Below are 57,671 nucleotides of genomic sequence, written 5' to 3'. Positions count from 1 at the left end.
GCATGGCGACGCTCAAGCTGCCGCCTGACGAATTCAGCCGCGAGATCGAAGTCATCAAGGAAGAGCGCCGTCTGCGCACCGATGACAAACCAATGGGCAAGGCCTTCGAGCGCTTCAAGGCAATGGCCTACCCTGCCAGTGGCTACCACACGCCGACCATCGGCTGGATGGCTGACCTGGAGCGCATGAAGGTCGAGGAACTGCGTCACTGGTACGAGTCCTGGTACACACCGAACAATGCCACCCTGGTGGTGGTCGGTGACGTGCAGCCAGATGAGGTCAAGGCGCTGGCTGAGCGTTTCTTCGGCCCGATCCCGCGCCGCGACGTTCCGCCCTCGAAAAAGCCGCTTGAACTCGCCGAACCCGGTGAGCGCAAGATCACCCTGTACGTCAAAACCCAATTGCCGAGCCTGATCTACGGTTTCAACGTACCCAGCGTGGCAACCGCTGAAGACCCACGTTCGGCCAACGCGCTGCGTCTTATCGCCGCCCTTCTGGACGGTGGCTACAGTGCCCGCATTCCGGCACGCCTGGAGCGCGGCGAAGAACTGGTGTCTGGCGCGTCCTCGCGTTACGACGCCTTTGCTCGTGGTGACAGCCTGTTCATGATCAGTGCCACACCGAACACGCAAAAGAAGAAGACGCTGGCCGATGTAGAAGCTGGTATCTGGCGTTTGCTCGATGACCTGAAAACCAAGGCGCCGTCGGCTGAAGAGCTGGAGCGCGTGAGGGCTCAGGTCATTGCCGGCGTGGTTTATGAGCGCGACTCGATCACCAGCCAGGCGACCATGATCGGCGAGCTGGAAACCGTCGGTCTGTCCTGGAAGCTGATGGACAACGAGCTGGAAGCCCTGCAGAGCATAACGCCACAGGACATTCAGAAAGCCGCCAACACCTATTTCACCCGTGAGCGCCTCAGCGTTGCGCACGTTCTGCCTGAGGAGAAAGCCAAATGACCAAGCGCCATGCTCCACGTCATGCGCTGCTCGGCCTGATCCTGGCCGCTTCGCTGGGTGCTTTTGCAGCCCTGCCGGCGCTGGCCGACAACGCCGCAGCTGCCGAGTCAAACCCGACAACTCAGGCCACGCCCGCCTTGGGCAGCAATCTGCAAACCCTGAAAGAACTGGACGGCAAGGCACCCGCCCGCCGCGCGCTGAACATCCAGACCTGGAACACGGCAGAGGGCGCCAAGGTGCTGTTCGTCGAGTCCCGCGAGCTGCCAATGTTCGACATGCGCCTGATCTTTGCTGCTGGCAGTAGCCAGGACCAGAAATCCCCTGGTATCGCTCTGCTCACCAACGCCATGCTCAATGAGGGCGTAAAGGGCAAGGACGTCAGCGCCATCGCCCAAGGCTTCGAAGGGTTGGGTGCTGATTTCGGCAACGGTTCTTACCGCGACATGGCCGTAGCATCGCTGCGCAGCCTGAGCGCGGTCGACAAGCGTGATAAGGCCTTGAAGCTGTTCGGTGAAGTCGTCGGCAAACCGACCTTCCCGGCCGACTCGCTGGCGCGCATAAAGAACCAGTTGATCGACAGCCTCGAAAGCCAGAAACAGAGCCCGGCAGCTCTTGGCAACAATGAACTGTTCAAGCGCCTGTACGGCGATCATCCCTACGCTCATCCGAGCGAAGGCGATGTCAAAAGCATCAACGCCATTACGCTGGCCCAGCTCAAGGCTTTTCATGCCAAGGGCTATGCTGCTGGCAACGCGGTAATTGCACTGGTCGGCGACCTGTCACGGGACGAGGCGCAAGCCATCGCTGCGCAGGTTTCCGCCTCACTGCCAAAAGGCCCGGCGCTGGCCAAAGTCGCGGCCCCGGTAGAGCCCAAGGCTGGCCCGACACACATCGAGTTTGCCTCCAACCAGACCCATCTGATGCTCGCGCAACTGGGCATCGACCGTAATGACCCGGACTACGCGGCTCTGACGGTCGGCAATTCGGTACTCGGGGGCGGCGGTTTCGGCAGCCGGCTGATGACCGAGGTGCGTGAGAAACGTGGCCTCACCTACGGTGTTACTTCCGGCTTCACCGCCATGCAGGTTGCCGGGCCGTTCATGATCAGCCTGCAGACCCGCGCAGAAATGAGCGAAAACACGCTTAAGCTGGTCCAGGACATCGTCCGTGATTTCCTTGCAAACGGTCCGACCCAGAAAGAACTCGACGACGTGAAGCGCGAACTGACCGGCAGCTTCCCGCTGTCCGCCGCCAGCAATTCGGCAATCGTCGGCCAATTAGGCGCTATCGGCTTCTATGATCTGCCGCTGACCTATCTGGAAGACTACATGGCCGCAGCCCAGAGCGTGACGGTCGAGCAGGTCAAGGCTGCCATGAGCAAGCATTTGAGCGCCGACAAGATGGTCATCGTCTCAGTGGGCCCGACTGTCGAGCAGAAGCCGTTGCCTGCACCGACCGACAAACCCGCCCGCCAACCTGTAGGGGTACCGGAACACTGATGGCCAATCCACGTCCGAAGGGCCATAACGGCCTGGGTCAGCTTCGTATCATCGGGGGCGAATGGGGCAGCCGTCGCCTGACATTTCCCGACGCGCCCGGCCTGCGTCCGACACCGGATCGCGTACGCGAAACCCTGTTCAACTGGCTCGCGCCGTACATCGCAGGCGCTAGGGTGCTGGACGTCTTCACTGGCAGTGGCGCGCTATTCTTCGAGGCCCTGTCCCGTGGCGCTAGCATGGGCCTGGCGCTGGACAGCAACGCAGCCGCCATAGCCAGCCTGCGCCAGAACCTGAATGCCTTGAACTGCACCAGCGGCCAGGTTTCCCAGACTGACGCCCTGCGTCATCTGGAAACCTCAGTGGCATCGCCGTTCGACGTGATCTTCCTCGACCCGCCTTTCCACCAGGGCCTGCTCGCCTCGGCCTGCAACCTGCTGGAAACCCGAGGCTGGCTGGCCGACACCGCGTTGATCTACACCGAAAGCGAAACACCGCCGTCGACCACCGGTTTGCCCGGTAGCTGGCGCTTGCATCGCGAGAAGAAGGCCGGACAGGTCTACTACGCGCTGTGGCAGCGCGGGCAGGGCTGACATCCATCGTGCCAATCGCTCGGCGTTGGCATGCAGTTCTCGACGTTCCGCGTCCTCTTTGCAACGCGGAACGTCGTGAAGTGTATGCCCCGATCACTGTCAGGCCACTTACATCCTTGCCCACTTAGTGGCACCGTACAGCACCAGCCCTTGAAACGATCGTCGAGCAAGACCGTGCCTACACGCCTCACCTTTCTGCCCCATGAAAACACTTTCGTGCCCGCCGTCGGTATGGGCAATCCGCACCTGCAGACGTTGTGGGGACCACTGTTGCGCAAGCCGACGCTGTTGGCGCGAACGCGTGAGCGGCTGTGGCTGAAGGACGGGGATTTTCTGGACATGGACTGGCATGGGCCGGACGAAGTCGATGCACCGCTGGTGCTGGTTCTGCACGGTCTGACCGGCTCGTCCAATTCGCCTTACGTCGCAGGGCTGCAGAAGGCAATGGCCGCACGCGGCTGGGCCAGCGTGGCACTGAACTGGCGTGGCTGTTCGGGCGAGCCGAATCTGCTGTCGCGCAGTTATCACTCGGGGGCCAGCGAGGATCTGGCCGAGGTCATCGCGCACTTGAAGGTGAAGCGTCCACAGGCTCCGCTCTATGCCGCAGGGTATTCGCTCGGCGGTAATGTATTGCTCAAATACCTGGGCGAGTCCGGCACTGAAAGCAAGTTGCTGGGCGCCGTTGCCGTGTCTGTGCCCTTTCGGCTGGATGAATGCGCTGACCGCATCGGCCAAGGGTTTTCCAGGGTTTATCAACGGCACTTCATGCGCGCGATGCTTGCCTATGTGCGCGACAAGCAGCAGCGCTTTCAGCATGAAGGGCTGACCGAGGGGCTTGCTGAGCTGGCAGCCTTGGGCTCGCTGGAGAACATGCGCACATTCTGGGATTTCGATGGCCGGGTAACCGCGCCGCTGCACGGCTATGCCGACGCCACGGACTACTACCGCAGCGCCTCCAGCCGCTATTACTTGGGCCGGATTCAAACCCCGACGCTGATTATCCAGGCCAGCGATGACCCGTTTGTCTTTCCGCACAGCCTGCCCGAGCCAGGCGAACTGTCGTCATGCACTGAATTTGAACTGCACGCCAAAGGCGGGCATGTCGGATTTGTCGAAGGCTCGCTGCGCAACCCAGAGTATTACCTCGAGCGCCGCATTCCGCTGTGGCTGTGCGCCGCTCACGAGCGCAACGGCGGCCATGAGCACCACGCCAGCAGCGAATGAGTGCGGATCAAACGGCGCCGGTGGCGACTTCTCGGGTCGGATCGTTGATCCATTCGCTCCAGGAGCCCGCATACAGAGTGCCGAGGGGATACCCCGCCAGGCACAATGCGAACAGATTGAGGCAGGCCGTCACGCCTGAACCGCAGTACGACACGAGGTTTTCCGGAGGGCGGCCTTGCAGCGTTTCAGCAAACCTCTGCCTGAGCTGCTCAGGCGGCAGAAAACGTCCATCGGAGCCGAGATTGACACTGCAAGGCAAACACTGCGCGCCGGGAATATGGCCGGCGACAGGGTCGAGCGGCTCTATGTCACCGCGGAAACGGGCTTCGGCACGAGCATCGATCAGGGTCATTTCCGGACGCCCGAGACGGCCTTGCAATCGACTGCCGCTCAGTAGCATCGACATGTCCGGCTCGCCCTGAAAACTGCCCGGCTCATGATTCGGTTCATCCAGACTCAGCGGCAGGCCTGCTAAATGCCAGGCTTTCAAGCCGCCATCCAGCAGATAAACGCCCTCGCGCTTACCCATCCAGGCCAACAGCCACCACGCTCGCGCGGCATACATGCCGGGGCCATCGTCATACAGCACGATCTCGCTGTGCGGGTGGATGCCCCAGGCTTGAATGCAGTGCAACAAGGCGGCTGGCTCCGGTAACGGATGACGCCCTGTCTTGCCCTTGATCGCCGGTCCGCTGAGGTCACGCTTCAGATCGGCGAAGGACGCGCCTTCAATATGACCCTGAGCGTAACTGCGCTGACCATAATCAGGATCTTCCAGTGAAAAACGACAATCGAGAATCACCAGACCAGGTTTTTCCTGGCGTGCAGCCAGTTGTTCGGGACTGATCAGTTGCGCGATGGACATGACACTCTCCTGTGGCAAAAAACCGGATGACCGGGCCGCTCACCGCGCCTGGCATTCATGCCAGAACGTCGGGCAGCGACGAATGAAACGTCCCACACAACGCGTCAAATGCTTCACGGGCCTGCGGGGCGACAAAGCCTGACTCAAGCATAAGCACTTGATAGACCCCACGTCGAATGGCTGATTCGCTCACCTGCGTGGAGTTCTCGCGGTTTGTGCACAGAAAACGCACCCATGACGTCAGAACGATCCAGGTATTGAGGCTGGTAAATTCGATCTGCGATTCATCCATTTTCAGAATGTCAGCCTTGATGAACCCTCGATAGATGTCCATTGCCTGCATCAGGCAGCGGTAAGAGAAACGCCGATAGCGTCGGGCCAGTTCTGCATCCGACGTCAGCAGGTGCTCTAGATCGCGGTGCAGAAAACGGTAGCGCCACATGGCGTCGATGATCGCCAGGAAGTAATCGCGTTTGTCCTCGATCGTCGGCGATCGGGTGGCCGGCAGCGTCAGGAAACTGCCTATCAGCAGCTCATAAGCACTGAACAGTTCAGCGATGATGACCTGCTTGTTGGCGAAGTGGTAATAGAGGTTGCCGGGCGATATGCCCATGTGCGCAGCGATATGGTTGGTGGTAACGCTGCGTTCGCCTTGCTGGTTGAACAGCTCCAGGCTGGTTTGCACAATCCGCTCACGGGTTTTGGTACGGGCCGCCATGCTGGATCAGGCCTCTCGGTTGCTGATGAGGTAATGGCGATATTAACGCAAGCGTTTGCGCAGCGGGATACACCTGGCCTGCGATCGAAACGCGGTTGATGCCTGAAGAACGGTAAGGTCAGCTGCACGGTTTTGCGCATGACAGGCAAACTTTTCGAACGATGACCGCATCAATCTCGTGGCGAAAATAGCCCCCTATTCAGGGCATTTCGCGCAAAAGATGACCGATAATCGGCGCAATACAGTCTTTGCGACCTGTCGAGCGGCTTGGCCCATCGGGAAGGCTGCGATACCATCCGAGTCCCACAACGGACTCCGACCAGGACGACGCGATGAACCGAGTGTTGTACCCAGGCACCTTCGACCCGATTACCAAGGGCCATGGAGATCTGGTCGAGCGCGCCTCGCGCCTGTTCGACCAAGTGGTCATTGCGGTTGCCGCCAGCCCGAAGAAAAACCCGCTGTTCCCGCTGGAGCAACGCGTCGAGCTGGCCCGAGAGGTCACCAAGCACTTGCCCAACGTGGAGGTCGTCGGTTTTTCCACGCTGCTCGCGCATTTCGCCAAGGAACAGAACACCAACGTCTTTCTGCGCGGCCTTCGTGCCGTATCGGACTTCGAGTACGAGTTTCAACTGGCCAACATGAACCGCCAGTTGGCGCCGGACGTCGAAAGTCTGTTCCTCACGCCTTCAGAGCGTTACTCGTTCATTTCCTCGACGTTAGTGCGAGAAATCGCGGCGTTGGGCGGTGATATCACCAAATTCGTCCACCCGGCTGTCGCCGAAGCGCTGACAGAACGCTTCAAGCGCTGACTGCGCTGCATGTGAAGGTGCATCCCGGAGCCTAATGCGGCACAATTCGCCGCATTGGTTTTCATGTGCCCGGCGTCGGCCGCGGCAGGAGCAATTCATGTCCCTTATCATCACTGACGATTGCATTAACTGCGACGTCTGCGAACCTGAGTGCCCGAACGAGGCGATTTCACAAGGTGAAGAGATCTACGTGATCAATCCGAACCTGTGTACCGAATGCGTGGGCCATTACGACGAGCCACAATGCCAGCAGGTCTGCCCGGTAGACTGCATCCCGCTCGACGAAAATCATGTCGAGAGCAAAGAGCAATTGATGGACAAGTACCGGATCATCACCAGTAAAGTCTGACCCCGGCTTTACTGCTGCTTGCCATACCCGTCGCCGGTGCAACCCAGGCAACGTACAAACGCAGCCTTGCCCGGGTCTACTACTAACGCCTTGCCGGTAGCGCCGAGATTGCCGCCTGCCGCAGCGAAAGGCGAGGCAATCACGAACAGACCGGCGCCGATGATAGTGGCCGCGATCAGCAGCGGTCGTGCGATGAGCAGGTCGCCGATCATCGCAAAGGCTGGCGGGTTCTGAATGGTGTAGACCGGATCGCCACTGCCTTCGGTGACATCGGCAGCAATTGCAGGCGTTACCTGCAGGCCGAGGAACAACGCCAGCGTGGCAGCGAGAATGCGAAACGGGCTCATGGCGTGGTCCTTCAGGCGTAGCAAATTAAGATGCCATCACTATAAACGCGGATGGGTGTTAAGCAAGTGCGCCACGCAGGCACTCAACGGTTATTTCAGCGCTGACACTTCGGGCAGTAGACGCTGGCACGTTGACCCAGCTTGATCTCGCGCAACAATGTGCCGCAGACCTTGCACGGCAGACCGCCACGCCCGTAGACAAACAGTTCCTGCTGAAAATACCCTGGCTTGCCATCGCCGCCGATGAAGTCGCGCAACGTCGTGCCGCCACGCTCGATGGCGTAGGCCAGAATGCGCTTGATCTCTATCGCCAGCTTCAGATACCGCGCCCGGGAGATACCCCCGGCTTCGCGGCGCGGATCGATGCCCGCCGCGAACAGTGCTTCGGTCGCATAGATATTCCCCACCCCAACCACAACCGCGTTGTCCATGACAAACGGTTTGACCGCGATCGACTTGCCACGCGAGCGCTCGTAAAGGCGCTCGCCGTCGAACAGATCCGTCAGTGGCTCCGGTCCGAGGCGAATCAGCAATTCGTGGTTATGTGGATCAAGGCTCCAGAGCATGGCGCCGAACCGACGCGGGTCTGTGTAGCGCAATGCCAGCCCGGACTCCAGCTCGATATCGACATGCTCGTGCTTGAGCGCAGGAAGGCCGGCTTCGACCAGACGCAGGTTGCCTGACATGCCCAGGTGACTTATCAACGTACCCACTTCGGCCTGGATCAGCAGGTACTTGGCGCGCCGATCCACCTGCACGATGCGCTGCCCGGACAGGCGGACGTCCAGATCTTCGGGGATGGGCCAGCGCAAACGGCTGTCGCGTACGATCACACGGCTGACGCGCTGCCCTTCAAGATGCGGCGCAATGCCGCGGCGGGTGGTTTCGACTTCGGGTAATTCAGGCATGGATAACTCGGTCGTGCAGAAAGGACAAGCTGGCGCTGCGCAGGATCAGCGCGCGCCCAGCTCGCGGATGCTTTCCCTCAGGTATTCAAAGTCATATCCGGACAGACCCACGTAATCGAGCACCAGAGGACCAACGCATTCCCATTCGTGGTCTTCGTTCTGATTGCCCAATACCTGATAGGACTGGCAGATATGCTCAGCCATTTTCAGTGGCGCCAGAAGGTTCTTGAGCGTGGCATTACGACTGGTATCGTCCTGAAAAATCGCTGATGCGTTGTGATGATTGGCGATCGCGTCTGTAACGTGCGCAGGCAAACGCCATGATTTGGCCGTGTAGTAACCGACGACCGAATGATTGGTATGGAAGACGCTGTTTTCTGTGTCGACGATACGGCAATCGGGTCCTGCACTGGCATAGGCGTCTTCAAGCACGGGCATGTAGTTGGGGAACCGCTTGAGCATCAATGGAATCCCGCAATCGTGAAACAGACCCAGCGCGTAGGATTCATCCACAGTTTGCGAGCCTATGCGCTTGGCCAGCGTCATGCTGGTCATCGCGACATCCTGTGCTGTGTCCCAGAAGCGGTTGAGCGCAACGATGGTTTCATCGGTCATCTCGCCCCTGATCGACTGTGCATTGATCAGATTGATGACCGTACGACTGCCCAACAGCACCACAGCCTTGTCAATCGAGGCAATCTTGTTGGACAGGCCATAGTGCGGCGAGTTGACGATCTTCAGCAACGCACCCGACAAGCCAGGGTCCTGCGCAATCAGTCGCGCAATGGCTCCAAGGTCCGGGTCGGGCATGTATTGTTCCATCTGCAGATCCACCATGATCTGCGGCTGCGGAGGCACACTGATGCCCTGCAACGCTTGCTGGATCTGCTCTTGGCTCAGCTCTTCGGACATAGCAATTTACTCACGGTAATGACTGGATTCTGCCCCCTTGCAAGGCAACGGTCCATCGTCCAGATCGAAGATATTCTTGGAACTTTGCCGAACGCGAGGCTTCGGACCTTGTGTTGACGGCGTGCATGACGGCCCCAAAACGGCCCGCCAGCCGCTATTCCAAAAGCCTGACACTGGAGGATCCCATGTCTAAAGCACTGACTGGCAAACGCATCGCAATTCTTGTAACCGACGGTTTCGAGCAGGTCGAACTGACCGGTCCAAAGGAAGCGCTGGAGCAAGCAGGCGCTACCGTTGAAATCCTTTCTGCTGAAGAAGGCCAGGTCAAAGGCTGGAATCACGACAAACCTGCCGATGATTTCAAGATCGACCGTACGTTCAAGGCAGCCAACGCCAGCGATTATCATGGCGTTGTGTTACCGGGCGGAGTCCAGAACTCCGACACCATCCGCATAGACACCGACGCACAGAAGATCGTCAAGGGCATCGAGGCCGCAGGCAAGCCTGTTGCAGTCATTTGCCACGGCGGCTGGTTATTGATATCGGCAGGCCTGGTCAAAGGTAAAACCCTGACCAGCTTCGAGACGCTGAAAGATGACCTGGTCAATGCCGGTGCAAAATGGGTTGATCAGGAAGTGGTCGTCGACGGCACGTTGATCAGCAGCCGCCAGCCAGACGACATCCCGGCCTTCAACAGCAAACTGATTGAAGCGCTGTCTGCCTGATCACTCAAGCTGATCAACTGACCAGCTGGGTCAGTTAATTGCCGTCATCCCGGCGCATGACCGGGATGACGCGCTATAATCCCGCTCTTTTTTCAGGAGCGACGTCATGTCCCTGCCTAGCTTGCGCCTCAAAGCCAACGCCGACCGCCGACTGCGCGCCGGTCACCTGTGGGTCTACAGCAACGAGATCGATGTAGCCGTCACGCCGCTGCATGGCTTTGCAGCCGGTGACCAGGCCATCCTCGAAGCAGCGGGCGGCAAGCCGCTGGGCATCGTCGCCATGAGCCCCAACAACCTGATTTGCGCACGTCTGGTATCGCGCGACATCAAGCTGCCACTCGACAAGTCGCTGCTCGTGCATCGCATCAATGTAGCGCTGTCGTTGCGTGAACGCCTGTTCGACAAGCCTTTTTATCGTCTGGTCTACGGCGATTCCGACCTGCTGCCGGGCCTGGTGGTTGATCGCTTCGGTGACGTTCTGGTGGTTCAGCTGGCCTCGGCCACGATGGAAAACCACAAGGAAGACATCGTCGCGGCGCTGGTACAGGTCATCAAGCCAAGCGGCATCCTGTTCAAGAACGATTCGGCAGCGCGCGACGCGGAAGGCCTGAATCGCTATGTCGAGACTGTGTTCGGCCTGGTCCCTGAATGGGTTGCCCTGGAAGAAAACGGCGTGAAGTTCGAAGCTCCGGTCATGGCCGGGCAAAAGACCGGCTGGTTCTATGACCATCGCATGAACCGTGCGCGCATCGCCCCTTACGTCAAAGGCAAGCGTGTGCTGGACCTGTACAGCTACATCGGCGGCTGGGGTATTCAGGCCGCGGCCTTCGGCGCCAGCGACGTGACCTGTGTCGACGCATCGTCCTTCGCCCTTGACGGCGTGGAGCGCAACGCAGCCCTGAACGGTTTTGCAGAAAAAATGACCTGCATCGAAGGCGATGTGTTCGAAGCTCTGAAAGAGCTGAAAGCCGGTGAAGAGCGTTTCGACGTCATCGTTGCCGACCCGCCTGCGTTCATCAAACGCAAGAAAGACATGAAGAATGGCGAGGGCGCCTACCGTCGCCTGAACGAACAGGCCATGCGCCTGCTCAGCAAGGACGGCATCCTGGTCAGCGCCTCGTGCTCGATGCACCTGCCGGAAGACGACCTGCAGAACATTCTTCTGACCAGCGCTCGCCATCTGGACCGCAACATCCAGCTGCTCGAGCGCGGCGGCCAGGGCCCCGACCACCCGGTCCACCCCGCCATCGCCGAAACGCGCTACATCAAGAGCATCACCTGCCGACTACTGCCGAACAGCTAACGCCCGAATGGACGCTCTGCATCGCAAGGACGCAGAGCGTCCAGAACGGCATGTGACGCAGAGCGTCGCACGATAGTTGTATCTGATGCCTGAAGGGCAGCTTTGCGTCGCACAATAGCTGCGATTCTCAAACCCGCTCCAACACCCCCCGCAACCCCAGCAACACCAAGAAATGCAGCGGATAAATCGCATAGGCCCAGCGCCGCATCGGGATCACTGCAAACTCAGGCTTTGTCCGCAGCAATGCCATGCCCAGCACAGGCGCCAACATGCACGCGACGATAGACCCTACGGAAATCGGATCACCCCAACCCGCGCCCGCGAACATCTGTGGCCAGGCGTTGCCTGCCAGGCAGAAAACAGCCGGAAACACTGCGTACCAAAGGCGCCTTTCCAGCACCAGTACAAAGACCAGCGGCAGCAACACTCCGGCAAAGCCAAACATCAGGTATTTCTGAAAGATCGCTGTGAGCAGCAGCGCGACAACGGCCATCACTCGGGTTGCCGGGTTGCGATGCTGCCAACCCTGAGCAATCAGCAAGCCCAGTAGCAGCGTCGGCATGACGTTCAATACCGTGGCATCCTCCATGAACAGCCGATACGGAATCTCGGATAACGCCGCAAATGCCAGCAACCAACCCAGGTAGCGCCATTGCACACGCGGCGCCACAATGGCTGCGCTGCGTCTTGAGAGATTCACGGCGATTGCCAGACAGAACCAAGGAAAGGCGAAACGCCCCGGCACGTAAAGAAAATCGACTGACCAACCCACATAGCGCAGATGATCGAGCACCATGCTCAACATCGCCAGCCACTTGAGCAGGTCCAGCGCCTTGTTGCGTCCTGGCAGAAAAGGCGGGTTGGATAGATCCATATCACTCCAGATCGGGTAAGTCGGTCCAGCAGTCAACACATGACCGCACTCACTATTGTCGCTACAGTGCGCACCATAATCGCCCATAAGGAATCGGCCATGACAGACCAAAGCCAACAGTTCGCCAGCGACAATTATTCCGGTATCTGCCCCGAAGCCTGGGCGGCAATGGAACAGGCGAACAAAGGGCACCAACGCGCCTATGGGGACGATCAATGGACTGCGCGCGCGTCGGATGATTTCCGTCGTTTGTTCGAAACCGACTGCGAAGTGTTCTTTGCGTTCAACGGCACGGCCGCCAACTCTCTGGCGCTGTCCTCGTTGTGCCAGAGTTACCACAGTGTCATCTGTTCGGAAACGGCTCACGTCGAAACCGATGAATGCGGCGCACCGGAGTTCTTCTCCAATGGCTCGAAACTGCTGACGGCTCGTAGCGCTGGCGGCAAGCTGACGCCCGAATCGATTCGTGAAGTGGCACTCAAACGTCAGGACATTCATTACCCCAAGCCACGGGTCGTGACCTTGACCCAAGCCACTGAAGTGGGGGGTGTCTATCAGATTGAAGAACTCAAGGCGATCAGCGCGACCTGCAAGGAGCTGGGCCTGCATCTGCACATGGACGGCGCACGGTTCTCCAATGCCTGTGCCTTTCTGAACGCATCGCCGGCCGAGCTGACCTGGAAATCCGGCGTCGATGTGCTGTGCTTTGGCGGCACCAAAAACGGCATGGCGGTAGGCGAAGCCATCCTGTTCTTCAACCATGATCTGGCCGAAGACTTTGATTACCGCTGCAAGCAGGCCGGGCAACTGGCGTCGAAAATGCGTTTCCTGTCAGCGCCGTGGGTCGGCTTGCTGGAAAACGACGCCTGGCTCAAGCATGCGCGCCACGCCAACAGTTGCGCACAGTTGCTGGCTGAACTGGTCAAGGACATCCAGGGTGTGGAACTGATGTTTCCGGTGCAGGCCAATGGCGTGTTTCTGCAACTGTCGGAGCCGGCGATTGCAGCCCTGACAGCAAGGGGCTGGCGTTTCTATACCTTCATCGGTAATGGTGGCGCTCGCTTCATGTGTTCGTGGGATACCGAAGAAGAGCGCGTGCGTGAACTGGCTGCCGATATCAGGCTGGTGATGCAGGGCTGAAGCGTCTATCTCAAGCTTGCAGGTGCAGCCTGACGATCTACGGGGTAATCTCCTTCTGAAAGGCAATCGGCTCAAGACGCCGTACGGACTTCACCGACCGCCCTCAAGAAGGAGCTTGTCTGCATGTTCGATTTCTCCGCCCGGCTCAAGCAGCACTTCGCTGCTCTGCAGAGTGAAGCGCAATTCTTTTCGTTACGTTATGTAAGGCGCACAGGCCAGCATTTGTGCGTGCGTAAAAACGTGGCCGAACCACCGTCACTGACCAGCGACGAAGGCGCCATGCTGACCGTGCGCCTGAACGGCGTCGAGGCCTACGCTGCTACCAACGATACGTCACGGGCTGGTTTGCAGGCCGCCCTGCAACAGGCCGAGGCACTGGCGCGCCGGCTGGCACCGCATGCGCTGCTGGACCTGAGCGAGCAGGCCGTTTCAACCGCCAGGGCTGACTATCTGTCACCGAACATGGATCAGGCCTTCCCGCCGCTGAGCGACTGTATCGGCCTGCTGATGGCCGAATCCAGCGCAGTTCCGAAGGACGAGCGGCTGGTCAACTGGCAGGCCATTCTGGGGCTGGAAACTGTCGAGCAGTTCTATTTGAACACTGCGGGCGCCGAGCTTCGTCAGGCGCAACGCTTTGTTTTCCCCGGCATGAGCGTGACGGCGTACAACGGACATGACAGCCAGACCCGTACGCTGGGCGGCCATAATTTTGGTCAACAGGGCGGTCTTGAAGTGTTGAGCAGTTGCGGGCTGATCGGCTCCGCTGCCAGCGTCGCCGATCAGGCCTTGCAACTGATTCTTGCGCCCAATACGCCATCCGGCCCGCGCGACCTGCTGTTGATGCCGGACCAGATGGTGCTGCAGATTCACGAGGCAATCGGTCACCCGCTGGAGCTGGACCGGATTCTCGGCGACGAACGTAACTACGCAGGCACCAGCTTCGTGAAAATGTCGGATTTCGGCACGCTGCAGTACGGCTCCAGTCTGTTGAACGTCACGTTCGACCCGGACATTCCCGAGCAGTTGGCAAGTTACGCGCACGATGATGACGGCACGCCAGCGAGCAAGCAGTTTCTGATTCGCGAAGGCGTGCTGCAACGCCCGCTCGGCGGCGCGCTGTCGCAACACCGCAGCGCCATGCAAGGTGTCGCCAACAGCCGCGCCTGCAACTGGAATCGCGCACCGATCGATCGCATGGCCAACCTGAACATCGAACCGGGCGACCGGTCCATGAACGACCTCATCGGCAACATCGAACACGGCATCCTGATGTCGAGTAACCGTTCCTGGTCCATCGACGATGCACGCAATAAATTCCAGTTCGGCTGCGAATGGGGCCAGTTGATTGAAAATGGTGAATTGAAAGGCGTGGTGAAGAACCCTAACTACCGGGCGATATCCGCGCAGTTCTGGAAAAGCCTCAGCGCCGTGGGCGACGCCAGCACCTTCAAGGTTCTGGGCACGCCCAACTGCGGCAAGGGCGAACCCAATCAGGCGATCTGTGTCGGCCATGCGTCTCCGGCCTGTGTGTTTGCCGATGTCGATGTATTTGGAGGGGCTGCCTGATGACGCACCAACAGCAATTCGAAACACTGGTCGCCGCGCTCAAATCGGCCATCAACCCCACCGAACAGTTCACCCTGGCGTACGACGCCGAGGTGTCGGATTTCATTCGCTTCAATCACGGCCAGGTACGTCAGGCCGGGCAGGTTCAGCAGGCGGTCGCCGTCTTCAAACTGATCGACAGCGGCCGCCACGCCAATCTGGAGCTGACGCTTTCCGGCGACGCCGAGACAGACACCCAACGCCTGACCGACGCTTTGCAGCAACTGCGCGAAACGCTGCCATCGTTGTCAGAGGACCCGTATCTGCTGCCCAATACCGAGGCTTGGCGAACCGGTAATGTACAAGACGCGCCGCTGCCGGACAGCGCCCAGGTCGTTGCACAGATCTGCGCGTTGTCGAGTGGTCTGGACCTGGTGGGTTTCTACGCTGCGGGGCCGCTGTACCGCGGTTTTGCAAGTTCCTGGGGAGCGCTGGGCTGGCATCAGGCCAACAGCTTCAATTTCGACTGGAGCCTGTTTCACGAGAACGGCCAGGCGGTAAAGGCAAACTATGCCGGTCACGACTGGAACAGCGAGGCCTTTGCCCGGCGTTTCGAGCAGGCACGTGAGCAACTGGAGTTTCTCGGGCGCCCGCTGCACACCCTTGCACCTGGCCAATACCGAGCCTATCTGGCCCCTGCGGCGGTCGATGAAGTGATCAGCATGCTCACTTGGGGCGGGTTTTCCGCCCAGGCGCTGGCCAGTAAACGCAGCCCGCTGCAGCGTCTGTATGACGGGGATACCCGGTTCAGCCCGCTGGTGAGCATCGACGAGCACGTCAGCGGCTCATTCTCGCCAGCCTTTTCGAGAGAAGGTTATCCGCGCAAGGACCTCGCCCTGATCGTCGACGGGCAGGCCCGTGAGCGATTGGTGGACTCAAGCAGCGCTGCCGAATATGACCTGCCGGCCAATGGCGCCGATTACGGTGAAGGGCCGAGCGCGCTGGAGATGGCGGGCGGTTCGCTGGAGATGGACCAGGTGCTTGAAAAGCTCGGGACAGGTCTTTACATCAGCAACCTGTGGTACTTGAACTTCTCGGACCGCGCGGCGGCACGCCTGACTGGCATGACACGTTTTGCAACGTTCTGGGTCGAAGACGGAAGGATCGTTGCGCCGGTCAGCACCATGCGCTTCGATGACAGCGCCTACAGCCTGCTGGGCAGTGCGCTGGAGGACCTGACTCGAGAGCGGGAGCTGATCCTGCAATCGAGCACCTACAGTCAGCGCCAGACCGGTTCCACCCACTTGCCGGGCGCGCTGATCAGCCAACTTACTCTTACGCTGTAAAAGGAGCCTATGCAGAACTCAGCGCCGATCATGGACGAAAAGACCCTGCGCTGGATGCCGTGGGTCATTGCCATCGCGTTCTTCATGCAAAGCCTGGACGGCACGATCCTCAATACTGCGCTGCCGTCCATGGCCCGCTCGTTGGCAGAAGACCCGCTGCGCATGCAGTCGGTGGTGATTGCCTACATGCTGACCATTGCGCTGTTGATTCCGGCGTCAGGCTGGATCGCTGACCGGTTCGGAATCAAACGCATTTTTTTCAGCGCCATTCTGCTGTTCAGCTTCGGCTCACTGCTGTGCGCGCTGTCCTGGTCCCTCGACGTACTGGTGGCAGCACGCGTGATTCAGGGGTTGGGGGGCGCACTGATGGTGCCCATCGGGCGGCTGATCGTACTGCGCGCCTACCCCCGCTCGGAACTGGTGCGGATCATGGGCTTCATCACCGTGCCCGGCTTGCTCGGGCCATTACTGGGCCCGACACTGGGCGGCTGGATGGTCGAGTACCTGAGCTGGCACTGGATCTTCCTGATCAATATTCCGGTCGGGCTTTTAGGTTGCTACGCGGTCAAGCACTTCATTCCTGACCTTGCGGGAGGTGGCCGCACGCACTTTGACGGCATCGGGTTCACCCTCTTCGGCGCGGCGATGGTGCTGATCACCATCGCTTTGGAAGGCCTGGGCGAATTGCACCTGCCGCACATGCGTGTGGTACTGCTGCTGTTTGCCGGGATGGGTTGCCTGGCAGCATATTGGCTACGCGCCGGGCATATCGAGTCGCCGCTGTTCGCGCCTTCGTTGTTCCGCACCCGGACCTTCGCAGTAGGCATCATGGGCAACCTGTTTGCTCGCCTCGGCAGCGGCGCCCTGCCGTTCCTGGTGCCGTTGTTGCTGCAAGTGGCGCTTGGCTATTCACCTTCTCAGGCGGGCATGAGCATGCTGCCGCTGGCCGCCGCAGGCATGTTCGCCAAGACGGTGGCGCGCTGGCTGATCGAACACCTGGGTTATCGACACATTCTTACCGGCAATACACTGCTGCTGGGGATCCTGCTGGCCAGCCTTGCGCTGGTGGACATGGAGACCCCTTATTGGGTGCTGCTGATACAACTGGCGCTGCTCGGCGCGGTGAATTCGTTGCAGTTCACGGCGATGAATACTGTGACGCTGATCGACCTCGACGACGCCAGCGCCGCGAGCGGCAACAGCCTGCTTTCAGTGGTCGCGCAGCTGTCGCTGAGCCTTGGAGTTGCCAGCGCTGCAGCATTGCTGGGCGGTTTCAGTGAAGAAGTAGCCACCGGCGAAGTCAGCAGTATGCTGGGAGCCTTTCAAATGACGTTTCTGAGCGTCGGAGTGCTGGCGATGTTCGCGGCCGGGATTTTCCTTCAACTGCCCGTCAAGGCCGCAGAAATACGCTCCGGCAAGGCCGCAACGCTCAACGATGAGGTGAAAGAAAACTGACCCATATAGCTGAAAACAGGGGCTTTAACCTGAAAAAACAGGGTATTTTAAGTAACTGACCAGATACATTGCAGAACCGGGACAATCGGCCGACACATTTATAGCACTAAGCCACCGTGGTCTCTTGTAAGCATGGGCCGCATGATGCAACCTTGCCGTACGCGAAAAGCGGGTTTACGCCCGTCGCGACTAGTATTCTGGAAGCGAGTTTGTTCATGAAAAGCCAAACCGATGCTGCCGGTAGATCCGCAGCCGAGGTAGTGACGCAATTGCCAGTGCCTTCTCGCCTGGGCATGCTGCGTTTCGAGAGGCTTAATGAAGCCAATTGGGCGCTGCTGTTTCTCGATCCAAACTGTGAAAAGCAGTTAGGGCTGCCCGCGGTTGACCTTTGCGCTCTGATTGGATCCCCTTATGCCAGTCTCATGGAGCCGGAAGCACGTTATCAACTTCACGATGACATACAGCTGCAACTGGCCTCTTCTCCGAATTACCTGATCCGCTACACCCTGCACAGCCCTAAGGGGCCGCTTGGCCTGCTGGAAATCGGCGAAGGCTACAGGCAGCACAACCGGCATCTTCTGCGGGGCTACTTTCTGATCGTCGAGGGGCTTGTCGTAGACAACGAGCAAGCCACAGACTCCGATCTCGAAACCCGCAACCTCAGGCTGCAGATTGCGCTGGAACTCAACCAGCGTGCCCAGCGTGACCAGTTTGCCCACCTGGAACGCGTACGTGCTCAGCAGGACCTGATCCTGCGCCTCACGCGCCACCGCTACACCACCGCCAACACGATGCTGGAAGCGGCAGAACTGATCACCAGAAGTGCCTGCGATATCTATGATCTCGACCATGCCAGTATCTGGAACCTCAACGAAAAGCGCCTGGAGCCGATCACCGACTACCACCGGGAAAGCGGCAACTATCAAACCCTCTCACCGATCGACATCAGCCCTTACCCCACTTACTTGCAGGCGCTGAACACCAGCCGCGCAATCGACGCCAGCGACATCCAGAAAGACCCGCGCACCCGCGAGATGGCAGAAAGCCTCAGGCCAGGTGAAACCCGGGCGGTCCTGGATGCAAGTATTCGTATCGACGGGCAGGTCGTGGGTGTGCTGTGTCTTGAACAGACCGGCGCGACGCGCGACTGGCAGTCCGACGAGATTGCCTTCGCCGGCGAACTGGCCGACCAGTTTGCCCAGGTCATCAACAATCACAATCGGCGCGCCGCGACCATTGCATTGCACCTGTTCCAGCGCGCGGTCGAACAAAGCGCCAACGCGTTTCTGCTGGTCAACTGCAATGGGGTGGTCGAGTACGTCAACCCGAGCTTCACGGCGATCACCCAGTACAGTTCCGACGAGGTCTCCGGGCGCAAGCTCTCGGAACTGCCGGCGCTGGAAAATCTCAACCAGCTGCTGCTGGAAGCCAACTCCAGCCTTACCAACAGCAATAGCTGGCAGGGCGAATTCAAAAGCCGACGCAAGAACCTCGAACCCTACTGGGGGCAGTTGTCGATTTCCAAGGTGTATGGCGACAATCGTGAGCTGACGCACTACATCGGTATCTACGAGGACATCACCCAGAGCAAGTTGGCCCAGCAGCGCATCGAGCGCCTGGCCTACACCGACAACCTGACCAACCTGGGCAACCGTCCGGCGTTCATTCGCAATCTGGATGAGCGCTTTGCCCGCGACACCGACACGCCCATGAGCCTGTTGCTGGTCGACATCGACAACTTCAAGCGCATCAACGACAGCCTGGGTCACCAGACCGGCGACAAACTGCTGATCAGCCTGGCACGCCGCCTGCGCAACACGTTGAGCTCTTCGGATGTGCTGGCACGCTTCGCCAGCAACGAATTTGCCGTGTTGCTGGACGACACCGATCAAGAGGCCGGGCAGGCCATCGCCAGCCAGGTCCTGGCCACTCTGGACAAACCGATGTTTGTCGACAACCAGTTGATCAGCGTCACCGGCTCGGTAGGCCTGGCCTGCGCGCCGATTCACGGTCGTGATCCGCAGACCCTGATGAAAAATGCCGGTCTGGCCCTGCACAAGGCCAAAGCCAATGGCAAGCATCAGGTTCAGGTGTTCACAGAAGCGCTGAATGCCGAGGCCAGCTACAAGCTTTTCGTCGAGAACAACCTGCGCCGCGCATTGACCCAGAACGAACTGGAAGTGTTCTATCAACCCAAACTCTGCCTCCTGACCGGCCGCCTGCTGGGCATGGAAGCGCTGCTGCGCTGGAACCATCCCGAAAAAGGCATGATCCGACCGGACCAGTTCATCAGCGTTGCCGAAGAGACCGGTTTGATTATCCCCATTGGCAAATGGGTCGCGCGCCAGTCGTGCCGCATGAGCAAAGACCTTACCGCAGCGGGTTTTGGGCACCTTCAGGTGGCGATCAACGTATCGCCGAAACAGTTTTCCGATCCCGAGCTGGTGTCATCGATTGCCTCGATCCTCAAAGAGGAAGAGCTTGACCCGTCGTTGCTGGAACTGGAACTGACCGAAGGCCTGCTGCTGGAAGCCACAGAAGACACGCGTCAGCAACTCGACTCGCTGAAGAAGCTTGGCCTTTCACTGGCGATGGATGACTTCGGAACAGGCTATTCCTCTTTCAGCTATCTGAAAAAATTCCCCATCGACGTGATCAAGATCGATCGCAGTTTCATCCGCGATATTCCGGATGATGAAGACGACATGGAGATCACCTCGGCAGTCATCGCCATGGCGCACAACCTCAAGCTCAAAGTGGTTGCCGAAGGCATCGAAACCGCCGCCCAGCTGGCGTTTTTGCGTCGCCATCGCTGTGATGTCGGTCAGGGTTATCTGTTCGACAGGCCCATTCCCGGCGAAGAGCTGGTCGAGAAGCTGAAGCGCTACACCCGTCGCCCATCGGCCTGAGCACCTTCCCTGCACCCTGCTCTCTCGGGCACACTGTTGCTCTGTTATTACACGGCAGCCCTTGTTTCTGCGTGTAACGGGACCTATGTCATTGTATTAACCCGTCCTGTTACCTGCTGCCGTCTCACAACGAGAGGATATGGTTCATGACTCTGCGCTCGGAAATTCTTGTGAACAAAAACGTATTGCCTACCGCCGAACAAGCTCTCCCAGGTCGTGAAACACCGATGGCGCTTCCGGAAGATCACTTCGTCAACGGTAACCCGCTGCTGGGGCCATTCTCGAGCAACGTAGAATTCGCTATTTTCGGCATGGGCTGCTTCTGGGGTGCAGAACGTCGCCTGTGGCAACAGGAAGGTGTTGTCAGCACCGTTGTCGGTTACGCGGGTGGGTTCACGCCTAACCCGACCTACGAAGAAGTCTGCTCAGGCCTGACCGGGCACACCGAAGTGGTACTAGTCGTTTACGAGCCTGAGAAGATCAGCTACGAATCGTTGCTCAAGGTGTTCTGGGAAGCCCATAACCCGACTCAGGGCATGCGTCAGGGCAATGACATCGGCACGCAGTACCGTTCGGTCATCTATTGCACGCGGCCTGAACAGCTCGCCGCAGCCAAAGCCAGCGCCGAAGCGTTTCAGGCGGAACTGAGCAAGGCAGGTCTGGGCGGGATCACCACTGAAATCGAAGAAGCGCCGACAGTGTACTTCGCCGAGGCGTATCACCAGCAGTACCTGGCCAAGAACACGCAAGGCTATTGCGGCCTGGGCGGCACAGGGGTTTGTCTGCCTGCCTGAGGGACCGACGGGGGCTCAAACCTCCGTCATCCTGCGTCCTGCCTGACGCCTGCAGTGGGGCTTGTTACGCAAAGCGTCACGAAAGGCATCCCCGCGCTGGAGCGTGAGGAACGATAGGCCCCGGGCTACTTCTGAGGCTATCCCTACACGATGAGCTTCCAAACCGACCTCTATCGTGCCCGTGCTCCGCGTGGGTATGCAGGCCTGGAAGCTTTGCGTCCGCCCTTGACCGCGCAATCCTGCGCGAACTTACGCTCGCTTACTCGGCGATCAACCAGTCCATCTTCCAGCCGCCCTGAGTCTGGCCCAGTTTGTCGGCCAGGTAAGGCATCAGTTCGCGCAGCTCTTCTTCAAGGCCCCACGGCGGGTTGGCGATAGCCAGACCTGAACCGTTGAGACTCGCCGGGGTGTCCAGCGGATGGACATACAGCTCGACGCGCAGCAATTTGGGCGCGCCGGTTTCTGCCAGGTCCTGATAGAAACGTCGCAGCAGGCGCGGGTCTTTGATCGGGTACCAGATGGCGGCGACCGTCTGGCGCATGCGCCCGATGGTTTCCTTAAGCGCCACTGCGCAACGTTTCATTTCATCCAGTTGCTCGAACGGCGGGTCGATCAGCATCACGGCACGCTTTTCAGCGACGGGCAGCAGTGCGCGTGGCACGTGCCAGCCCTCTCCCAGATGCACCGCGACGCGGCGGTCGCCCTTCATGTTTTCCTTGAGCAGGCGCCCGTCTTCAGGGTGTTTTTCATTGAGCAACACCCGCTCGCGCTCGCGAGTCAGGCGGCGGGCCAGCTCCGGCGAGCCGGGGTAGTATCGCAACTCGCCATCAGGGTTCATGTCATGCAGCACTTGCAGGTAATCAGCCGTCAGCGCTGGCAAGTCCGGGGTATCCCACAGACGACCAATGCCTTCGAGCCACTCGCCGGTGCGAGAGGCCTGATCACCTTTTAGGTCGTACAGCCCGAGCCCGGCATGGGTGTCGAGATAGGCGAACGGCTGCTCCTTGCGCGCCATGAGGGCGATCAGGCGAGTCAGAGTAAGGTGTTTGAACACGTCGGCGTGGTTGCCGGCGTGGTAGGCGTGACGGTAATTCATGGCAGCTCCTGGCAGGCCGCGCAGTTTAGCAAACCTGAGCCGCGAACAAGAATTTGTAACGAATTTGCGGGACTCGTCTGTATCACTTGAAGGAAATTTCCGAGAAACTCCCAGCCCCTTGTGCCTGCCCATTTCGATCACTACTCTGCGCCCGTCGCTGCATATCAGCGATGAGGATTAGTAGCCCTCGGTGTGATTAGGCGCAATGCGCCACCTTGTGCAAGGCGCTTGTTTACGGGCTGCATCTTTATGGTGGCCGTGCGTGGGGCGTCTCCGGATGCACCGGTTCCTAATCACCGGGCTACTACCTGCGTGCGGCCGCCACCTTCGATTAGTAGCCGAAGTGACGACCTACTGATTATTGATTAGGAGTCTCACATGCTAAAAATCGTCCCCGACCCGCCCTTCTTCAGCGCCCGCCCAAAGGTCAGCCACGAAGATGCCCTTCTATATGCCAGTGACCTGCTGCGCTGCGCCGCAACCAGCGCCTACAAATTCAGCGACAGCATGAGCGGCGCACAGCGAGACATGACGCTCACGATCATGCACCTGGTGGACATGGCAAAGGTCATGGTCGACAACACGATAGAAAACCTGCAAACCGAATGACCACAATCTGAACTGAAAACGACGCACCTGTAGTCAATCCTGCCATCCGCACCCTGCAAGGGTTGCTCGCAGCCAGCTGTCCTACCAGAATCGGAAACAGCCCGATCAAAGGAACAGACGCCATGATGCACGCGGACTTGATAGACCAGGAAGACCTGCTCGGCCAGCTGAGAGCATTAGGATTCGAAACGCCCAGCGGCGCCACGGCCGAACAAGCCTGCGCACACGCCGTATGCGGCCTCAACGCAGAACGCGCGAAGGCCCTTCGACGTCTGATAGAGCAACTCCTGACCGGCAGCGCAACCCTCCTCCCCGCCGTCCGCCAGGCCATCGACCAGCAGTTGCTGCCTGCGCTGGCGGCTTATAAGCAGAGCCACAGTGGATCATGAGCTCGTTGATTACGAGCTGATCAATAAGATCGTGATCTTGATTCAGCATGAGTCGGGGCTTGTTGAGAAGGCACTCGAGCGTTTCAGTCTGATTACCGATGATTCGTGTCAACGGCTGAGATAAAAAGCCATTGCCCCTGTTAGCGTCGCGGCGAAAACTTGTGACGCTTTGCGTCACATAGTTTCAGGCGTGCTCAATACTCAATCCGCACATCACCCTTCGGCACGCTGCAGCAGGACAGGATGTAGCCCTCTGCAACATCTTCATCGGTAATGCCGCCGTTGTGTTCCATCTCCACTTCGCCACTTGTTTTCATGACCTTGCACGTTCCGCAGATGCCCATGCCGCAGGCCTTGGGGATCATCAGGCCGAGTTTGGCTGCGGCTGCGTGTACGGTTTCTCCCGGTCCAACGCGGATGCTTTTACCGGTCTCGGTGAACTCGACCTGGTGCAGGTCAGCCGCGTCGATATCGGGCGCGTCGGCGGCGATTTCTGCCTGTTCGACGGCATCGGCACGGGCTTCGGCGGGTGTCGCGCCGAAGGATTCTTCATGGTATTGCGCCATGTTGAAGCCATTTTCCAGCAACAGGCGCTTGACCGCTGTCATGTAGGGCGTCGGCCCGCAGCAGAACACTTCGCGCTCCATGAAGTCCGGCGCCATCAGTTCAAGCATTTTCTGATTCAGGTAACCGCGATAGCCCGCCCACGGATCGCCCAGCCCGTGCTTTTCGCAGACCAGATGCAGGCTGAAGTTGTCGATCCGCGACGCCATGTGCTCCAGCTCGCGATGGTAGATGATGTCCTTGGGCGAGCGGGCGCTGTGCACGAACACCATGTCGACGTTGGCGTTGGTGTCATAGAACCAGCGTGCCATCGACATGACCGGCGTAATGCCCACACCGCCACTGAGGTAGAGGATTTTCGGGTTCGGGAAATCGATGGCATTGAACAACCCGACCGGGCCATGCACTGCCAGCTCCTGCCCTTCGCTCAACGTGTCGTGCAGGTAATTGGAAACCCTGCCACCAGGCACGCGCTTGACGGTAATCGAAAAGCTGTAGGGCACCGAGGGAGAACTTGAGATGGTGTACGAGCGCATGATCGGCAGACCGTCGATCTCCAGCTCCAGGGTCACGAATTGCCCAGGCTTGAAAAAGAACATGATCGGCTGATCGGCCATGAAGCAGAAAGTGCGAACGTCCCAGGTTTCCTGGATGACTTTGACGACTCGTACCAGGTGGCGCCCGTTGGCCCATGTCTGGGTGGTAACCGGGCTCAGGAAACTTTGGGACATACGTGATCTCCACGGCCGACTGTCGGCCTCTCATAGTGCGGATTCTGCGTAACGCGCGAGACGACCATTTACCTATCAACGACATTCACGTACTTACCGCGACCAGCCCCGGTGTACAAGGGCTGTCGCGTCGGGAACGGATGCGGCCATGTCGCCCATGGATATGGTTCGCCAAGCGCCCCGCTCCACACTCGCCAACAGGGATTATCGGCATGAACGACTGATTTATTGTCTTGCGTGCAACGCGCCCACAACCGTATCAGCCACATTCGCAGGCCGCCCATGACGCGGTCATGAGGGATTTAACGATGGACGTCACCGCAACCTTGAGCCTGGGCGATCCGCTGGAACCTGCACGCAAGGCCACTGCCGAGATGCTGCAGAATCGCGAGCGCACTTACTCGCTGCCGCAGCCTTTCTACAGTGATGAAAGGCTGTTTGAAATCGATATGCAGGAAATCTTTCATAAAGAGTGGCTGATCGCAGGGATGACCTGCGAAATCCCGACCAAGGGCAACTACCTGACATTGCAGATCGGCAAGAACCCGATCCTCGTGGTGCGCGGCCCGGACGGCGCGGTCAACGCGTTTCATAACGTGTGTCGCCATCGCGGCTCGCGCCTGTGTACCGCCGAAAAAGGCAAGGTCGCCAAGCTGGTTTGCCACTACCATCAATGGACCTACGAGCTGGACGGACGCCTGCTTTATGCTGGCACCGAAATGGGCGACGACTTCGACATGAAGCAGTTCGGCCTCAAGCCCGTCCATGTGAAGACCGCAGGCGGTTACATTTTCATCAGTCTGGCGGAGAATCCGCCGGCCATTGACGAGTTCCTGTCGACCCTGCGCCACTACATGGAACCCTACGACATGGAAAACACCAAGGTGGCGGTGCAGACCACCTTGATGGAAAAAGCCAACTGGAAGCTGGTTCTGGAGAACAACCGCGAGTGCTATCACTGCAGCGGCTCTCATCCCGAGCTGCTGAAAACCCTGCTGGAATGGGACGACGTCACAGACCCGCGTGCAGATCAGGCGTTCAAGGACCATGTCGCCGCATCCGCCGCTGCCTGGGATGCAGAGAAGATCCCCTACGCTCACGCCAGCTTCGGGCTGCGCAACCGCATAGTGCGCATGCCGTTGCTCAAGGGCACTGTCTCGATGACTCTGGACGGCAAGGTCGGCTGCAAGAAACTGATGGGCCGCATCCAGAACCCGGAACTGGGCTCGATGCGCATCCTGCACCTGCCGCACTCCTGGAATCACTGCATGGGCGATCACATCATCGTGTTCACCGTGTGGCCCATCAGCGCACAGGAAACCATGGTCAGCACCAAGTGGATTGTCCACAAGGATGCGGTCGAGGGTGTGGATTACGACGTGGAGCGCATGCGCCAGGTCTGGGACGCCACCAATGATCAGGACCGTCGCCTGGCCGAAGAGAACCAGCGTGGCATCAATTCCTCCGCCTACCAGCCAGGCCCTTACTCGAAAACCTACGAGTTCGGCGTGGTCAATTTCGTAGACTGGTACAGCTCGCGCATGCTGGAAAACCTCGGGGCCGAGCCAGCAGCGTATTTGAAAGGTGTGGCGGTAAATCACGAATAGGGCGTTAACCCCGCTGACGCGGCGCTTTAATTCATCGATGCCAGCGCAAACTCACTTCACTCCTGAAGTGGGTTTGCCAACCCCTCAGGCCCCCCTCTCAAGTCGGCAATCCTCGGCACAACTGCCCTTGCGTCGATACCGTCATTTCTGACAGTTACGTGAAAAACCCCTTCGTGGTCCACTCCAGTTGAAGTCAATCCAACGGACGGAGACACGGACCATGCTCAACCCGAAAATCGTCAATCAATATAAAAATACAAAAACCGACGCAGCCTCGGCCATGACGGATATACGAGGAAAAAATATCCTCATGGGTTTCTGGCATAACTGGCCTTCCGAACCCGGTCAGGGGTACAAGCAGGGCCTTTTCAAAGAGATGCAACTGACAGATATCCCCGAGGCTTATAACGTCGTGGCAGTGGCCTTCATGAAGGGTGCCGGCATTCCTACCTTCAAGCCTTATAACCTCAGTGATGACGAGTTTCGCGCCCAAGTGGCAACACTGAATGCGCAAGGCCGTGCGGTACTGATTTCACTGGGTGGAGCGGATGCTCATATCGAGCTGCATGCAGGCCAGGAACAGGCGCTGGTCTATGAAATCATTCGGCTGGTTGAAATCTATGGTTTTGACGGGCTGGATATTGATCTTGAGCAGGCCGCCATTACATTCGCAGATAACCGTACCGTATTACCGGCGGCGCTGCGACTGGTGCGTAAACATTACGAGGCAGAAGGAAAGCACTTCATTATCAGTATGGCGCCGGAGTTTCCATACCTGAGAGCAGCGGGTTCCTACCTCGCCTACATCAACGCCCTGGAAGACCTGTACGACTTTATCGCGCCTCAGTACTACAACCAGGGCGGCGATGGCATATGGGTCGATGAGTTGAACCTATGGGTTACTCAAAACAACGACACTCAAAAGAAAGCATTTCTTTATTACCTGACCGATAGCCTGATCCACGGCACACGGGGTTACGCATCAATTCCGGCAGACAGGCTGGTGATCGGGCTGCCCAGCAATAATGATGGTGCCGCTACTGGTTATGCGGTTGACCCACAGGACGTCAAAGGCGCACTGCAGGAACTGGCAGACGCTGGCAGCCCGATTCGCGGCCTGATGACATGGTCGGTCAACTGGGATGCCGGTAAGGACAAGCACGGCAAGGAATACGATTGGGAGTTCGTGAAACGCTATGGTTATCTCACCAGTGGTGAGACGCCTGTGCCAGGGAAACCGTCAATACCTGCTGACCTTACATTGTCGGGGCAGACAGAGAACTCGGTAACACTGATATGGCGGCTCTCTGAAGGTGCACACCCGGTGCGCATCTATAATTTATTCCGGGACGGCAGACCTGTAGGTACTACAACGGCGCCGCCTTTTATCGATACAGCTGTTTCGCCTGGCGCTATATACGACTATCGGATCAGCGCAACTGACATTGAAGGGAACACGTCGGACTTGTCCCAAGTGCTGAAGGTATACATGTTTCACGAACAACCGCCATCTACACCCGGCAATTTTAGAGAGATCGAAGTTACCTCAAGCAGTGTCACGCTCGCTTGGAAAGCCTCTACCGGACCTCATCTCATCGCCTATTATCGGGTTTTCCGAAATCGTAATCAGGAATTCAGGGTTTACCCGCCAGATACCCATTATACCGACACCGGACTGACGCCCAATACAGCCATTAGTTACAGCATCGGAGCCCGGGATGTAGAGGGCGGTTTATCCAGAGAAAGCGAACCTCTGCACGTCAGTACCACACCTGAGGACGGCAACGGTATTGAAGACTGGAAAGCAGGTATCGCCTACGCGCTGAATCAAGAAGTGAACCATCACAGTTTTACGTATAAGTGCCGTCAGCCCCATACCTCAATCCCACAGTGGGCACCCGATATTCCTGGCTCGGAATCTTTGTGGCTGCTGCTGGGGCCAGCAGGTCTATAGAACGATAGCTTACTCGGCGCCTGCACGCGCCATCACCGCGGAGCGGGCTCCGCTCCGCGGTGACCAAAAGCCCGCCCGAATGAGCAAGCCATTTATCCACAGATGGCGCGGTCGTCAGGTAACAAACACTCAGTCGACAACGAACTTGTAAAATTCTGCACTAATCAAGAATAGCCCAACACCGCTGTGTGTTTTTTGATCAGAGGACCAATACCCGCGTACCTGAAGGGCTGCAGCCAAGCGCCAACAACTTATCCACAGAAGCGCCAACAGACTCTGGGCATAACCTTGATTAAATGGCACCGACCTTGTGGAAAACTTCGCTACCGTTGAATCAGATACGGCATTCACATCTCGTGTATTAATCCGAGCGTGATTGATTATTTTTTATACAAAGCTCTGGAGAGCCCGAATTCAGAGGCTAGCAGACATTCACGAACAACTTATCCACAGAGACGCCAACAGAGATTGTGCACAACAGGCAGGTTCGGCTGGCAGCTGTATGATGTTGTACACAGGCAGCGTCAGTGAAACCAAGGCTTTAATTGATCATTTTTCAAACACTTACCTGCAAGCCCCGCGTTACAAGTGCTTCAGCAATCTGCAAACACTTTACCCACAGGCGCACACACAGGGATTGTGTGTAAGTACGTGCACGAGGATGCTGCAGGGCAAACTTGGCAGTTTTGCCAGTATCTGGACGACAGCTACCCGCCCAGAATTTCTTTCAGGACTTTGCGTCGTATCAAGTTCTGTACTGATCTCAACCACCAGAGGTGGCCAGTTTTATCTCACAACCCCCTCGTCCACCAACAGCTTCAGGATTGCGGCGGCTCCCTCCTCAGGGGTCACGCCTTTCAACACTTGCCCGCCGCCGCCACTGGCCTTGGCGGTGGCAGCCTTCATGCGCTCTGCGCCGCTCTTGGCCTTGATCACTTTCAGACGTTTGGGTCGCGGTTTGGCAGATTGCAAGGATTGGGCTGTGAATAACTCATCGGCGACTGCTGCAACTTCGTCGATATCAAACACACCGCGTTGTGCAGGCCCATAGGCGCTCTGCCGGGGGCTGGGGGCTGAGTTATCCACAGTGGCGACGAATGGCAGGCGTAGTTTCAGGCGACGGCGCTGGCCGCGAGGCAAAGCCTGAAGGACAAATGCGGTGCCGCCCTGCAGCGACTCAATGTCCACCAACCCTGTTACCAGTGGCCATCCAAGATGCTCAGCCAGCAGAAACGGCAACATGCCCGAACCCTCGCCTGTTTCAGCCTGACTGCCGGTCAACACGATCTGTGCAGCAGAGTCACTAATATGAGCGGCCAACGCTGGCATCGCATCCGCACCTTGCGGCTGCTCCAGAACGTGCAGCTCATTCAAGCCCATCCCCAGATAGGCTCGCAAGACAGGCTCCTGGGGATCGCCGGCATGCAACACCTGCAAGTTATCCCCAGCCAGTTGCAAACCAAGCTCCACTGCTCGCGCGTCCTGATCGGCACGGCGTGCACGGCCTGAGGTCGGGTGAGCACCTACGGAAACAAGGCTGATAATGTGCAGGGCAGGCTTATCCACAGATGCTTTTTGTTTATCAAGCCGCATCACGCTTCTCCCCGTTGCGCCAGGCGTCGACCGCTGCGATCAACGCCGTAAGGATCTCTGCGCTCTCACCGATTATCGAAAGATCAGCGCGCTTGATCATGTCGCAGCCCGCATCCAGGTTGATCGCAATCACCTTGTCGCAGGCGCCGATACCTTGCAGGTGCTGAATTGCGCCAGAGATACCCACAGCCATATAAACCCGCGCCGTGACCCAGGTTCCACTGGCACCCACCTGACGCTCGCGCCCCATGAAGCCATCGTCCACCGCCACCCGTGAAGCACCTTCAGTTGCGCCCAGAGCCGCAGCGGCACGATGGAAAAGATCCCAATCCTGGACGCCATTGCCGCCAGACAAAATGAATTCGGCTTCAGCCATGGGGATAACTGCAGGATCGACGGCAACGGCCCCCAGGTCCTCTATGCGCGAAAGACTGCGCGCCACACCTGTGGATAATTCGACAGGCGATGCTTCGTGTCGAGTTTCGCTGACAGGCTCGGCGCATTCGGCCGTGGCCAGAATCAAGCGCGGCACAGCGCGAACCAGATCTTCACGCCCTGCCCCTGCGCGACTTATGCACTGGCCATCCTTGACCTGCCACACCCGCGTCGCAGGGCGCTCGCCGAGGCTGGCTGCGAAGCGCCGTCCGAGTTCGCCTCCACCCGTACGGCTGTCAGGGAATAACCAATGATGGGGGCTGAACTGGTTATCCACAGCACGCAGTCCGTGCAAGCGCTGTTCAGGGGAATAACCGCTGAACTCATTACCCTCAAGCATCAAGACACGGTCCACGCCCGCGGTATCAAACGCAGTCTCTTTATGCTCATCAAACACCACTGCCAGTACCGCGCCTTCGGCACCTGCCAGCTGACGCGCAAGCCCTAGCAGGTCTCGATCATGGCTGCTCAAGCGACCGCCCACCATGTCAGGAACAACGTTGATATAGAACGCTGGCGCAGCGACCACATGCAGCGGCAGCTGGACGTCGGACGCCATCGAGCGCTTGCTCGTGCCGCCCTGCTGCGCGCCACTACGATCGATACGCTTGATGCCATTGGGGCCGATAAAACCCAAACCATGCACGTTCTTGCGCATCAGACCGTTGGGTCCCATCCAGCTGCTTTGTGCAGGCTGCATGGCCGCATGCAGCGGGTGCAGGCGGTTGCGGGCGATCCATTCGGCACGAGGATCGCGGCGGATTATGTCGCTCATCAGTGCACCTCCGCAGGTTCACGTTTCGCGGGAACAGCCGGGCTGGGGATAACTTCTTCGATCAGCGCATCAGCCACCAGCTCGGCGATGTCCTTGATCAACGGTCGAGGTTCGACAACGCCTTCGAGCATGGCCGTGCATTGTGGACAACCTACTGCGACCACTTCAGCCGCAGTTTCGCGGATGTCGTCCATGCGCATGTCGGGAATCCGCTGTTTGCCTGGGATGTCGGTAATAGGCGCGCCGCCACCACCACCGCAGCAGCGAGAACGAAAGCCGGAACGCTGCATCTCTCTGACCTCGATACCCAGCGCACGCAGCACTTCACGCGGCGCCTCGTATTCGCCGTTATAGCGGCCCAGATAACACGGGTCGTGATACGTGACGCTGGCGCCTTTGTGCTGATTCAGATTCAGTACGCCGCTCTGTACCAGTTCGGCCATGAACGTGCTGTGGTGCTGCACCTGGTAGTCGCCGCCAAACGCGCCGTATTCGTTTTTCAGTACATGAAAACTGTGCGGGTCGCAGGTGACGATGCGTTTGAAGCTGTAGCTGGCCAGGGTCTGAATGTTGCGGCGGGCAAGCATCTGAAAAGTCGCCTCATCGCCCAGACGCCGTGCCACATCCCCGCTATCGCGCTCTTCAAGGCCCAGCACGGCGAAATCCACCTTGGCGGCTTTGAGAACTTTGACAAAAGCACGCAGCGTGCGTTGATTGCGCATGTCGAACGCGCCATCGCCAACCCAGAACAACACGTCCACGGTCTTTCTGTCGCTGAGCAGGTTCAGGTTCAGATCCGCCGCCCAGTTCATACGCCCGCCCGGTGCGAAACCGCCGGGGTTATCGGTGGCGATCAGGTTATCCAGTACTTCGGCGCCCTTGTTCGGGGTTGCGCCTTTTTCGAGGGTCAGGTAACGGCGCATGTCGACGATGGCATCAACATGCTCGATCATCATCGGGCACTCTTCGACACATGCGCGGCAGGTCGTGCAGGACCACAGCGTCTCGGCATCCACCAGCCCGTTGACGATAGGCTGATGCGGGTTGCCACCATGTTTACCGAGCGGCTTGCCCTGGCCATCCAGCGATGGGTACGGGCTACCGGCGAATTTTGCGTCGGTGCCGCCGGCAAGGCCGACGACCATGTCTTGAATCAGTTTCTTGGGGTTCAGCGGCTGGCCTGCAGCAAACGCCGGGCACGCTGCTTCACATTTGCCGCACTGCACACAGGCGTCAAAGCCCAACAGCTGATTCCAGGTGAAGTCTTCGGGCTTCTCGACGCCCAGCGGCGCAGTACGATCGTTCAGGTCGAGCGGTTTCAGACCGGTGGAGCGTCCGCCGCCGAAACGCTCAGGGCGGCGATGCCAGGCCAAGTGCAGGGCTCCGGCGAAGGCGTGCTTCATCGGCCCGCCCCAGGTCATGCCGAAAAAAAGTTCGCTCACGCCCCACAACACGCCCAGTCCGAGAATCACGACCAGCACCCAGCCGCCGAAATGCTCGGGAAGAATGCCTGCCACTGGCAGAGTGACCAGAAAGAAGCTTGCAGAGAACGCCATCAAGCTTTTCGGCAGTCGCATCCACGGCCCTTTCGACAGGCGCGCAGGCGGGTTGAGGCGACGACGATAGACAAAAACTGCGCCGACAAACATCACCGCCGTCATCAACAACAGCGCGTAACCGAGCACACGGTTGTGCAGGCCGAAACCATGCACCAAAATAGCCAGCACAATGGATGCGACCGCCCCGCCCGCCGTGGCCACGTGGGTATTGGCGATGTACTTGTCGCGCGCGACTACGTGGTGCAAGTCAACCATGTAGCGCTTGGGCATGGCCAGTAACCCGCCAAGCACGTCGACTTTCGAAGATCGTCCATTGCGCCACATGCCGGCCCTGCGCAAGGCGCCCAGTACCGCGAGGGCCAGGGCGCTGAACAGCAGGATGGGAAGAAGAATGTCTAGCATCTAAAGCTCCAAGGACCAGGCGATCTTGCAGGTCTGCGGCCAGAACCAAAGACAGACGGCTTCAGAAATCCTTGCACAGCCGCAGGCCGTCATAGATCGCCGCATGTGTGTTGCGCTGCGCTACACAGTCGCCGATACGGAACAGCAGGTAACCATCACCCGGCTCGCTCAACGAAGGTTGTGGCTGAATGGCGAACAGCGCGTCGATATCAATCTGGCCCTTGTTGCGCGAGCCTTCCTTGAGCGCGTAATAGATCGCTTCGTCCGGACGCACGCCGTTCTCCACAACCACCTGATCGACAACTCGCTCTTCCTTGGCGCCGGTGTATTCGTTTTCCAGCACGGCAACCAGCTTGTCGCCCTCGCGGTAGACCTTTTCCAGCATCATGTCGCCGGTCATGATCACTTCCTTGGGGTACATGCTGCGGTAGTAGGTCGGGAACGACGTACCGCCGATCGCCACACCCGGCTTGATGTCATCGGTAACAATCTCGACCTGGCAGCCCTTGTCGGCCAGGAAGTCAGCCACCGACATGCCGGTGAACTCGCAGATGGTGTCGTAGACCAGCACGTTCTTGCCTAGCGCGACCTTGCCGTCCAGCACGTCCCAGCTGCTGACTATCAGGCCCTCGGCAGCGCCCCAGTGTTCGTTCTGTTCCAGAAACGGATGGCCGCCCACCGCCAGCACCACGATGTCCGGGCGCAGGTCGAGGATGGTTGCTGCATCGGCCGCAGTACCAAGACGCAGGTCCACTTTCAGGCGCGCCAGCTCCAGCTGAAACCAGCGCGTGATACCGGCGATCTGATCACGTTGCGGTGCCTTGGATGCAGTGGTGATCTGCCCGCCGATGAAGTCCTTCTTCTCGAACAGCGTCACGTCATGGCCGCGCTCGGCGGATACCCGCGCCGCTTCCATCCCGGCCGGACCGGCACCGACTACCACGACCTTGCGCTTCGGCCCGGTGGATTTTTCGATAATGTGCGGCACGCCCATGTATTCGCGGGACGTGGCGGCGTTCTGGATACAGAGCACATCGAGGCCCTGATACTGGCGGTCGATGCAATAGTTGGCGCCCACGCACTGTTTGATCTGGTCGATCTGCCCCATCTTGATCTTGGCGATCAGGTGCGGGTCGGCGATGTGCGCGCGGGTCATGCCGACCATGTCGACATAGCCACCTTCCAGAATCCTCGTCGCCTGATTCGGGTCCTTGATGTTTTGCGCGTGCAGGACAGGGGCCTTGACCACTTCCTTGATCCCGGCCGCCAGATGCAGGAATGGCTCAGGCGGGTAACTCATGTTCGGAATGACGTTGGCCAGTGTGTTGTGGGTGTCGCACCCCGAGCCCACTACACCGATGAAATCGATCATGCCGGTGTCGTCGTAATATTTGGCGATCTGTTTCATGTCTTCATGGCTCAGGCCATCGGGGTGAAACTCGTCGCCGCAGAGGCGCAGCCCGACGCAAAAGTCGGGGCCGACTTCCTTGCGCACTGCCTTGATGACCTCCAGGCCGAAGCGCATGCGGTTCTCGAAACTGCCGCCCCATTCATCGGTACGCTTGTTGACGCGCGGGCTCCAGAACTGGTCGATCATGTGCTGGTGTACGGCTGACAGCTCGACACCGTCGAGCCCGCCGGCCTTGGCGCGGGCCGCAGCGCTGGCGTAGTTGCCGATCACCCGCCAGATTTCTTCTGGCTCGATGGTCTTGCAGGTCGCCCGGTGTACCGGCTCACGGATGCCCGAGGGCGACAGCAGGGTCGGCCAGTGATCACCGTCCCAGCGCGAGCGTCGGCCCATGTGGGTAATCTGGATCATGATCTTGGCGCCGTGCTTGTGCATGGCGTCGGCGAGGTTCTGGAAGTGCGGGATGATCCTGTCGGTCGCCAGATTGACCGACTTCCACCAGCCCTGCGGGCTGTCGATGGCTACGCTGGACGAGCCGCCGCAAATCGCCAGACCAATGCCGCCCTTGGCCTTTTCTTCGTAGTACTTCACGTAGCGGTCTGTGGTCATCCCGCCATCAGTGGCATAGACCTCGGCGTGCGCGGTGCTGAGCACACGGTTGCGGATCGTCAGTTTGCCGATCTGGATCGGCTGGAACATCGCTTCGAAAGCCATAACCCGATCCTCGATTTACAGCGGCTTGACGACAAACAGCCCGTCGTCGTGACCATCTTCGGAGCCGCCGTACACCTGCTCGGCAACGGTACGGATCGAACTGCCACTGGCGGCGAGAATCTGGTCCATCGCACCGGCGAACCAGCCGGTGAACATGTAATCGACCTTGCGCCCGACCTTGCCATAGACGTAAACGAAGCAGGAGTGCTCAAGCTTGACGCTGGCTGTGCCTTTCTCGATATCGATGTCTTCAATACTGAACAGGCCCCAGCCACGCTGTGACAGGCGCTTCATGTAGTGTTCGAACACCGCAACGCCTTGCAGACCGTGGCATTCAGCCTCTTTCTCACACCAGTGCCAAGCGGATTTGTAACCGGCCTTGTAGAGAATATCGGCGTAGGCATCAGCGCCCAGTACTTCCTCGATCCCTATGTGGTTGTTGACGAAAAAGTGACGGGGCACGTAGAGCATCGGCAACGCATCGGAGGTCCAGACGCCTGTTTCGCTGTCGACTTCGATGGGCAGTTGCGGGGCGATTTTAGCCATGGGGGACAAACTCCAGATGATTCGGGTTACACCCACCGCCGTCAGGGCCGCGGGCGTTCAATTCAATAAGGTATGGCTGGCGGGTTACTCGCCCCAGACATCGGCCAGAACGTTGACCCAGTTCTCACCCATGATCTTGCGCACCACGCGCTCGGAATGGCCGCGCTTGAGCAAGGTCTCGGTCAGGTTGGGAAACTCGCCCACGGTACGAATGCCAAGCGGGTTGATGATCTTGCCGAAGCTGGTGAGGCGGCGGGCATAGCCCTTGTCGTGGGTCAGATATTCAAAAAAGTCCTGACCGTGCCCCTGTGTGAAATCGGTGCCGATACCGATGGCGTCTTCGCCCACGATGTTCATCACGTATTCGATGGCTTCGGCATAATCGTCGATGGTCGACTCGATGCCCTTGGCCAGAAACGGCGCGAACATGGTCACGCCGACAAAGCCGCCGTGGTCGGCGATGAACTTCAGCTCGGCATCGGATTTGTTGCGCGGGTGTTCCTTGAGGCCGGAAGGCAGGCAATGGGAGTAGCACACCGGTTTTTTGGATTCGAGAATGACCTCTTCCGAGGTTTTCGAGCCGACGTGAGACAGGTCGCACATCACCCCGACGCGGTTCATTTCGGTGACGATTTCACGCCCGAAACCCGACAGCCCGCCGTCACGCTCGTAGCAACCGGTGCCGACCAGGTTCTGCGTGTTGTAGCACATCTGTACGATACCGACGCCGAGCTGCTTGAAGATCTCGACGTAACCGATCTGGTCCTCGTAGGCATGCGCGTTCTGGAAACCGAAAAGGATGCCGGTCTTGCCCAGTTCCTTGGCCTTGCGAATGTCGGCGGTGGTGTGCACGGGCATCACCAGGTCGCTGTTCTCGCGCATCAGCTTCTGGCTGGTACAGATACTGTTGATGGTGGCCTGAAAGCCTTCCCATACCGACACCGTGCAATTGGCCATGGTCAGGCCGCCCTTGCGCATGTCTTCAAACAGCTCGCGATTCCACTTGGCGATGATCAGCCCGTCAATGACGATGCTGTCGGCGTGCAGTTCGGCTGGGCTCATCAGGCTGTCCCCTTTTTTGGTTCCGGCGCACCGAATCGGCTGTCGGCGCTAATGGGGTCAGCATATGCCGGAGGGTCCTGAGAGCCGGGTGCAAAAACGACAGGGGGTTTGCCGAAAGCGTCAAGATGCGACAAAGGGTGACAGCGTGTCGCCTGTCGGTGTTGCAAACCTGTTCATTGTCTCGCGCTTGAGACAGAATTCAGGGTATCAATGGATCGGAGCGACTCGATGAAAACGTTTTTGCTGACCCTGGCCCTTATGGCAACGGCTGTGACAGGCGTACAGGCTGCTCAGAACCCTGACGCCACGCCTTGCGACGGTGTCGACGATGACAAGCAGACACTGGAATGTTCGGCCTACAGCCGCACGACCGCCGAGCAGTTGCTCAAGGAAAACTTCGACAACCTGCTCAAGCGCGTTCAATCACAGTTCGTCGCCAATAAGACGCAATTCAACGATTTTACGAGCAAACTCAAGACCGCCCAGCAAGCCTGGGAGAAGCTGCGCGACGCCGACTGTGCCGTTGAAGTCTTCCCTTCTGCAGCAGGCAGCAAAGCCTTCAGTATCAGTGAGAACGACTGCATCGCGCGCATGAGCGACGAACGCTCGGAATATCTGGAGTCGATAGCTCAGGAATAACGTCTACGATGAGATAACCTGCGTCTTTTATATGAACGAGCTCATCAGGTTTTCTCATGATTATTTGCGGTGTAGAAATCAAAGGCAGCGAAGCCATTTTCGCGCTTGCCACACGGCAGAACAACGGCCTCGCCCATTTGCCGTTAGCCACGAAAAAAATTGCGCTGGAGGACGATGAGGAGCCCGCCAACGTCAAGGCTTTCGCTGCGCATCTGGCCAGCTTCGTGCGCGAGAACGGCGTCAGCCACATCGCCATCAAAAAGCGCAGCAAGAAAGGCGAATTCGCCGGCGGGCCGACCACGTTCAAGATTGAAACCATCTTTCAATTGATGGCCGATTGCAACGTAGCCCTGATCTCACCGCAAACCATCAACGCGCAGAACAAGAAACACACCTTCGCCCTGCCCGACACGCTGAACAAATACCAGCACGAGGCTTACAAGACGGCGTGTGCAGGACTGATGAAAAGCGTTTAAGCCCAACATCAAGAGCGGACGCAGAGCGTCTTGAACTGCATGCCCACGCGGAGCATGGGCACGATAGGTGTCTTCCACGGGGACGATAGCTGCTTTCCGGGCGCTCATCGTTCCTCACGCCCAGCGTGGGAATACCTTGCGTGACGCTCTGCGTCACATTCGCGCTGACGCAGCCAGTTTTGGCCAGACATAAAAAAACCCGCATTTCTGCGGGTTTCTTCAATGCTTGATCAACTTAGTTGACCTTGGCATCCAGTTCGCCACGGGCGTAGCGTTCGAACATGGCGTCCAGGGAGATCGGTTTGATCTTCGAGGCGTTGCCAGCGGTACCGAAAGCTTCGTAACGCGCGATACATACGTCGCGCATGGCGACTACGGTTTTGGCCAGGTACTTGCGCGGGTCGAACTCGCTCGGGTTTTTAGCCATGAATTCGCGGATGGCACCAGTAGAGGCCAGACGCAGGTCAGTATCGATGTTGACCTTGCGCACGCCGTGCTTGATGCCTTCAACGATTTCTTCGACCGGCACGCCGTAGGTTTCTTTGATGTCGCCGCCGAACTCGTTGATGATCTTCAGCCATTCCTGAGGAACCGACGAAGAACCGTGCATGACCAAGTGAGTGTTCGGGATGCGCTTGTGGATCTCTTTGATGCGCTCGATCGCCAGAATGTCACCGGTAGGCGGCTTGGTGAACTTGTAAGCGCCGTGGCTGGTGCCGATGGCAATGGCCAGGGCATCGACCTGAGTGCGCTTGACGAAGTCAGCCGCTTCTTCCGGGTCAGTCAGCATCTGGCTGTGATCCAGAACGCCTTCCGCGCCGACGCCATCTTCTTCACCGGCCATGCCGGTTTCAAGCGAACCCAGCACGCCTAGCTCACCTTCCACGGAAACACCGCAGGCATGAGCAAAGGACACCACGCGACGAGTGACGTCGACGTTGTAGTCGTAGTCAGCCGGGGACTTGCCGTCTTCGCGCAGCGAACCGTCCATCATCACCGAGCTGAAGCCCAGCTGGATCGAACGCTGGCAGATGTCAGGGCTGGTGCCGTGATCCTGGTGCATGACCACCGGGATGTGCGGAAACTCTTCGATTGCCGCGAGAATCAAGTGACGCAGAAACGGCGCACCGGCGTATTTGCGGGCACCAGCCGAGGCCTGAACGATCACCGGGGAGTCGGTCTTGTCGGCCGCTTCCATAATGGCGCGCATCTGTTCCAGGTTGTTTACGTTGAAAGCTGGAACGCCGTAGCCGAACTCGGCTGCGTGGTCCAACATCTGGCGCATGCTGATAAGTGCCATTGTCTGTCTCTCTCCCGGTAGGGTCGTTATCGTGCAAGCCTGCCGTAGTGGCGGCTGCTATTCAAGTTATAAGCATCGGCCACGAAAGCCATGCGTGTGTGCGTGATTCGATTTATCGAGCCTTGCAGCCGCGACCGATCAGATCGTTGGTAGCGTCCCAGTAAACCAGGCCTTCGCTACCCTTGTTGACGAATGCCAACACGTTGTTGCTGTAAAGCGTGCCGCTGGCGGCACCGGGTTCGGCCTTGAGCCTGAACACCTGCTCGCTCTGGTTCAGACGCACATCGACCTCCTTCTGGGACGAGTCGATGTAACGCCAGTGAACCTCAGCGTTACTGTCGCAGACCCAGCGATTCCACGGGTCATTCTGCTGCGGAGTGCCCATGCTCGAACAACCGCCGAGCACTGCCAAAGCCACGAGGGCAAACAAGCCTTTCATCACGTCTCCTGCCTGCCCCCGTCAAACCGCAATATCAAGGGCAGTTCTGTTCCTGTTTACTATCGTCGGCCGGTTCACCCGTGACGTGTGCTTCGACCCGCTGAGCGTTTTCGGTCGTAGGCACATTCACAGAGGCCGGGCTCAATACTTGACACGTCTTGGCATGCGAACCAGAACCGGTACAGCCAGCCAGTGCAACAACACTCATCAGAGCCAGGGCAGCGATCTTCATGGCGAAACTCCTTCCTCGGAAAAGACATCCACTCAATAAAGACCGCCGAGCCCCCTCAATGGTGCCGAGTGTTTTTCAGGCCCGGACTACAGGCAACCAATGCCGCCTGTCGTCCTGGGCATGAACTCGTACCGATCCCAGACCTCCTGACCGCCACGTTTGTAAATCACCGGCACTGTCTCGGCCTGCCAACCTGCCTGATAGCAGCTCAACTGGAGCGGTTGAGTCGGGGAGTCACCCTCCACTTCCTCAGCCACAGGTTTGCCGGCACAACCGGCCAGCAAACCCGCGACAAGAAACCACGGTAACGCCCTGACCATTGACCACTCCTTGTCCAAGGGCATCATTCAGGCCTTGGCACGTTGTTCGAGCATTTCGACCGCTGGCAGAACCTTGCCTTCCACGAATTCGAGGAACGCACCGCCGCCTGTCGAGATATAGGAAATCTGTTCTGCCACACCATACTTGTCGATGGCCGCCAGTGTGTCACCACCGCCTGCGATGGAGAACGCCTTGCTTTCGGCAATGGCCTTGGCGAGCGTCTTGGTGCCTTCGCCAAACTGGTCGAATTCAAACACGCCGACAGGGCCGTTCCACAGGATAGTCCCGGAAGATTTCAACAGTTCGGCGAAGTGCGCTGCAGTTTGTGGGCCGATGTCGAGAATCATGTCGTCATCGGCGACGTCGGCAATCAGCTTGACGGTTGCAGTCGCGCTTTCGGCGAACTCCTTGGCAACCACCACGTCAGTCGGCAAAGGCACGCTGACCTTGGCAGCGATGGCGCGAGCAGTGTCGAGCAGATCAGGTTCGTACAGCGATTTGCCTACCTTGTGACCGGCTGCGGCCAGAAAGGTATTGGCGATGCCACCGCCGACAATCAGCTGATCGCAGATCGCGCTCAGGCTGTTGAGCACGTCCAGCTTGGTGGAAACCTTTGAGCCAGCCACGATGGCGGCCATTGGCTGTGCCGGAGCGCCCAGCGCCTTGCCCAGCGCTTCGAGCTCTGCCGCCAGCAACGGGCCTGCAGCTGCAACCTTGGCAAATTTGGCCACACCGTGCGTCGAACCCTCTGCGCGGTGAGCGGTGCCAAAGGCGTCCATCACGAACACGTCGCAGAGCGCTGCGTATTTCTGCGCCAGCTCATCGGCGTTCTTTTTCTCGCCCTTGTTGAAGCGAACGTTTTCGAACAGCACGACGTTGCCGGGCTTGACGTCAACGCCGTCCAGATAATCGGCGATCAGCGGAACATCACGACCCAACGCCTTGCTCAGGTAATCGGCAACCGGCTTGAGGCTGTTTTCGGCAGAAAACTCACCCTCGGTCGGACGACCCAGGTGCGAGCAGATCATGACCGCGGCACCTTTCTCCAGCGCCAGCTTGATGGTCGGCAGCGATGCGAGGATGCGTGCGTCACTGCTGACAACGCCGTCTTTGACCGGGACGTTGAGGTCTTCGCGGATCAGTACACGCTTACCCTGCAGATCGAGGTCGGTCATCTTCAACACGGTCATGAGCATTCCTGTTTTTTACTGTTATTGGTCAGCGACGCGCAGAAAGTGATCGGCGACGTCGAGCATTCGGTTTGCAAAACCCCATTCGTTATCGAACCAGGCCAGCACATTGACCAGCCTGGGACCGGAAACGCGGGTCTGACTCGCATCGACGATGGCCGAATGCGGGTCATGATTGAAATCGCAGCTGGCGTGCGGCAGCTCAGTGTAGGCCAGCAATCCCTTGAGCGGGCCGCTAGTGGCGGCCTCACGCAGAAGGCGGTTGATCTCCACGGCATTGGTGTCGCGCGACATCTGCAGCGTAATGTCCAGACACGACACATTGACGGTCGGCACACGAACAGCTTTGGCCTGAATTCGGCCGGCAAGTTCCGGAAGCAGCCGCTCGATTCCTCGCGCCAGACCGGTGGACACCGGAATGATCGACTGGAACGCCGAGCGTGTGCGGCGCAGATCCTCGTGGTGATAAGCATCAATCACCGGCTGATCATTCATCGCCGAATGAATCGTGGTGATGGTGATGTACTCGAGGCCAATCGCCTGATCCAGCAAACGCAGCAGAGGCACACTGCAGTTGGTGGTACACGAGGCCGCAGAAACCAGCAGCTCGCGGCCGGTTAGCCGGTGCTGGTTGATGCCGAACACCACGGTGGCATCGACATCTCGCTCGCTGGCCATCGGCTGGGAAAACAGCACGCGCGGCGCACCGGCGTCCAGAAAACGCTGGCCGTCTTCACGAGTGTTGTAGACACCGGAACATTCGAGCACCAGATCGACCTCGAGACCGGCCCAGTCGACACCTTCCGGCGTAGGGCTGCGCGAGACCTTGATGCGGTGATCATTGATGTGCAGGTATTGCCCTTCGACCCGCACTTCGCCGGGGAACCGGCCATGAGTCGAGTCAAAGCGCGTGAGGTATTCGAGACTGGCCATATCGGCCAGATCGTTGATGGCGACCACTTCAAACCCGGCCTTGGCCCCTCGCTCGCACAACGCGCGTACAACACAACGGCCAATACGGCCGTAACCGTTCAGAGCAACTTTGTAAGGGCGGGGCTGGGGCATGAAATTTTCGCCAGAGGAAGATAACGATGTGGGAGCGGACCGTCGCCCGGTCCGCTCCCACAAAATCAAACACAAACCATCAAGCAGGTGATCAGTCTTCCAGCAGCTCGTCAGCAATGCTCAGGACGTTTTCCAGCGTGAAACCGAACTCTTCGAACAGCAACGGCGCCGGGGCCGACTCGCCGAAGGTGGTCATGCCGATCACGCGACCTTCCAGGCCGACGTACTTGTACCAGTAATCTGCATGAGCAGCCTCGATGGCGATACGCGCGCTGACCTGAAGCGGCAGAACGGCTTGCTTGTAGCCTGCGTCCTGAGCTTCGAAGACGCTGGTGCACGGCATGGAGACCACACGCACGTTGCGGCCCTGAGCGGTCAGCTTGTCGTATGCCTCTACAGCCAGACCGACTTCCGAACCGGTAGCGATCAGGATCAGTTCAGGTTCCGCAGCACAGTCACGCAGCACGTAGCCGCCACGGGTGATGGCATCCAGCTGCTTGTCGTCACGCGCCTGATGAGTCAGGTTCTGGCGAGAGAAGATAAGTGCCGAAGGACCGTCATTACGCTCCAGCGCATATTTCCAGGCCACTGCCGACTCAACGGCATCCGCCGGGCGCCAGGTGTCGAGGTTCGGCGTGGTGCGCAGGCTGGTCAATTGCTCGATCGGCTGGTGAGTCGGACCGTCTTCACCAAGACCGATGGAGTCGTGGGTAAATACGTAGATAACACGCTTCTTCATCAACGAGGCCATACGCACGGCATTGCGAGCGTATTCCATGAAGATCAGGAAGGTTGCGCCGTAAGGCACGAAGCCACCGTGCAAAGCGATACCGTTCATCATCGCGGCCATGCCGAACTCGCGAACGCCGTAATGCAAGTAGTTGCCGTTAGGGTCTTCGCCGGTGATGCTCTTGCAGCCCTTCCAGATGGTCAGGTTGGAGCCAGCCAGGTCGGCCGAACCGCCGAGAATCTCAGGCAGCAACGGGCCGAGAGCGCTCAGGGCGTTCTGGCTGGCCTTGCGGCTGGCGATGGTTTCGCCCTTGGCGTTGACTTCGGCGACATAAGCAGCCGATTTTTCCGCGAAGTCAGCAGGCAGTTCGCCACTCATGCGGCGGATAAAATCATTGGCCAGCTCTGGAAACTCGGCGGAGTACGCAGCAAAACGCTGATCCCACTCGGCTTCGACTGCCAAGCCTTTTTCCTTGGCGTCCCATTCGGCGTAAATATCAGCCGGGATTTCGAAAGGACCGTGGGTCCATTTCAGCGCGGCACGGGTCAGGGCGATTTCGTCGGCACCCAGCGGCGCACCGTGGGACTCTTCCTTGCCCTGCTTGTTCGGCGAACCGAAACCGATGGTGGTCTTGCAGCAGATCAAGGTGGGTTGATCGCTCTTGCGAGCTGTGTCGATGGCCGTCTTGATTTCTTCAGGGTCATGACCATCGACGTTGCGAATGACCAGCCAGCCGTACGCCTCGAAGCGCTTCGGCGTGTCGTCGGTGAACCAGCCTTCGACTTCACCGTCGATGGAAATACCGTTGTCGTCGTAGAACGCGATCAGCTTGCTCAGTTGCAGCGTGCCGGCCAGCGAAGCGACCTCGTGCGATATACCCTCCATCATGCAGCCATCGCCCATGAACACGTAGGTATTGTGATCAACGATGGTATGACCTGGGCGGTTGAACTGCGCAGCGAGGGTTTTCTCGGCAGCAGCAAAGCCGACTGCGTTGGCGAAGCCCTGGCCCAGCGGACCGGTGGTGGTCTCAACGCCCGGGGTGTAGCCGAATTCCGGGTGGCCCGGGGTGCGGCTGTGCAGCTGGCGGAAGTTCTTGATGTCGTCGATGGACAGGTCATAGCCGGTCAGGTGCAGTAACGAATAGACCAGCATCGAACCATGACCGTTGGACATGATGAAGCGGTCACGGTCGGCGAACGACGGGTTTTTCGGGCTGTGCTTCAGGTAGTCACGCCACAGTACCTCGGCGATATCCGCCATGCCCATCGGGGCACCCGGATGGCCGCTGTTGGCTTTTTGCACGGCATCCATGCTTAAGGCACGAATAGCATTTGCACGCTCACGACGGCTTGGCATCGCTGATCTCCTGGGAATTGAGAAATAGGACTGGAAAAAAGGGGGTCATTTTCCCTCACGGACAGGCCGGGGGCAATCACAGATAGACGACCATAGGCTTTTTTCCTGAATAACGGACATTATTTAGCCGGTAAAGACTGGATCACCTGTGCGCATGACAAGTTCATGAAGGCTGACCAGCGCCATCCGCCGGGCAATATCAAAACTTTTTGATATTGCCCTTGCAGGGTCAGGAATCGCTCTCTAGACTGCGATGCCTATGAACCTGCGCGTACCAGCAATCCGCCACGACGCATGCGACGACCTCTCTGCCCTGTGCAAGGCCGGCGGCGATCCGTTACGGCTGAATGTATTACGCGCACTGACCAACGACTCGTTCGGTGTGCTCGAACTGGCGCAGATTTTCGCGATTGGCCAGTCAGGCATGAGCCACCACCTGAAGGTGCTGGCGCAGGCCGATCTGGTAGCGACCCGCCGCGAAGGCAACGCGATTTTCTATCGCCGTGCCCTGCCCCATACCGCATTGCCGGGCGGCAGGCTGCACGCGGCACTGCTTGAAGAGGTCGACACGCTGGATTTGCCAGATGATGTTCAGGGCCGCATCGGCCTGGTCCATCGGCAGCGCGCATTGGCCAGTCAGGACTTTTTTGCCCGGACTGCCGAAAAGTTTCGCGCCCAGCAGGATCTGATCGCCGGCCTCGCGCAGTACAGCGAAAGCCTGCTGACGCTGCTCGACAAACTGAGCTTCGGCACGCAGGCAACCGCGCTGGAAGTAGGCCCCGGTGACGGCGGCTTCCTGCCAGAACTGTCCCGGCGCTTCGGCCAGGTCATTGCAATGGACAACAGCCCGGTCATGCTCGACCTGGCACGTGGCGTCTGCGAGCGCCGCGCGCTGGCTAACGTTGAGCTGAGACTGGCCGATGCACTGACCGACAGTAAAGTCAGCGCAGACTGTGTCGTCCTCAACATGGTGCTGCATCACTTCGCTGCACCGGCAGACGCCTTGAGGCAACTGGCCGAACACGTAAAACCCGGCGGTAGCTTGCTGGTAACAGAATTGTGTAGTCATGACCAGAGCTGGGCCAGGGAGGCCTGTGGCGATCTCTGGTTAGGTTTCGAGCAGGAAGACCTGGCCCATTGGGCCATCGCTGCGGGGCTAGTTCCCGGGGAAAGCCTTTATGTAGGCTTACGTAATGGTTTCCAGATCCAGGTTCGCCATTTTCAGCGACCGGCTGGCGACACTCACCATCGGTAAAATGAAGGAAACCCGTAGAGATGAGCGAATACTCACTTTTCACCTCCGAGTCCGTGTCCGAAGGACATCCGGACAAGATCGCCGACCAGATTTCCGACGCGGTTCTGGACGCCATCATCGCTGAAGACAAATACGCCCGTGTGGCGTGCGAAACACTGGTCAAGACTGGTGTGGCGATCATCGCTGGCGAAGTGTCCACTTCGGCCTGGGTCGATCTGGAAGACATCGTGCGTAACGTCATCCTCGACATCGGCTACAACAGCTCCGACGTCGGTTTCGACGGCGCAACCTGCGGCGTGATGAACATCATCGGCAAGCAGTCGGTAGACATCGCCCAGGGCGTTGACCGCAGCAAGCCTGAAGATCAGGGCGCTGGCGACCAAGGCCTGATGTTCGGCTATGCCAGCAACGAAACCGACGTGCTGATGCCTGCACCGATCACCTTCTCGCACCAGTTGGTGCATCGTCAGGCCGAAGCCCGCAAGTCCGGCCTGCTGCCGTGGCTGCGCCCGGATGCCAAATCCCAGGTCACCTGCCGTTACGAGAATGGCAAAGTGGTCGGCGTCGACGCCATCGTGCTGTCGACCCAGCACAACCCGGACGTGTCCTACAAAGACCTGCGCGAAGGCGTGATGGAGCTGATCGTCAAGCACGTCATCCCTGCGCACCTGCTGCACAAGGACACCCAGTTCCACATCAACCCTACCGGCAACTTCATCATCGGTGGCCCGGTGGGTGACTGTGGCCTGACCGGCCGCAAGATCATCGTTGACACCTACGGCGGCATGGCCCGTCACGGTGGTGGTGCATTCTCCGGCAAAGACCCATCGAAGGTTGACCGTTCGGCTGCCTACGCCGGCCGCTACGTTGCCAAGAACATCGTTGCTGCTGGCCTGGCCGAGCGCTGCGAAATTCAGGTGTCCTACGCCATCGGCGTCGCCCAGCCTACGTCGATCTCGCTGAACACCTTCGGCACCGGCAAGCTGTCCGACGACAAGATCATCAAGCTGGTCCGCGACAACTTCGACCTGCGTCCATACGCCATCACCACCATGCTCGACCTGCTGCACCCGATGTACCAGGCCACTGCGGCCTACGGCCACTTCGGTCGTACCCCGGTCGAAATGACCGTTGGCGATGACACTTTTACCGCCTTCACCTGGGAAAAAACCGACCGCGCCGACGCTCTGCGCGCCGCTGCCGGTCTGTAAAAACCCGCAGAAAAGCCCCGGACGACCAAGTCGTTCGGGGCTTTTTTTCGCCTGCATGCACAGCTCTTCAGCAGCCACTTTTTACGCCCGCCGCGACACCAGCAACACAGACGCAGCCCCCGCCAACAGCCCTGCGCATAGCCTGTTGAACAACCGCTTGCCACTGGGCTTGGCCAGCAGACGACGAGCATGGATACCTATAGCGGCGTACAACGCAATCGCTACGCACTCCAGCACCAGAAACAAACCGCCCAACACTGCGAACTGAACCGAAACATCACCTTCGCGATCAACAAACTGTGGAAGGAAAGCCGTAAACAGCAGGATCGCTTTCGGATTGCCAATAGCCACCAGAAACTCCTGACGCGCCAAGCTGCCTTTTTTTGCTGTCGCAAAGCATGCCTGATCCTGTCCATTCGGGTCGGCACGCCATAGCTGCACCGCGAGATAGAGCAAATAAGCCGTGCCTATGACCTTGATCACATGAAACATCCATTCAGACGTATGCAGCACAACCGTGAGCCCGGTCGCTGCCAACGTAATCATGATGACAAACGCCAGCAAGCGCCCAATACCACCCACACAGGACTGGACGAAGCCATAGCGAGTAGCGTTGCTGATCGACAGAAGATTGTTCGGGCCCGGCGCCATGTTCAGCGCAAAGCAGGCGGGGATGAAGACAGCGAGCGTCGAGATATCCATTGGCATCAGTCCCTGAAATAGATCGCTATCCAGTCTGACTTCATTTTATGAATGATCAAGACACAGTTGCGCGATGAGTTCGGCCATGACCGTATCGTCCAGGCCGCTCTCAAAAGACACCCGGAAAACCGCGTTTTTGTAGCAGGCACCTAGAGAATCAGGCTTTTGTGGGAGCGGACTTGTCCGCGAGGACGCGAGATCGATAAGTCACTTTGGGGGAAACTACCGGTCTTTCCCCGAATGATCGAGGCAGAACCGGCCCCCTCCTCACGTATGCGGACATAAGCCCCAAACTGTTCTGGAACTATCGGCGAGGAACTCCGGAAAAACCCGGTAACCAGACCATTCCCCTGTAAAGCACACCAGCAACTAGCCTCATCGGGCCTATCCCTAAAGCAAGGATGCTTCGATGTTGCCCACCATCCGCCTGATGACGTTCGCTTTGGTCTTTTTTCTTCCCGGCCTCGGCTACGCCAGCCAGTGCCCTGACTGGTCTGCCGCCAGGGCAAACAACGAAATAACCGCACTGCAAAAGCAAATCGCCGAATGGGACGACAGTTACCACCGGCAAGGCGTATCGCAGATCCCTGACGAACTTTACGATCAGTCCCGGCTGAAGCTGAAGGTCTGGCGGTCGTGCTTCAGGGTCTCGACGGTCGCAGACAACCCACTTAAAACCGCTACCGGTCCGCTTGCCCACCCCATCCCGCACACCGGCGTGAACAAGCTCGCGGACGAGAAAAGCGTCACAGCCTGGCTCAGGGGCCGCACCGACGTCTGGATTCAACCCAAGGTCGATGGGGTAGCGGTCACGCTGGTCTACGAGGGAGGCAGATTGGTGCAGGCGATCAGTCGCGGTGACGGGAAAAAAGGTAAGGACTGGACCCCGCAAGCCCGATTGATCAAGGCAATCCCTCAGCAGTTGCCCCACGCTGAATATCTCGTCCTGCAAGGAGAGCTTTACTGGCGACTGGACGATCACATTCAGGCCATATCCGGCAGCATCAATGCCCGCAGCAAGGTCGCGGGGCTGCTGGCCCGGCGAACAATCAGCCCGCAACAGGCCGACGCCATCGGGCTGCTCGTCTGGGATTGGCCGAACGGGCCTGCCGACATGCCTCAGAGGCTCGCAGGCCTGCAAGCACAAGGCTTCGAAGACAGCGCGACTTACACGCATAGGCTGGAAAACCACGCTCAGGCCTCACAGTGGCGTGAGCACTGGTATCGCAACCCGCTGCCGTTTGCCACCGACGGCGTGATCATTCGCCAGGGTCAGCGCCCACCGGCACAGCGCTGGCAAGCCAGCGCGCCTTACTGGATTGCAGCATGGAAGCATCCCTATGCCCAAGCCCTGGCCGAAGTGCGCAAGGTCAATTTCAATATCGGTCGCAGTGGCAGGATCACGCCGGTGCTGGAGCTGAAACCGGTGCGCCTCGACGACCGCACTGTCAGTCGTATCAGCACGGGTTCACTGCAGCGCTGGCAGACTCTGGATATAAGGCCTGGCGATCAGATCGCCGTGAGTCTGGCCGGACTGACGATTCCTCGACTAGACGGCGTAGTTGCGCGCGCTGCCGAACGAGTGAGCATGACCATCCCGCATGCCAGTGATTTTCATGAACTGAGCTGCTGGCAAGCAACACCGGGCTGTGAAAGTCAGTTCCGCGCCAGGCTGATATGGCTCAGCGGCAAGAAGGGGCTCGCGCTGCCGGGCGTCGGTCCGGGAACCTGGGACAAGCTCATTGAAAGTGGCCAGATCAGCGGCTTGCTCGATTGGATGACGCTTAATCATACTGAGCTTGCTAACATTCCCGGCTTTGCCGAGCGAAGCAGCGCTAAACTGCTCGACAGCCTGCAAACAGCCCGTGCAAAGCCGTTTCCGGCATGGCTCAAGGCCATCGGAATGCCGCCCACAGGTGATGCGAAGCTGCCTGATAACTGGCACGACCTGACAATACGCAGCGTCGAGCAATGGCAGGCTGAACCGGGTGTCGGCGCGGGCCGGGCGGCAAAACTCAGGGCCTTTTTTCAGGACCCGCACGTAAAAGCCATGAGCCAGCAATTGCAGGCGCACGGTATTTCAGGTTTTTAAGCAGCGGACTTTCATTTTCTCGTCCGGACATCGTCATCTTCAAACGGAGTTCATATGAAGTTTTTGTCACCCTTGATTCTTTTCACCAGCTGCACGCTGCTGGCAACCGCATTGCTGGCAGACGAACAGGCGACCGCCCCCTCCGAATGCCTGATCAAAAGCCAGGAAATCAGCAGCAAGGTTCAGGACGCCAAAACCGAAGGCAACAAGGCCGAGCAGACCGGGCTGGAAAAAGCGCTCGCTGAGGTCAACGCGAACTGCACGGAAACGTCACTGCTCAAACAGCGCGAGCAAAAGGTGCTGGACGCCAAACGCGAGGTCAGCCGCCGTCAGACCGAGCTGAACAAAGCAATGGACAAAGGCGACCCGGAGAAGATCAACAAGCGTAAGGACAAACTCGCCGAGTCGCGCAAGGAACTGCAGGAAGCCCAGACCGATCTGGAGAAAGTGCAGCCGGATGAGTGATCGACGCGCCAGCGACACTGTCCATCACAGACAGCGTCGCACTCCTAACGTCAGGCCGCAGCAGGAAAGGCCGAAACGCCGAACAGCGCGATGATCAGACCCATGCCGACCAGCCACGCCAGCGAACGCAGCGCGGCCAGGTCGGCCAGATAGAAAATGATGTACAGCAGACGACTGGTGATAAACAGCACCGCCAGCACATCAATGGTGACCAACGAAGCATTGCCGGCAATGTGCGCAATGATGACGGCAGCGGCGAACGCCGGGGTCACCTCAAAACTGTTGAGCTGCGCAGCATGGGCACGTCGCGGAAACCCTTCAAGCTTATCGAGAAAAGCACGCGGATCATGGTTGTGACCACTGCCGAATTTGCCGCTGCCGAACTTGGCAATGCCGGCACAGACAATCGGCAGCAATATCGCGACCAGCACGCACCAGAAAGCAACTGTCATACGTCCATCCTTATCGTTTTGGCTTCATCAGAAGCATTCGGGCCAGGCCCGCTCACACACTATGAGCCAGGCGATCCGCGAAAGGTTCTTGAAGAACGACCAACACCTGACGCATCTACACAAGTTTAGGAAAGATCAGACTGAACGTGGTGAATTTTTCCGGCTCGCTGTGTACCGTCACCTGCCCTTCATGCAGGCTCATGATCGAACGCACGATCGCAAGCCCAAGCCCTGTACCGCCCTGCTGCCGCGCGCGGCTGACGTGGACCCGATAAAAACGGTCGAACAGGCGTGGCAGATGTTCGGCATCGATACCATCGCCTGCATTGCGCACGGCAAGCACCACTTCATCCTTGAGGACAGTGAGCGTTATCGTGACGACACTGCCGGAAAGGCCGTGGCGGACGGCGTTGGACAGCAGGTTTGAAATCGCTCGCTGAATCATCAGCCTGTCGCCCGTGACCTTTGCGCTGCCCTGAACCTGCAGGGCGATGTCGCGCTCTTCAGCCGAAGACGAAAACAGCTCGGCGACCTTGTCCGCCTCCTCACGCAGATCAATCACATCGACCGGCAGCGGCGCAGCAGGCTGACTCACGCTGGCCAGAAACAACATCTGGCTGATCATCCGCGACATTCGCTCCAGCTCCTCGGTGCAGGATTCCAACGCCTGCTTGTATTCCTCCGAAGGGCGCGGCCTGGACAGCGTGACCTGCGCCTTGCCCATCAGGTTGTTCATGGGCGAGCGCAATTCATGGGCCAGATCGTCTGAAAACTGCGCAAGCTGCTGCACATCACCATCCAGCCGGTGAAGCATGAAATTGACCGCATGAGCCAGATCCCGCAACTCGTCGGGCAGCCCATTGACCTTCATGCGGTGTGACAGATCGCGGGCCGAGATCAGCGCAGTCACTTTGCGAAACGCACTCAACGGCCTGAGGCCACGACGCACCGCCCACCAGACACCGACGCCAATCAGCAGCAGCACTACCGGCAGCATCAGAAAAGTCGACTTCATGTAGGCGTTCAGCAGTTCGGTATCGCTCTCTCTGTCCACCGACAGCCTGACCACAATGTCCTGATCCGTCTTCAGGCGTATTTTCTTGTAGCTCAGCAGAATCTTGTGGCCCTGGGCCGAAGCCAGTTCCTGAAAACCCTGCGGCGGGTCACCAGCATTCAGAACCGGCAGATTGCGCCCCTCTTCATTGCCGACACTCATCAGTTGCTGACGAGGGTTGCCCGAATCGAGAATGGTCAGCGCGAAGCTGTCATTCCCGACGATCTGGTCACGCAGCGTATGAGGGTATTGAACGATGTCCTCGACACTCAGAAACCCCTCGCTCAGGCTGTGCTCGATCTGCGCGAACCTGTCTTTCAGAGCATCTTCGGCGCGCAAGTCCAACTGATGGGAAATGGCGGCGTACGCGAACGTTTCCATCACCAGTACCAGAGTGGCGATCAACGCCGTCACCATCAGCCCCAGGCGCGTCGAGAGACGTGTCGGGATCATTCGCGCACTTCCAGCACATAGCCCACGCCGCGCAACGTGTGAATCAGCTTGGTCTCGAACGGGTCGTCGATCTTCGCCCGCAAGCGACGGATCGATACTTCCACCACGTTGGTGTCGCAATCGAAGTTCATGTCCCAGACCAGTGAGATGATCTGAGTACGCGACATGACCTCGCCGCTATGACGCATCAACAGGTGCAGAAGCGCGAACTCTTTGGTGGTCAGGTCAATGCGTTGCTTGCCGCGAAAAGCGCGGTGACGACCCTGATCGAGCTCCAGGTCGCCGACCTGCAACACCTTGGCCGTGGTGGTCTGCTCGCTGCGGCGCATGAGGGTCCGAACCCGCGCGAGCAGTTCGGGAAATTCGAACGGCTTGACCAGATAGTCATCAGCGCCCATTTCCAGACCTTTGACCTTCTCCTCCAGACGACCGCGCGCAGTGACCATCATGATGCGCGTGTTGACGGTTTTCCTCAGGCGGGTCAGCACCTCCCAGCCGTCCATCTCAGGCAGGTTCACATCCAGTATCACCACATCGTAAGCCTGATGCTGCGCGAGGTAGAGCCCATCAAGCCCGGTGGCAGCGATATCGACGATATAGCCACTTTCGGTCAAACCCTGATGCATATACTCGGCAGTTTTCGGCTCGTCCTCTACGACAAGGATTCGCATAAGGGGCTTCCTGTTTGATGAACGGGTAATGACGATGCCGTGCAGTGTACTGAAAAGAAACGCCCTTCTCGCTGGATAACAGAATCGTAATTTTCCAGTAATCCCAGTGATAACTCATGTGTTGGTAGCCGCTGGCGCGGGCTTCATCGCTTGGTTAGATGTGGCCGTGCTGTGGGCACATCGGCGTCAGGAGGCTCCAGACAGAGTGTCCTGACACTTTCATTTGCCCGCAATGAACTTTCACTCAAAGGAAGGTCGAGACCTTCGCTTTTGCCAGTAGAAGTTATCCGTAGTCTCGGTCCCACAGGATTCTCAGGCTTTTCCGGGCCATCAGTCGGCCACTGGCTATAACCTCGCCGCTTTAAAGTGCTTATCGTCTACTCACAAATGGGCTGTCCGGCAAAGCATTGATGGGCAGCGTCCTGCATAAGGAGATGTAGAGGTTGATGAACAAGGTTCATGGCATATGAGGCGTACCAGTCTTTACGACCGTATTTCCGAGCGCCGACTGGCTGACGAGGCGCTGGCGCGTGAGGAAGCTGTACGTGCTGCCGCGCAACGGGAACGGGAACTCATCGAAGTGGCGATTCTCGTACCACAGCCCTTGCTCAATGCGCCGTGCAGCTTCAACTTCGGCGGGTTCCAGTTCAGCTTCCCGGAAGGGTTCAGGTGCAGCGCAATCGAGGCGACCGTCGAAGTCGGCGGAGAGCCTGTAGTGGTCTCTATTCAGCGTCGCGATGTACCTGAAGAGGCAACCCTCGCCGAAGTATTCTCCGAAGCCGTCAAAGCGCTACAGCCGCTTCATGGAGCAATACAGGTCATTCGCCATTATGAAACAGTCCTGGCGGGCAATGCGGCACTGGCGCTGGACTTCCATTTTCGCGAAGGTTTCGAAGAGCGCCACGGTCGCCTGATCGGCGCCTTGGTGCCGGCCGTCGATCATAACCAACGTCAGTGGCTGAGCGCAGGTTGCGTGATTGACTCAGAAAAACAGGCGCTAAAACTCTGGCTGCTGGACTTCGACGTCATGCTCGAAGGTCTCGCATCCAGCTAGACTGCACCCACTGCCAACAGGACAGGTTTAATGGACTATCAGTTGCTGAGCGTCAGCGCTTCTCCGGGTGATCAGACCTCCACAGCCCGCTGCATGCAGGAATAACGGCGATGTTCGAGGCAGCCCGGTTAATGGATGAAATCGAGCACACCGGTGCGCTGACCGGCTTTGTGCTCGGAGCAGTGGTGGGCATCGCGGCGGTGGCGTATGTATCGTTCGCCTTCGCTACATGTGGCTTGGGCGCGATTTTACTGGGCCTGGCTGTCGGACTGGCGGGTAACGCCCTTGCCAGTATCGGGGAAAGCATAGGCAGTGCCTTCAGCTCTCCGGCGGGGCAGATCGATTCTGCCTCGCCCAACGTGTTCATCAATGGTCGGCCGGCTGCATTTGCCATCGAAAGCACAGCTGTATGTGACAAGCACTCGCCTATCGTCAAGGTTGCAGAAGGCTCCAGCAACGTCTTCATCAACGGTCAACCGGCAGCGCGCAAAGGCGACAAACTGACCTGCGGCGCAAAAATCGGCACGGGCTCCCCCAACGTCTTCATCGGCGGCGGCACTCATCGCTACCTGGCAGTCCATGATGAGGTGCCGACGATAGTCCGCTACACCGTGGACATTCTGATGGTGGTGGCAGGCGGCGCTAAAGCGGTCGGCAGCATTGCCAAGCTGGGCCTGCAGGCCGGCCTGAAAGCTGCCGGGCCTTGCGCACTGCGCTTTATGGGCGGTGTCTTTCTCAGCGACGCAATCGTTCGTTTCGGCGTCGCCCCGCTGGCCGAAAAAGTGCTGGGAGGCCTGCACGGCAACCCGGTCGACTCCACCACCGGGCGCAAACTGCTGATCGATGAGTCCGACTTCAGCCTGCCGGGCCTTATGCCCATCGAGTGGACGCGCTTCTACGCCAGCGACCTCAACGTCGACAGCGTGCTGGGCAAGGGCTGGGTGCTGCCCTGGGAACAAAGCCTGCGCCGCAAGGGCAGTTTCCTGTACCTCAGCGACAATCAGGGACGCAGCGTGCCGTTTATGACACTGGGCTACAACGAGCGCATCTACAACGCACAGGAACAACTGTATCTGGTACGCACTGTCGGCGGTCATTACCTGTTACAAACGCTGGACAACCTCTTCTATTACTTCGGCGAAGTCCCCGACGACAACCAGCCCGTTCCCCTGCAACGCATCGAAAACGCACTGGGTCATTTTCTGCATTTTGTGCGCAGCGAAGACGGCGTTCTGACCGATATCTGCTCTACCGGCGAGCAGCGCATACACCTGCATTACGACGAAGTGACCAACCGCCTGAGCATCGTCAAACGCATCGTTGGCGATCAGGCAGTCGAAACGCTGGTGCGTTACGGCTATGACAAAAACGGCCAGTTGAACAGCGTGTACAACCGCAACGGCGATTCAGTACGCAACTTCAGTTACACCGACGGGCTGATGAACCGACACGCCAACGCACTGGGGCTTGCTTGCGAGTATCGCTGGGAAGTTATCGGCGACAAACCGCGGGTGGTCGAACACTGGACCAGCGACGGCGAGCACTTCCATTTCGATTACGATCTGGTGGCGCATCAGACGCGGGTGACGGATGTATTGGGCCGCCATGCCGAAGTGACCTACAACAAGGATCGCCGCGTGTTAGCCAGCACCGACTTCGGTGGCGAGCACTACCACATCGCGCTGGACGACACCGGCAACATCACCGGCCTGACATTGCCCGACGGCAACCAGTTGGGCTTTGAGTACGACGAGCTGTCGCGCCTCACCGCAGAGACCGACCCGCTGGGCCGAACCACGCGCTATCGGCATCACTACAAGACCACACTGGTCAAACAGGTCACCTACCCGGACGGGGCCATCTGGAAAGCTCATTACGACGACAGGGGCAACCTTGTCGCTGAAATCGACGCATTGGGCCATAAGACCGAATACCTCAACGGCGAAGACGGCCTGCCGCACACCATCATCGACGCTACCCATAAATCAAAAAACCTGTGGTGGAACAACCTGGCGCGGGTCGAACGCTTTCAGGACTGTTCAGGCAAGAGCACGTATTACCGGTATGACGCGCACCAGCAACTGGTCGCTGTCACGGATGCCCTGAACAACACAACAACGCTGGAACGCAAACCCGGCGGCGAAGTGCTGCGCATCCACCACCCGGACGGCAGCCACGAAAGCTTTACCTATAACGCCCACGGTCAGGTACTGACGCACACCAATGGCAAGGATCAGACCACTCATCTGGCACGTAACGCACGCGGCCTGCCGATCCGCCGTCAGGACCCCAAGGGTCTGATGGTCGCATACCAGTACGACGAGGCCCTGCGCCTGGTGGCACTGACCAATGAAAACGATGCAACCTACACCTTCGCCTACGACAGCGCCGACCGGCTGATCGAAGAAAAGCGCATCGACCAGTTGACCCGGCGTTTCAGATATAACCTTGGCGGTCATCTGACCCAGGTTGAAGAAACCGGCTACAGCGAAAAAGGCGAACGACCACAACGCAGTACCTGGTTCGAGCGCGATTCGATTGGCCGCCTGCTGGCCAGACTCAACGACGATGCACGTCAGGATTTCGAGTACGACGACAGCGACCGCTTGCGCTCCATTCAACGCACGCCCACCGATGGCGGCAGAAAACTCGGGGTCGCAGCTGAAAAACTGGAATTTGCCTACGACATACTGGGCCGCCTGACGCAGGAAACCTCACCGCAGGGTGCGTTGGACTACGAGTACGACCCGCTCGGCAACCTGACCACGCTGACACTTCCGACCGGTCAACACCTGAACCACCTGTATTACGGAAGCGGCCACCTGCACCAACTGAACCTCGACGGCCAACTGATCAGCGACATCGAGCGCGACGACCTGCACCGCGAGATCTACCGCACCCAAGGCAAACTCACCAGTTGCTTTGGCTACGACGCATTAGGTCGCAAGGCCTGGCAGTACGCGACCACTCTGCCCGCCGAGAAACTGTCGCAGATCCAGAACCCGCTCATAAAGCCTGAGCGCTACGTCGAACACGCCTACAACTCAATCCACCGCCGTTACGAATATGACCTGGCTGGCGAGCTAAGCCGCACCCTCGACAAGCTGCGCGGCGAAGTCAGCTATGAATACGAAGCTAACGGCCGACTGCTCGAGCACAACCCCGAAAAACGTTTCGAGGGCGAAGCATTCCGCTATGACGCTGCCGGCAACCGCCTGAACTTCAACACCAGCCGCTTCGACCGCGTCAAAGACAACCGGCTCAAGCAGTGGAGCAACCACGAATACACATACGACGCCTGGGGCAACCTGGTCGAGAAAATCGTCGGCATCGTGCGTTGGCAGACCTTCACCTACGACTGCGAAAACCGTCTGGTCAAAACCGAGACCATGGCCAACAGCCAGATAGAAAGCACCAGCAGCTACCAGTACGACAGCCTGGGTCGACGCGTCGCCAAACACTCAGACATCAAAGGCCAGACCGACCAGAAACGCTTTCTCTGGCAGGGGCTGCGCATGCTGCGCGAAGAAAGCCCGGAGCAGAGCAGCCTTTACCTCTATGAGCCTGGCAGCTACGCGCCGCTGGCCCGCGTCGATCAACGCGAAGGCGAGGCAGAAAACAAGGTTTACTACTTCCACACCGACCAGATCGGCACCCCGCTGGAGATGACCGATGCCGAAGGGCAGATCGTCTGGCAGGCCAAATACAAGCCGTGGGGGATGATCGATAAGCTGGTGGTGAACGAGGTCGAGCAGAACCTGAGGTTTCAGGGTCAGTATTTCGATGTCGAGACAGG

At 58.7% G+C, this 57,671-nt stretch carries 51 protein-coding genes (1 of these 51 running past the window's edge); 26 read left to right on the top strand and 25 right to left on the bottom strand.

The features are described 5' to 3' along the window. From ALO43_RS12020 to ALO43_RS12005, 4 genes are all read left to right on the top strand, one after another. A protein-coding gene (locus ALO43_RS12020) for a M16 family metallopeptidase (RefSeq protein WP_024690433.1) crosses the window boundary here: on the top strand, window positions 1-956 show its 3' portion. 397 nt of this gene lie to the left of the window's left edge; the window shows 956 of its 1,353 coding nt (coding positions 398-1,353); its start codon lies beyond the left edge, outside the window; its stop codon occupies window positions 954-956. Beyond that, the gene (locus ALO43_RS12015; protein ID WP_024690432.1) at window positions 953-2,455 is read left to right on the top strand and encodes a M16 family metallopeptidase; all 1,503 of its coding nucleotides are present in this window, start codon (window positions 953-955) and stop codon (window positions 2,453-2,455) included. The genes ALO43_RS12020 and ALO43_RS12015 overlap by 4 nt, the downstream gene beginning before the upstream one ends. Further along, window positions 2,455-3,045: a 16S rRNA (guanine(966)-N(2))-methyltransferase RsmD gene (rsmD, locus tag ALO43_RS12010; protein WP_005896352.1), complete on the top strand. Its 591-nt coding sequence runs from the start codon at window positions 2,455-2,457 to the stop codon at window positions 3,043-3,045. Before ALO43_RS12015 ends, rsmD begins: the two co-directional genes overlap by 1 nt. A gap of 174 nt (window positions 3,046-3,219) precedes the next feature. Further along, entirely contained in the window at window positions 3,220-4,269 is a 1,050-nt protein-coding gene (locus tag ALO43_RS12005; protein ID WP_054997554.1) for a hydrolase, read from the top strand. A gap of 7 nt (window positions 4,270-4,276) precedes the next feature. Here the strand turns inward: ALO43_RS12005 and ALO43_RS12000 are convergent, their stop codons facing one another. Together ALO43_RS12000 and ALO43_RS11995 are read right to left on the bottom strand one after the other, a co-directional pair. Further along, window positions 4,277-5,134: a sulfurtransferase gene (locus ALO43_RS12000; RefSeq protein ID WP_005896349.1), complete on the bottom strand. Its 858-nt coding sequence runs from the start codon at window positions 5,132-5,134 to the stop codon at window positions 4,277-4,279. 55 nt (window positions 5,135-5,189) lie between these two features. Continuing rightward, complete coding sequence (locus ALO43_RS11995) at window positions 5,190-5,852, bottom strand: TetR/AcrR family transcriptional regulator (protein WP_005896347.1); 663 nt, start codon at window positions 5,850-5,852, stop codon at window positions 5,190-5,192. 332 nt (window positions 5,853-6,184) lie between these two features. On the opposite strand from ALO43_RS11995, the gene coaD reads away from it, so the two are divergent. Both coaD and ALO43_RS11985 read left to right on the top strand, forming a co-directional pair. Further along, on the top strand, window positions 6,185-6,664 hold the full coding sequence (gene coaD / locus ALO43_RS11990) for a pantetheine-phosphate adenylyltransferase (protein ID WP_005896345.1): 480 nt from the start codon (window positions 6,185-6,187) through the stop codon (window positions 6,662-6,664). 97 nt (window positions 6,665-6,761) lie between these two features. Further along, window positions 6,762-7,013, top strand: a complete 252-nt coding sequence (locus tag ALO43_RS11985) for a YfhL family 4Fe-4S dicluster ferredoxin (protein ID WP_002555640.1) — start codon at window positions 6,762-6,764, stop codon at window positions 7,011-7,013. An 8-nt stretch (window positions 7,014-7,021) separates the two neighbouring features. Here ALO43_RS11985 and ALO43_RS11980 read toward each other — a convergent pair whose 3' ends face one another. The 3 genes from ALO43_RS11980 to ALO43_RS11970 form a co-directional block, all read right to left on the bottom strand. After that, window positions 7,022-7,360, bottom strand: a complete 339-nt coding sequence (locus ALO43_RS11980; protein WP_024670546.1) for a hypothetical protein — start codon at window positions 7,358-7,360, stop codon at window positions 7,022-7,024. Between the two features lie 95 nt (window positions 7,361-7,455). Next, window positions 7,456-8,268, bottom strand: a complete 813-nt coding sequence (gene mutM / locus ALO43_RS11975; RefSeq protein ID WP_005896340.1) for a bifunctional DNA-formamidopyrimidine glycosylase/DNA-(apurinic or apyrimidinic site) lyase — start codon at window positions 8,266-8,268, stop codon at window positions 7,456-7,458. 45 nt (window positions 8,269-8,313) lie between these two features. Beyond that, complete coding sequence (locus ALO43_RS11970; protein ID WP_005896338.1) at window positions 8,314-9,180, bottom strand: HDOD domain-containing protein; 867 nt, start codon at window positions 9,178-9,180, stop codon at window positions 8,314-8,316. Between the two features lie 185 nt (window positions 9,181-9,365). Here ALO43_RS11970 and ALO43_RS11965 point away from each other — a divergent pair, with 185 nt between their 5' ends. Next, a complete protein-coding gene (locus ALO43_RS11965) occupies window positions 9,366-9,905 on the top strand; it encodes a type 1 glutamine amidotransferase domain-containing protein (protein WP_005896337.1) in 540 nt (179 codons plus the stop codon). 106 nt (window positions 9,906-10,011) lie between these two features. Next, window positions 10,012-11,208, top strand: coding sequence for a class I SAM-dependent rRNA methyltransferase (locus ALO43_RS11960; RefSeq protein WP_005896336.1), 1,197 nt, complete (start codon window positions 10,012-10,014; stop codon window positions 11,206-11,208). Between the two features lie 127 nt (window positions 11,209-11,335). Here ALO43_RS11960 and ALO43_RS11955 read toward each other — a convergent pair whose 3' ends face one another. Further along, window positions 11,336-12,082, bottom strand: coding sequence for a TraX family protein (locus ALO43_RS11955; protein WP_024690427.1), 747 nt, complete (start codon window positions 12,080-12,082; stop codon window positions 11,336-11,338). Window positions 12,083-12,181: 99 nt separating this feature from the next. Between ALO43_RS11955 and ALO43_RS11950 the strand changes: the two genes are divergently transcribed. From ALO43_RS11950 to msrA, 6 genes are all read left to right on the top strand, one after another. After that, a complete protein-coding gene (locus ALO43_RS11950) occupies window positions 12,182-13,222 on the top strand; it encodes a threonine aldolase family protein (RefSeq protein WP_024690426.1) in 1,041 nt (346 codons plus the stop codon). 123 nt (window positions 13,223-13,345) lie between these two features. Next, the gene (locus ALO43_RS11945) at window positions 13,346-14,788 is read left to right on the top strand and encodes a TldD/PmbA family protein (protein WP_054997553.1); all 1,443 of its coding nucleotides are present in this window, start codon (window positions 13,346-13,348) and stop codon (window positions 14,786-14,788) included. After that, complete coding sequence (locus ALO43_RS11940) at window positions 14,788-16,113, top strand: TldD/PmbA family protein (RefSeq protein WP_024670422.1); 1,326 nt, start codon at window positions 14,788-14,790, stop codon at window positions 16,111-16,113. The genes ALO43_RS11945 and ALO43_RS11940 overlap by 1 nt, the downstream gene beginning before the upstream one ends. A 9-nt stretch (window positions 16,114-16,122) precedes the next feature. Continuing rightward, window positions 16,123-17,568 (top strand): multidrug transporter subunit MdtD, encoded by a 1,446-nt coding sequence (mdtD, locus tag ALO43_RS11935; protein WP_024670423.1) that lies wholly within the window; start codon window positions 16,123-16,125, stop codon window positions 17,566-17,568. Between the two features lie 215 nt (window positions 17,569-17,783). Then, the gene (locus tag ALO43_RS11930) at window positions 17,784-20,477 is read left to right on the top strand and encodes a sensor domain-containing phosphodiesterase (RefSeq protein WP_054997552.1); all 2,694 of its coding nucleotides are present in this window, start codon (window positions 17,784-17,786) and stop codon (window positions 20,475-20,477) included. Between the two features lie 146 nt (window positions 20,478-20,623). Beyond that, entirely contained in the window at window positions 20,624-21,271 is a 648-nt protein-coding gene (gene msrA / locus ALO43_RS11925; protein WP_024670425.1) for a peptide-methionine (S)-S-oxide reductase MsrA, read from the top strand. A gap of 259 nt (window positions 21,272-21,530) precedes the next feature. Here msrA and ALO43_RS11920 read toward each other — a convergent pair whose 3' ends face one another. Continuing rightward, a complete protein-coding gene (locus ALO43_RS11920; protein WP_005896317.1) occupies window positions 21,531-22,367 on the bottom strand; it encodes a 23S rRNA (adenine(2030)-N(6))-methyltransferase RlmJ in 837 nt (278 codons plus the stop codon). Between the two features lie 378 nt (window positions 22,368-22,745). Between ALO43_RS11920 and ALO43_RS11915 the strand changes: the two genes are divergently transcribed. Together ALO43_RS11915 and ALO43_RS11910 are read left to right on the top strand one after the other, a co-directional pair. Then, window positions 22,746-22,976: a DUF6124 family protein gene (locus tag ALO43_RS11915; RefSeq protein WP_054997551.1), complete on the top strand. Its 231-nt coding sequence runs from the start codon at window positions 22,746-22,748 to the stop codon at window positions 22,974-22,976. Window positions 22,977-23,098: 122 nt separating this feature from the next. Then, window positions 23,099-23,365 carry a hypothetical protein gene (locus tag ALO43_RS11910; RefSeq protein WP_005896312.1) on the top strand — a complete coding sequence of 89 codons (267 nt, stop codon included), beginning with the start codon at window positions 23,099-23,101 and terminating at the stop codon, window positions 23,363-23,365. 194 nt (window positions 23,366-23,559) lie between these two features. On the opposite strand, the gene gbcB is transcribed toward ALO43_RS11910, so the two are convergent. Beyond that, window positions 23,560-24,660 (bottom strand): glycine-betaine demethylase subunit GbcB, encoded by a 1,101-nt coding sequence (gbcB, locus tag ALO43_RS11905; protein ID WP_005896307.1) that lies wholly within the window; start codon window positions 24,658-24,660, stop codon window positions 23,560-23,562. 308 nt (window positions 24,661-24,968) lie between these two features. On the opposite strand from gbcB, the gene gbcA reads away from it, so the two are divergent. Together gbcA and ALO43_RS11895 are read left to right on the top strand one after the other, a co-directional pair. Continuing rightward, entirely contained in the window at window positions 24,969-26,267 is a 1,299-nt protein-coding gene (gbcA, locus tag ALO43_RS11900) for a glycine-betaine demethylase subunit GbcA (protein WP_005896305.1), read from the top strand. Between the two features lie 220 nt (window positions 26,268-26,487). Next, window positions 26,488-28,221, top strand: a complete 1,734-nt coding sequence (locus ALO43_RS11895; protein ID WP_024690420.1) for a fibronectin type III domain-containing protein — start codon at window positions 26,488-26,490, stop codon at window positions 28,219-28,221. A gap of 786 nt (window positions 28,222-29,007) precedes the next feature. Here the strand turns inward: ALO43_RS11895 and etfB are convergent. From etfB to ALO43_RS11865, 6 genes are all read right to left on the bottom strand, one after another. Continuing rightward, on the bottom strand, window positions 29,008-29,814 hold the full coding sequence (gene etfB / locus ALO43_RS11890) for an electron transfer flavoprotein subunit beta (RefSeq protein WP_005896301.1): 807 nt from the start codon (window positions 29,812-29,814) through the stop codon (window positions 29,008-29,010). Continuing rightward, on the bottom strand, window positions 29,804-31,024 hold the full coding sequence (gene etfA, locus ALO43_RS11885; RefSeq protein ID WP_054997550.1) for an electron transfer flavoprotein subunit alpha: 1,221 nt from the start codon (window positions 31,022-31,024) through the stop codon (window positions 29,804-29,806). The genes etfB and etfA overlap by 11 nt, the downstream gene beginning before the upstream one ends. Beyond that, window positions 31,024-32,985, bottom strand: coding sequence for a dimethylglycine demethylation protein DgcB (gene dgcB / locus ALO43_RS11880; protein WP_053931807.1), 1,962 nt, complete (start codon window positions 32,983-32,985; stop codon window positions 31,024-31,026). The genes etfA and dgcB overlap by 1 nt, the downstream gene beginning before the upstream one ends. A gap of 61 nt (window positions 32,986-33,046) precedes the next feature. After that, window positions 33,047-35,107, bottom strand: coding sequence for a dimethylglycine demethylation protein DgcA (gene dgcA, locus ALO43_RS11875; RefSeq protein ID WP_054997549.1), 2,061 nt, complete (start codon window positions 35,105-35,107; stop codon window positions 33,047-33,049). Between the two features lie 15 nt (window positions 35,108-35,122). Then, entirely contained in the window at window positions 35,123-35,653 is a 531-nt protein-coding gene (locus ALO43_RS11870; protein WP_053931806.1) for a DUF5943 domain-containing protein, read from the bottom strand. 84 nt (window positions 35,654-35,737) lie between these two features. After that, entirely contained in the window at window positions 35,738-36,715 is a 978-nt protein-coding gene (locus tag ALO43_RS11865; RefSeq protein WP_005896291.1) for a dipeptidase, read from the bottom strand. 228 nt (window positions 36,716-36,943) lie between these two features. Here ALO43_RS11865 and ALO43_RS11860 point away from each other — a divergent pair, with 228 nt between their 5' ends. Continuing rightward, on the top strand, window positions 36,944-37,354 hold the full coding sequence (locus ALO43_RS11860; protein ID WP_005896289.1) for a lysozyme inhibitor LprI family protein: 411 nt from the start codon (window positions 36,944-36,946) through the stop codon (window positions 37,352-37,354). 56 nt (window positions 37,355-37,410) lie between these two features. Next, a complete protein-coding gene (locus ALO43_RS11855) occupies window positions 37,411-37,830 on the top strand; it encodes a DUF3010 family protein (protein WP_005896287.1) in 420 nt (139 codons plus the stop codon). A gap of 235 nt (window positions 37,831-38,065) precedes the next feature. On the opposite strand, the gene fba is transcribed toward ALO43_RS11855, so the two are convergent. The 7 genes from fba to tkt all read right to left on the bottom strand — a co-directional run bounded on the left by fba (window position 38,066) and on the right by tkt (window position 44,466). Beyond that, window positions 38,066-39,130, bottom strand: a complete 1,065-nt coding sequence (fba, locus tag ALO43_RS11850; protein ID WP_003372623.1) for a class II fructose-bisphosphate aldolase — start codon at window positions 39,128-39,130, stop codon at window positions 38,066-38,068. A gap of 112 nt (window positions 39,131-39,242) precedes the next feature. Next, window positions 39,243-39,569: an MliC family protein gene (locus tag ALO43_RS11845; RefSeq protein WP_005896284.1), complete on the bottom strand. Its 327-nt coding sequence runs from the start codon at window positions 39,567-39,569 to the stop codon at window positions 39,243-39,245. Between the two features lie 34 nt (window positions 39,570-39,603). Further along, the gene (locus tag ALO43_RS11840; protein ID WP_005896282.1) at window positions 39,604-39,801 is read right to left on the bottom strand and encodes a hypothetical protein; all 198 of its coding nucleotides are present in this window, start codon (window positions 39,799-39,801) and stop codon (window positions 39,604-39,606) included. Between the two features lie 86 nt (window positions 39,802-39,887). Continuing rightward, window positions 39,888-40,121, bottom strand: a complete 234-nt coding sequence (locus ALO43_RS11835) for a putative periplasmic lipoprotein (protein ID WP_024670433.1) — start codon at window positions 40,119-40,121, stop codon at window positions 39,888-39,890. Between the two features lie 27 nt (window positions 40,122-40,148). Then, the gene (locus tag ALO43_RS11830; RefSeq protein WP_024670434.1) at window positions 40,149-41,312 is read right to left on the bottom strand and encodes a phosphoglycerate kinase; all 1,164 of its coding nucleotides are present in this window, start codon (window positions 41,310-41,312) and stop codon (window positions 40,149-40,151) included. A gap of 21 nt (window positions 41,313-41,333) precedes the next feature. Beyond that, entirely contained in the window at window positions 41,334-42,377 is a 1,044-nt protein-coding gene (gene epd / locus ALO43_RS11825; RefSeq protein ID WP_053481016.1) for an erythrose-4-phosphate dehydrogenase, read from the bottom strand. 91 nt (window positions 42,378-42,468) lie between these two features. Beyond that, window positions 42,469-44,466: a transketolase gene (tkt, locus tag ALO43_RS11820; protein ID WP_005896273.1), complete on the bottom strand. Its 1,998-nt coding sequence runs from the start codon at window positions 44,464-44,466 to the stop codon at window positions 42,469-42,471. A gap of 259 nt (window positions 44,467-44,725) precedes the next feature. Here tkt and ALO43_RS11815 point away from each other — a divergent pair, with 259 nt between their 5' ends. Together ALO43_RS11815 and metK are read left to right on the top strand one after the other, a co-directional pair. Then, entirely contained in the window at window positions 44,726-45,721 is a 996-nt protein-coding gene (locus ALO43_RS11815; RefSeq protein WP_005896270.1) for an ArsR/SmtB family transcription factor, read from the top strand. Between the two features lie 20 nt (window positions 45,722-45,741). Then, window positions 45,742-46,932 (top strand): methionine adenosyltransferase, encoded by a 1,191-nt coding sequence (gene metK / locus ALO43_RS11810; RefSeq protein ID WP_005896268.1) that lies wholly within the window; start codon window positions 45,742-45,744, stop codon window positions 46,930-46,932. 81 nt (window positions 46,933-47,013) lie between these two features. On the opposite strand, the gene ALO43_RS11805 is transcribed toward metK, so the two are convergent. After that, entirely contained in the window at window positions 47,014-47,634 is a 621-nt protein-coding gene (locus tag ALO43_RS11805; RefSeq protein ID WP_024670435.1) for a LysE family translocator, read from the bottom strand. A 409-nt stretch (window positions 47,635-48,043) separates the two neighbouring features. Between ALO43_RS11805 and ligB the strand changes: the two genes are divergently transcribed. Both ligB and ALO43_RS11795 read left to right on the top strand, forming a co-directional pair. Then, complete coding sequence (ligB, locus tag ALO43_RS11800) at window positions 48,044-49,726, top strand: NAD-dependent DNA ligase LigB (RefSeq protein ID WP_054997548.1); 1,683 nt, start codon at window positions 48,044-48,046, stop codon at window positions 49,724-49,726. A gap of 54 nt (window positions 49,727-49,780) precedes the next feature. Continuing rightward, complete coding sequence (locus tag ALO43_RS11795; protein WP_005896260.1) at window positions 49,781-50,191, top strand: DUF1090 domain-containing protein; 411 nt, start codon at window positions 49,781-49,783, stop codon at window positions 50,189-50,191. A 50-nt stretch (window positions 50,192-50,241) separates the two neighbouring features. Here the strand turns inward: ALO43_RS11795 and ALO43_RS11790 are convergent, their stop codons facing one another. From ALO43_RS11790 to ALO43_RS11780, 3 genes are all read right to left on the bottom strand, one after another. Beyond that, window positions 50,242-50,643, bottom strand: a complete 402-nt coding sequence (locus ALO43_RS11790) for an MAPEG family protein (protein WP_005896257.1) — start codon at window positions 50,641-50,643, stop codon at window positions 50,242-50,244. A gap of 115 nt (window positions 50,644-50,758) precedes the next feature. Continuing rightward, complete coding sequence (locus ALO43_RS11785) at window positions 50,759-52,150, bottom strand: heavy metal sensor histidine kinase (protein WP_024691556.1); 1,392 nt, start codon at window positions 52,148-52,150, stop codon at window positions 50,759-50,761. Then, entirely contained in the window at window positions 52,147-52,821 is a 675-nt protein-coding gene (locus tag ALO43_RS11780; protein ID WP_005896254.1) for a heavy metal response regulator transcription factor, read from the bottom strand. Before ALO43_RS11780 ends, ALO43_RS11785 begins: the two co-directional genes overlap by 4 nt. Before the next feature lie 466 nt (window positions 52,822-53,287). Between ALO43_RS11780 and ALO43_RS11775 the strand changes: the two genes are divergently transcribed. Both ALO43_RS11775 and ALO43_RS11770 read left to right on the top strand, forming a co-directional pair. Then, window positions 53,288-53,875 carry a hypothetical protein gene (locus tag ALO43_RS11775; RefSeq protein WP_024670437.1) on the top strand — a complete coding sequence of 196 codons (588 nt, stop codon included), beginning with the start codon at window positions 53,288-53,290 and terminating at the stop codon, window positions 53,873-53,875. A 110-nt stretch (window positions 53,876-53,985) separates the two neighbouring features. Next, the coding region (locus ALO43_RS11770) for a DUF6531 domain-containing protein (RefSeq protein WP_054997547.1) at window positions 53,986-57,671 on the top strand (3,686 nt) is incomplete at its 3' end.

It is taken from the genome of Pseudomonas tremae (genome assembly GCF_001401155.1).
Lineage (GTDB): Bacteria > Pseudomonadota > Gammaproteobacteria > Pseudomonadales > Pseudomonadaceae > Aquipseudomonas > Aquipseudomonas tremae.
This window is presented reverse-complemented; position numbering and strand designations above follow the sequence as displayed.

What these genes read in the sequence shown, in the direction of transcription:
- coaD (WP_005896345.1), top strand. Translation starts at nt 6,185, where the DNA reads ATGAACCGAGTGTTGTACCCAGGCACCTTCGACCCGATTACCAAGGGC.
- ALO43_RS11960 (WP_005896336.1), top strand. Translation starts at nt 10,012, where the DNA reads ATGTCCCTGCCTAGCTTGCGCCTCAAAGCCAACGCCGACCGCCGACTG.
- ALO43_RS11865 (WP_005896291.1), bottom strand. Translation starts at nt 36,715, where the DNA reads ATGAGCCCAGCCGAACTGCACGCCGACAGCATCGTCATTGACGGGCTG.
- ALO43_RS11945 (WP_054997553.1), top strand. Translation starts at nt 13,346, where the DNA reads ATGTTCGATTTCTCCGCCCGGCTCAAGCAGCACTTCGCTGCTCTGCAG.
- ALO43_RS11855 (WP_005896287.1), top strand. Translation starts at nt 37,411, where the DNA reads ATGATTATTTGCGGTGTAGAAATCAAAGGCAGCGAAGCCATTTTCGCG.
- ALO43_RS11950 (WP_024690426.1), top strand. Translation starts at nt 12,182, where the DNA reads ATGACAGACCAAAGCCAACAGTTCGCCAGCGACAATTATTCCGGTATC.
- ALO43_RS11955 (WP_024690427.1), bottom strand. Translation starts at nt 12,082, where the DNA reads ATGGATCTATCCAACCCGCCTTTTCTGCCAGGACGCAACAAGGCGCTG.
- ALO43_RS11915 (WP_054997551.1), top strand. Translation starts at nt 22,746, where the DNA reads ATGCTAAAAATCGTCCCCGACCCGCCCTTCTTCAGCGCCCGCCCAAAG.
- ALO43_RS11790 (WP_005896257.1), bottom strand. Translation starts at nt 50,643, where the DNA reads ATGACAGTTGCTTTCTGGTGCGTGCTGGTCGCGATATTGCTGCCGATT.
- ALO43_RS11940 (WP_024670422.1), top strand. Translation starts at nt 14,788, where the DNA reads ATGACGCACCAACAGCAATTCGAAACACTGGTCGCCGCGCTCAAATCG.
- ALO43_RS11805 (WP_024670435.1), bottom strand. Translation starts at nt 47,634, where the DNA reads ATGGATATCTCGACGCTCGCTGTCTTCATCCCCGCCTGCTTTGCGCTG.
- gbcA (WP_005896305.1), top strand. Translation starts at nt 24,969, where the DNA reads ATGGACGTCACCGCAACCTTGAGCCTGGGCGATCCGCTGGAACCTGCA.
- ALO43_RS11930 (WP_054997552.1), top strand. Translation starts at nt 17,784, where the DNA reads ATGAAAAGCCAAACCGATGCTGCCGGTAGATCCGCAGCCGAGGTAGTG.
- ALO43_RS12000 (WP_005896349.1), bottom strand. Translation starts at nt 5,134, where the DNA reads ATGTCCATCGCGCAACTGATCAGTCCCGAACAACTGGCTGCACGCCAG.
- ALO43_RS11835 (WP_024670433.1), bottom strand. Translation starts at nt 40,121, where the DNA reads ATGGTCAGGGCGTTACCGTGGTTTCTTGTCGCGGGTTTGCTGGCCGGT.
- ALO43_RS11970 (WP_005896338.1), bottom strand. Translation starts at nt 9,180, where the DNA reads ATGTCCGAAGAGCTGAGCCAAGAGCAGATCCAGCAAGCGTTGCAGGGC.
- etfA (WP_054997550.1), bottom strand. Translation starts at nt 31,024, where the DNA reads ATGAGCGACATAATCCGCCGCGATCCTCGTGCCGAATGGATCGCCCGC.
- ALO43_RS11860 (WP_005896289.1), top strand. Translation starts at nt 36,944, where the DNA reads ATGAAAACGTTTTTGCTGACCCTGGCCCTTATGGCAACGGCTGTGACA.
- ALO43_RS11780 (WP_005896254.1), bottom strand. Translation starts at nt 52,821, where the DNA reads ATGCGAATCCTTGTCGTAGAGGACGAGCCGAAAACTGCCGAGTATATG.
- ALO43_RS11920 (WP_005896317.1), bottom strand. Translation starts at nt 22,367, where the DNA reads ATGAATTACCGTCACGCCTACCACGCCGGCAACCACGCCGACGTGTTC.
- ALO43_RS11870 (WP_053931806.1), bottom strand. Translation starts at nt 35,653, where the DNA reads ATGGCTAAAATCGCCCCGCAACTGCCCATCGAAGTCGACAGCGAAACA.
- ALO43_RS11995 (WP_005896347.1), bottom strand. Translation starts at nt 5,852, where the DNA reads ATGGCGGCCCGTACCAAAACCCGTGAGCGGATTGTGCAAACCAGCCTG.
- ALO43_RS11985 (WP_002555640.1), top strand. Translation starts at nt 6,762, where the DNA reads ATGTCCCTTATCATCACTGACGATTGCATTAACTGCGACGTCTGCGAA.
- fba (WP_003372623.1), bottom strand. Translation starts at nt 39,130, where the DNA reads ATGGCACTTATCAGCATGCGCCAGATGTTGGACCACGCAGCCGAGTTC.
- dgcA (WP_054997549.1), bottom strand. Translation starts at nt 35,107, where the DNA reads ATGGCTTTCGAAGCGATGTTCCAGCCGATCCAGATCGGCAAACTGACG.
- ALO43_RS11795 (WP_005896260.1), top strand. Translation starts at nt 49,781, where the DNA reads ATGAAGTTTTTGTCACCCTTGATTCTTTTCACCAGCTGCACGCTGCTG.
- etfB (WP_005896301.1), bottom strand. Translation starts at nt 29,814, where the DNA reads ATGCGGCTTGATAAACAAAAAGCATCTGTGGATAAGCCTGCCCTGCAC.
- gbcB (WP_005896307.1), bottom strand. Translation starts at nt 24,660, where the DNA reads ATGTCCCAAAGTTTCCTGAGCCCGGTTACCACCCAGACATGGGCCAAC.
- ALO43_RS11910 (WP_005896312.1), top strand. Translation starts at nt 23,099, where the DNA reads ATGATGCACGCGGACTTGATAGACCAGGAAGACCTGCTCGGCCAGCTG.
- dgcB (WP_053931807.1), bottom strand. Translation starts at nt 32,985, where the DNA reads ATGCTAGACATTCTTCTTCCCATCCTGCTGTTCAGCGCCCTGGCCCTC.
- metK (WP_005896268.1), top strand. Translation starts at nt 45,742, where the DNA reads ATGAGCGAATACTCACTTTTCACCTCCGAGTCCGTGTCCGAAGGACAT.
- rsmD (WP_005896352.1), top strand. Translation starts at nt 2,455, where the DNA reads ATGGCCAATCCACGTCCGAAGGGCCATAACGGCCTGGGTCAGCTTCGT.
- tkt (WP_005896273.1), bottom strand. Translation starts at nt 44,466, where the DNA reads ATGCCAAGCCGTCGTGAGCGTGCAAATGCTATTCGTGCCTTAAGCATG.
- ligB (WP_054997548.1), top strand. Translation starts at nt 48,044, where the DNA reads ATGTTGCCCACCATCCGCCTGATGACGTTCGCTTTGGTCTTTTTTCTT.
- ALO43_RS12015 (WP_024690432.1), top strand. Translation starts at nt 953, where the DNA reads ATGACCAAGCGCCATGCTCCACGTCATGCGCTGCTCGGCCTGATCCTG.
- msrA (WP_024670425.1), top strand. Translation starts at nt 20,624, where the DNA reads ATGACTCTGCGCTCGGAAATTCTTGTGAACAAAAACGTATTGCCTACC.
- ALO43_RS11775 (WP_024670437.1), top strand. Translation starts at nt 53,288, where the DNA reads ATGAGGCGTACCAGTCTTTACGACCGTATTTCCGAGCGCCGACTGGCT.
- ALO43_RS11980 (WP_024670546.1), bottom strand. Translation starts at nt 7,360, where the DNA reads ATGAGCCCGTTTCGCATTCTCGCTGCCACGCTGGCGTTGTTCCTCGGC.
- mdtD (WP_024670423.1), top strand. Translation starts at nt 16,123, where the DNA reads ATGCAGAACTCAGCGCCGATCATGGACGAAAAGACCCTGCGCTGGATG.
- ALO43_RS11840 (WP_005896282.1), bottom strand. Translation starts at nt 39,801, where the DNA reads ATGAAGATCGCTGCCCTGGCTCTGATGAGTGTTGTTGCACTGGCTGGC.
- ALO43_RS11895 (WP_024690420.1), top strand. Translation starts at nt 26,488, where the DNA reads ATGCTCAACCCGAAAATCGTCAATCAATATAAAAATACAAAAACCGAC.
- ALO43_RS11830 (WP_024670434.1), bottom strand. Translation starts at nt 41,312, where the DNA reads ATGACCGTGTTGAAGATGACCGACCTCGATCTGCAGGGTAAGCGTGTA.
- ALO43_RS11785 (WP_024691556.1), bottom strand. Translation starts at nt 52,150, where the DNA reads ATGATCCCGACACGTCTCTCGACGCGCCTGGGGCTGATGGTGACGGCG.
- ALO43_RS11845 (WP_005896284.1), bottom strand. Translation starts at nt 39,569, where the DNA reads ATGAAAGGCTTGTTTGCCCTCGTGGCTTTGGCAGTGCTCGGCGGTTGT.
- ALO43_RS11965 (WP_005896337.1), top strand. Translation starts at nt 9,366, where the DNA reads ATGTCTAAAGCACTGACTGGCAAACGCATCGCAATTCTTGTAACCGAC.
- mutM (WP_005896340.1), bottom strand. Translation starts at nt 8,268, where the DNA reads ATGCCTGAATTACCCGAAGTCGAAACCACCCGCCGCGGCATTGCGCCG.
- ALO43_RS11815 (WP_005896270.1), top strand. Translation starts at nt 44,726, where the DNA reads ATGAACCTGCGCGTACCAGCAATCCGCCACGACGCATGCGACGACCTC.
- epd (WP_053481016.1), bottom strand. Translation starts at nt 42,377, where the DNA reads ATGCCCCAGCCCCGCCCTTACAAAGTTGCTCTGAACGGTTACGGCCGT.